The sequence below is a fragment of the Microbacterium abyssi genome (assembly GCF_015277895.1).
GTDB classification, from domain to species: domain Bacteria; phylum Actinomycetota; class Actinomycetes; order Actinomycetales; family Microbacteriaceae; genus Microbacterium; species Microbacterium abyssi.
Genome location: NZ_CP063815.1, coordinates 1,011,151 through 1,068,428 on the forward strand (window position 1 = coordinate 1,011,151; position 57,278 = coordinate 1,068,428).

Genomic DNA, 57,278 nt, shown 5'->3' on the forward strand with positions numbered 1-57,278 from the left:
AAGAACGCCGAGACGAGCACGACGGCGACGAGGAACACCATGACGGTGCGCTCTCCCGCCTGTCGTCGGTACAGAGGGTCCTCCCGACGCCCCGCGATCTCACGCAACACGAGCACCAGCGCCAGGACGAGGAACGGCACCATCACCACCGTGTAGAACTGGAAGATCGTGCGCTCCGGGTACAGCAGCCACGGCACGTACGTGACCGCGAGGCCGACGAGCGGAAGACCGTACGTCCACGGCATCGGCCGCCGCTGGATGAGCCCGCGCACGAGCCGGTACAGCAGGTAGATCGCGGCGGCGACGCCGGCGTACCAGATCAGCGGATTGGGCACGGTGGAGATCACCGACATGCAGTGGTCGGTGCCGCAGCTCTGGTCGTCGCCGACCCACACGGCGGTCGGGCGGATGAGGAACGGCCACTGCCACGCCGGGCTCGCATACGCATGCCCCGAGCTGAGGCCGACGTGGAATCCGTAGATCGACTCGTGATACTTCCACAGCGCGATGAGCGGGTTGCCGTCCGACTGCCGGTCGTAGCCGCCTGCGGTCACCAGCCAGCCGGTCCAGGAGACGAGATAGGTGACGAAGGCCACCGGTACCAGCAGCAGGAACGAGACCACGCCCTGCCTGGCGACGGCGTCCATCGGCCAGTACGCGACGCCCGCCCGCCGACGGGCGAGCGCGTCGGTGACCACGAGGTAGATGCCGAACCCCGCCAGCGCGTACAGTCCCGACCACTTCACGGCGGTCGCCGCGCCGAGCGCGACACCGGCCGCGATGAGCCACGGGCGACGCCAGACGATGCGCCCCCACAGGTGTTCCCGGTCGCCGTCGGGGGCATGTTCCACCAGCGGAATCGAGCGCCGTCGGTCCAGGAGGATGAAGAGGAACCCCAGCAGGATGAAGAACGTGAGGATGCCGTCGAGCAGCCCGACCCTGCTCATCACGATGCTCAGCCCGTCGATGGCGAGCAGCAGGCCCGCGACGCTCGCCGCGACGATCGACCGGGTGAGCTCCTTCGCGACGAAGTAGACCAGCAGCACGGTCGCCGTGCCGATCAGCGCGACGGCCAGCCGCCACGCCGCGCTGTTGCCGACGCCGAACGCACCCATGCCGAGCGCGATCAGCCACTTGCCGAGCGGCGGGTGCACGACGAAACTGCCGGCATCGCTCAGCGCACTCGTGTCGCCGGTCACGAACGCCTCGTTCGCGCCGTCGCCCCAGGTGCCCTCGTAGCCGAGGACCCACAGCGACCAGGCGTCCTTGACGTAATACGTCTCATCGAACGCCAGCGTCTGCGGGTGCGCCAGATTGGCCAGTCGCAATACGGCGGCGAGCGCCGTGATCACCAGCGGCGCGAGCCAGCGGATGACGCGACTCCACTCCGCGTCCAGCAGCAGCCGGTCGCGCAGCCGTCCCCATACCGTCAGACGCTCCTCGGGCGGCGGGAGCAGAGGCGCGGGCGCAGACACGGCATAAGCCTAAGCTGAACGGGTGATCATCCTCGCGGCGACCCCGATCGGAAACCTCGGCGACGCGTCCCGACGTCTGGTCGAAGTGCTCGAGAACGCCGCGCTCGTCGCTGCCGAGGACACCCGCACGACGCAGCGGCTGCTGCAGGCGCTGAAGATCGAGAACCGGCCGCGGCTGATCGCCCTGCACGACCACAACGAGAAGCACAAGGCCGCGGAACTCGCCGCGCTCGCCGTCGACGAGGACATCGTCGTCGTCAGCGATGCCGGGATGCCGGCGGTCAGCGACCCCGGATACGGGCTGGTCGCCGCGGCTGTCGAGCTGGGCGTGACGGTGACCGCCATCCCCGGTCCCAGCGCCGTGATCATGGCGCTGGCGATCTCGGGCCTGCCCACCGACCGGTTCACGTTCGAGGGCTTCCTGCCGCGCAAGCCGGGGGAGCGGCGCTCAACCCTCCGTGCTGTGGCCGCCGAACCGCGCACCATGATCTTCTTCGAGTCCCCCTCACGACTCGCCTCGACGCTCGCCGACATGGGCGGGGTCTTCGGCGATGATCGCCGCATCGCGGTGTGCCGTGAACTGACGAAGTTCTACGAAGAGGTGCGGCGCGGCACGGCATCCGAGCTCGTCGAGTGGGCAGAGTCCGGTGTCAAGGGCGAGATCGTCATCGTCGTCGAGGGCGCACCTCCCGTCGCGGCATCCGCCGAGGATGCCGGCGCCCAGGTGCAGGCGCTGGTCGAGAGTGGCATGCGCCTGAAGGAGGCCTGCGCCGAAGTCGCCGCGGCCACCGGCCTCAGTTCCCGCGACCTCTACCAGCAGGCCCTCGCGTCCCGCGCACGATGAGCGACGCGTCGATCGCCACGGCTTACGACGCGCGCGCCGCCGCGTACATCGAGGTCGCGGGAAGCATCGAGCAGATGGATGCCGCGGACCGCAATCTGATTGCGCAGTGGCGCGAAACGACGACAGCCACACTGCTGGATGCCGGGTGCGGACCCGGCCTGTGGACGGACTTCCTCCACGACGGTCACCGAGACGTGGTCGGCCTCGACATCTCCGAGGAGTTCCTGGCGAGTGCGCGCCGCACCTACCCGCATCTGAGGTTCGAGGCCGGCAGCTTCCGCACGCTTCCCGTCGCAGACGCCTCGCTCGGCGGCATCCTCGCCTGGTACTCGCTGATACACACGCCTCCCGCCGAGATCCCGGCGGTGCTGCGGGAGTTCGCGCGCGCTCTGAAGCCCGACGGCTCGCTGCTCATCGGCTTCTTCGACGGCCCGCCCCGCGAACCCTTCGCCCACGCGGTGACTGAGGCGTACTTCTGGTCGATCGAAGCCCTTTCCCATTTGTTGGAAACCGCAGGCTTCACCATCGTCTCGACGCAGCGCCGCTCCCGCGCCGCCGCCGAAGTCAGCACCCGCCCCCACGCCGCAGCGACAGCGATCAAACGCGACATGTGAGGGCGCAGGGATGCCGCATGAGCGAGCATCGGGGTGCCCGCGCAGCGGGCGGGGTCCCCGCTCTGCGAGCGAGGCGGCATCCCGGAGCCCGGGGCGTTACGGCATCCGACCACCGGCGAGTAACACGCCCGGCATCCCGCCTAGAATCGAGAGCATGCCCGCAGGCGATTCCTTCTACATCACCACGCCCATCTACTACCCCTCCGATGTGCCCCACATCGGCCACGGATACACGTCGGTGGCGGTCGACACGCTCGCGCGCTGGCACCGCCAGGCGGGCGATGACACCTGGATGCTGACCGGAACCGACGAGCACGGCCAGAAGATGCTCCGCGCCGCCGCGGCGAACGACGTGACCCCGCAGCAGTGGGTCGACAAGCTCGTCTCCGAGAGCTGGTTCCCGCTGCTGGAGACCCTCGATGTCGCGAACGACGACTTCATCCGCACCACGCAGGAGCGCCACGAGAAGAACGTGCAGGTGTTCTTCCAGCGGCTCTACGACGCCGGCTACATCTACGCCGGCGAGTACGAAGCGCTGTACTGTGTGGGCTGTGAGGAGTTCAAGCCCGAGTCCGAGATCGTCGACGGCACCGGCCCCTTCGAGGGACTGAAGGTCTGCGCGATCCACTCCAAGCCGCTCGAGCTGCTGCAGGAGAAGAACTACTTCTTCAAGTTGAGCGAGTTCCAGGACCGCCTGCTCGAGCTGTACAAGAACGAACCCGACTTCGTCCGCCCGCACTCCGCCCGTAACGAGGTCGTCTCGTTCGTGAGCCAGGGACTGAAGGACCTCTCCATCTCGCGCTCGACCTTCGACTGGGGCATCCCGCTGCCGTGGGACGAGTCGCACGTCATCTACGTCTGGGTCGACGCCCTGCTGAACTACGCCACCGCCGTCGGGTACGGATCCGATGAGGAGACGTTCGCCCGCCGCTGGCCCGCGTACCACGTCGTCGGAAAGGACATCCTCCGCTTCCACGCCGTGATCTGGCCCGCGCTGCTGATGGCCGCCGGCGTCGAGGTGCCCAAGGGCGTCTTCGCGCACGGCTGGCTGCTCGTCGGCGGCGAGAAGATGTCGAAATCGAAGCTCACCGGCATCGCTCCGACCGAGATCACCGATGTGTTCGGCTCGGACGCGTACCGGTTCTACTTCCTGTCCGCGATCGCATTCGGACAGGACGGCTCGTTCTCCTGGGAGGACCTGTCGGCCCGCTACCAGGCCGAGCTCGCGAACGGTTTCGGCAACCTCGCCTCGCGCACCGTCGCGATGATCGAGAAGTACTTCGAGGGCGTCGTCCCCGAGCCCGCCGCGTACACCGAGCAGGATCTCGCGATCCAGAAGATCGTGGCGGATGCCGCCACCGCAGCGGATGCCGCGATCGAGAGCTTCCGCATCGACGAGGCGATCTCGTCGATCTGGACCATCGTCGACGCACTGAACGGCTACATCACCGAGAACGAGCCGTGGGCCCTGGCACGCGATGAGGAGCAGCGCGGACGCCTCGGCACCGTGCTCTACACCTGCGCGGAGGGGCTGCGCGCACTGTCTGTGCTGCTGTCACCCGTGATGCCGCAGTCGACCGGCAAGCTGTGGTCAGCGCTCGGAGCCGCAGAGGCCCTCGGCAGCCTGCAGGAGCAGCCGCTCCGCGAGGCCGGCGCCTGGGGCGCCCTCCGCCCCGGAACGAACGTGACGCCCCTCGCCCCCCTCTTCCCGCGCGTCGAGTCCCAGCCCTGACTCCTCTTCGCGAGACTTCACCAGTGTCCTCGAAACAGCCTGATCCCGTGACATACGTGAAGTCTCGCGGTGCGGACGGGAGGAAAGACCTGAGGTATCCGCCCCCGCCGGAAGCGTTGACGGTGCCGGTGTACGACAACCACGCGCACCTCGAGATCACGGACGGCGACGATCCGCTCTCGCTCACCGAGCAACTCGATCGCGCTGAGGCGGTCGGCATCCTGGGTGTCGTGCAGGCGTCCGGCGACATCGAGTCGTCCCGCTGGGCGGTGGATGCCGCGGCATCCGACCCCCGTGTTCTCGCGGCCGTCGCGATCCACCCGAACGACGCCCCCGTCTACGCCGACGCGGGGAAGCTCGACCACGCCATCCGCGTGATCGACGAGCTCGCCGCGCACCCGCGAGTGCGCGCGATCGGTGAGACCGGCCTGGACTTCTTCCGCACCGGACCCGACGGCCATGCCGCACAGTTCGAATCCTTCGAGGCGCATATCGCGCTCGCCAAGAAGCACGGCATCGCGATGCAGATCCACGACCGCGACGCGCACGACGCGGTGCTGGAGACGCTCGCCAGGGTCGGCGCGCCCGAGAGGACCGTCTTCCACTGCTTCTCCGGCGACGACGCGATGGCGCGCACCTGCGCCGACGCCGGCTACCACCTGTCCTTCGCAGGGAACATCACGTTCAAGAACGCGCAGAACCTGCGCGATGCACTGAAGGTCACGCCGCTCGACCGGATCCTCGTCGAGACGGATGCTCCGTTCCTCACGCCCGTGCCGCTTCGCGGCCGCCCGAACGCGCCGTACCTCGTGCCCCTGACCGTGCGATTCATGGCCGCGGAGCTCGATCTGCCCGTCGACGAGCTCGCAGCGCAGATCGCCGAGAACACGGTCCGCGTCTACGGCGCGTTCGCCGACTGACCGGTCACTCGGCGGCCTCCGGCTCGTCGACCACGACCGGTGCGTTCACGATATGCGAGATCGGCTTCCACACCAGCAGCAGCGTGACGGCCGCGCCCGCGAAGGCGAACCACCACGGCGCCGTGAGTCCCCACACCTGTGCGATCACTCCGCCGAGTGCCTGACCGATCACCATGCCGCCGAAGACGCCGACCATGTTCACGGACCCGACCCGTCCCTGCAGGGCATGGGGCACCAGGCGCTGCCGCACGGTGGTGGAGATCGTGCCCCACACGAACGCATAACTGCCGAACACGAACATGATCACCAGCGCCACCCAACCGGCAGTGGTGAGGGCGAACGCCAGATGCATGAGCACTTCGAGGCTCAGCGCCACCCGCATCAGCGTCGCGAACGACACGTGCCGCTCCAGCCACCCGAAGCTCAGCGTCGCGAGGATCCCCCCTGCGGCCGACGCGGTCGTCAGCATGCCGTAACCCACCGGGCCCATGTTCAGGTGTTCGATCGCATACAGCACGAGCACGCCCCAGGGCGCGGCCCAGGTGACGTTGAAGACGAGGATGATCAGGATCAGCGTGCGCACCGGCGGGTTGCGCCACATCCATCGGACGCCCTCGGCGATATCGGTGTGCACAGGGGTTCGCGCTTCGGTCTCACGCGGTGGAACCGGCGTCGAGGCCATTCGCGCGATCAGGACGACGGCGAACCCGATGCAGACGACCTCGACGAGGAACGGCCAGGGTGCACCGGCGGCGAACAGGAAGGCGCCGATGGGCGGGCCGGCGAACTGATTGGCCACGAGGTAGCCGGCCTGCAGACGGGCGTTCCCGATTCCGAGATCGGCGGGCCCTACGAGCATCGGCAGCAGAGTGCTGGCGGAGGTGTCGACGAAGACCTCTGCCGTGCCGTACAGGAACGCCACGGTCAGGACGACCCAGATGTTCGCCGTGCCTGTGACGATGAATACGCACAGAGCCGCCAGCACGATCATCCGGGCGGCGTTGGCGAACATCACCAGCCGGCGCCGGTCGAACCGGTCGGCGATCGCGCCGGCATGCAGCCCGAAGACCAGCCACGGGAGGAACTGGAGCACCGCGCCGGCCGCCACCAGGATGGGGGACGACGTCAGCGACGCGATCAGCAGGGGAGCGGCGGCCAGGGCGATGCCGTCGCCGACGTTGCTCGTCCACGACGACGCCAGCAGCCAGCGGAAATCGCGCCCCATGCGACGGGGTGCGACGAGCTCGCCGAGTGTGGGCACCCGTTCACATTAGTGTGCATGGGGGACAATGGCAGGATGACCGTCACACTGCTCGGCGCCACCGAGATCCGTCGCCTCGCCGCCGAGCTCGACGTCACCCCGACCAAGAAGCTCGGCCAGAACTTCGTCGTCGACGCGAACACCGTTCGCAAGATCGTGCACGTCGGCAGGGTGCAGGCGGGGGAGCGCGTCGTCGAGGTCGGGCCGGGCCTGGGCTCCCTGACCCTCGCCATCCTTGAGGCCGGGGCCTCCGTCACAGCGGTCGAGATCGATCACCGTCTCGCCGCCCGCCTGCCTGAGACCGCTGCCGCACACGGCGTTCCGGGCGGCGCCCTCACGGTCGTCGACGCCGACGCGCTGCGGGTCACGGAGCTCACCGGCAACCCGAACGTGCTCGTCGCCAACCTGCCCTACAACGTGTCGGTGCCGGTGCTGCTGCACTTCATGGAGACCTTCCCGAACCTGCAGCGCGGCGTCGTCATGGTGCAGGCGGAGGTCGGCGAGCGCCTCGCGGCCCCTCCCGGCAGCAAGGTCTACGGCGCGCCGAGCGTCAAAGCCGCCTGGTACGGACCGTGGCGTCTGGCGGGCCACGTCTCCCGGCAGGTGTTCTGGCCGGTCCCGAACGTCGACAGCGTCCTGGTCGCTTTCGAGCGCGATGCGCAGCCGCGAGGCGATGAGGACCTGCGCCGCGCAACGTTCCGCATCGTGGATGCCGCTTTCCAGCAGCGCCGCAAGATGCTCCGGCAGGCGCTGGCAGCCGTCCTCGGCGGCACGGCAGCCGAGGCATCCGCTCTTCTCGAGCGTGCCGGCGTCGCACCGACGGCCCGCGGCGAGGAGCTCACGGTCGACGATTTCGTGAGAATCGCGCAGACGCTTCAGGGCTAACCTGGAGACGTGACTGAATCGCCGCGCTTCCGCTCCGATGTTCCTGAGATCCACCGCCCCTATGTGGCGAAGGACGACCGCTATCAGCAGTTCGAGTACCGGCAGGTCGGCACTTCGGGCCTGTTCCTCCCGCCGATCTCGCTGGGACTGTGGTGGAACTTCGGCGACAACATCCCGCTCGACAATCAGCGCGCCCTCCTGCGTCACGCATTCGACCGCGGCATCACCCACTTCGACCTGGCCAACAATTACGGCCCGCCCTATGGCTCCGCCGAGAAGAACTTCGGCCGCATCTTCAACGAGGACTTCCGGCCCTACCGCGATGAGCTGATCATCTCGTCCAAGGCCGGCTGGGACATGTGGCCCGGCCCCTATGGCGACTTCGGCAGCCGTAAGTACCTCCTCTCCAGCGCCGAGCGGTCGCTTCAGAGCATGAACCTCGACTACGTCGACATCTTCTACTCCCACCGCGTCGACCCGGTGACCCCGATCGAGGAGACCGTCGGGGCTCTCGACACCCTGGTGCGTCAGGGCAAGGCGCTCTACGTGGGCATCTCCTCGTACAGCGCCGAGCGCACAGTCAAGGCGGTCGAGGTCGCCCGGGAGCTCGGCACCCCGCTCGTCATCCACCAGCCGTCGTACTCGATCCTGAACCGCTGGACAGAGGCCGAGCTCAACGACACCCTGCGCACCGAGGGCCTCGGCGCCATCGCGTTCACGCCGCTCGCCCAGGGGCTGCTCACCGACAAGTACCTCGCCGACGGCACCGCGCAGCGCGCGCAGAAGCGCGGATCGATCTCCGAGAAGCCGCTCTCGGCCGAGGGGCTGGCGATCCTGCGCGGCCTCGACGAGATCGCGACCGAGCGCGGCCAGTCGCTCGCGCAGATGGCCCTGCAGTGGACGCTGCGCGACCCCGTGGTCGTCTCGGCCCTGATCGGCGCCTCGCGGCCGGAGCAGCTCGACGAGAACATCGCCGCCGTCGGCGGGCCGGCGTTCTCAGCCGATCAGCTCGCGCGCATCGACGCGCTCTCGAACGGCATCGACGTCGACCTGTGGGCCTCCTCGTCCACGCTGTGAGCCGACCATGAGCCTCGCCGCCTTCCCCGAATCCGTGCACGTGCGCGCGCCGGGGAAGATCAACGTCTACCTGGGCGTCGGTGGCCGCCATGACGACGGCTATCACGCCCTGGCGACGGTGTTCCAGGCCGTGTCGCTCTACGAGGACGTCATCGCGACAGAGGCGGCCGACTTCACCCTGAGCGTGTCGGGCATCGATAACCCCGAGGCCGTGCCCCTCGACGACCGGAACCTCGCGATGCGCGCGGCGAAGATGCTCGCCTCCGCCACCGGGTACGATGGCGGTGTTCACCTCGAGCTGCGCAAGAGCGTGCCGGTGGCCGGCGGCATGGGCGGGGGATCGGCGGATGCCGCCGCGGCCCTGGTCGCGTGCGACGCCCTGTGGGGCACCGGGCTGTCGCCGCACGACCTGCACGAGCTCGCGGCCCGGCTCGGCGCCGACGTCCCATTCGCCCTGCACGGCGGCACGGCCGTGGGCACGGGGCGCGGAGACGAGCTGAACCCCGCGCTCGCGCGCGGACGCTTCGACTGGGTGCTGGTGACCAGCGACGAGGGTCTCTCCACGCCGGAGATCTACGCGCGGCTCGACGCGCACCGCGCCGAGAACGGCGCGCTCGCCGACGATCCTCCGCTCTCGCTCGACGTGCCGATCCCCGTGCTGCAGGCGCTGCGCGCTGGAGACCCGCACTCGCTCGCGGCGAGCATGTACAACGATCTCGAGGTGCCGGCCCTGCTGGAGCGGCCGGTCCTGGACGACATCATCAACGAGGGCCTGCACGCCGGTGCCCTCAGCGGCATCGTCTCGGGGTCGGGCCCGACGCTCGCCTTCCTGTGCGAGACGCCCGAGAGCGCGCAGTACGTGCAGGCCGCGTTCGCGGATGCCGGCCGCACGGCGCTGCACGTGCACGGTCCGGTGGCCGGTGCCCGCATCATCACTTGAGCCCTGAGTCGCGGCGCAGATCGTGTGAATCTGACAACGCGATGCCTCCCGCAGATGCGGGAGTTGTGCGCGGAGGACATAATGGGATGATCCATGTGACCGTGCACATCCGAAGGAGGCGTTGCGATGGCATCCTCCGGCGAGCGGGCACGAGTGCCCAGCATCCGCGATGTGGCGCGCCTGGCCGGCGTCTCGCATCAGACGGTCTCACGGGTGCTGAACGAACATCCGAGCATCCGGCCGGAGACGCGCAAACGCGTCGAGGACGCGATCTCGGTCCTCGATTACAAGCCGAACCTCGCCGCCCGAGCCCTCGTGACGAGCCGCACTCGCACGATCGGGGTGCTGTCCGCCACGATCGGGGAGTTCGGCCCGACGTCGTCGATCGCGAGCATCGAGGATGCCGCGCGAGCCGAGGGATACTCGGTGACGACCGTGAATCTGCCGACGACCACGGCCGAGGCGATCGGCGACGCGATCCGTCAGTTGGGCAGAGAGCAGGTCAGCGGCATCGTCGCGCTCGCGCCTCAGGTGCGGGTCTTCAACGTGCTGCGCGGCATGGCGGTCGGCGTGCCGTTGGTGAGCCTGCAGACGGCGTCGGGCTCGGACGGCTACACGCTGTCGGCCGACCAGGTCGCCGGCGCACGGGCCGTCACCGAGCATCTGATCGATCTCGGCCACACCGACATCCTGCACCTCGCCGGCCCGCAGGACTGGATCGAGGCCGAGTCGCGCATGCGGGGCTATCTCGATGCGCTGCGCGAGGCCGACCTGCCGACGTTCCCGCCGATCCGGGGGGACTGGACTGCTGATTTCGGCCACTTCGCCGGCCTCGAACTGGCGCGCCGTCGCGACTTCACGGCGGTCTTCGCGGCGAACGATCTGATGGCGATCGGCCTCCTGCACGGCTTCCGGGATGCCGGGATCGACGTGCCGCGCGAGGTCAGCGTCGTCGGGTTCGACGATATTCCGGTCGCGGCACATGTCTGGCCGCCGCTGACCACCGTGCACCAGGACTTCCCTGAACTCGGGCGCCGTGCGGTGGACATCCTCCTCGCCGAGATCCGCGGAGATCAGGTACCGCAGTTCGGCGCCGTCCCGCCGCAGCTGCGCCTGCGCTCTTCCAGCGCCGCACGGTAACGCGAGTTCGCACGATCTCGAATCGGCATCGAGAATCCGGCTCCACTTGACACCGGCGTTCCGGAAGCGCAATATGGTGTCTCATGTGAACGGTCACATTGAGACCGACCGCCGAGCTATCAAGGAAGATTCGTGAGCATTACAGCAACGATGCCAGCCGTGGCGGGCCCGATCTTGGAGATGCGCAGCATCACCAAGGAGTTCCCCGGCGTGAAGGCCCTCTCCGACGTCTCGATCACCGTGCGCTCCGGTGAGATCCACGCGATCTGCGGCGAGAACGGCGCGGGCAAGTCGACGCTGATGAAGGTGCTGTCCGGGGTTTACCCGTATGGCAGCTATGACGGCGACATCCTGCTGTACGGCGAGGAGCAGCGTTTCAAGGACATCGCAGCGAGCGAGCAGGCCGGCATCGCGATCATCCACCAGGAACTCGCTCTCATCCCCGAGCTCTCGATCACCGAGAACATCTTCCTCGGCAACGAGATCGCACATTTCGGCGCGATTGACTGGCGTGCCGCGAAGACGCGTGCGATCGAACTGCTCGCGCGCGTCGGACTCGACGAGGACCCGGACATCGCGATCAAGCACCTCGGCGTGGGCAAGCAGCAGCTGATCGAGATCGCGAAGGCCCTGAACAAGGACGTCCGCCTCCTCATCCTCGACGAGCCCACCGCCGCGCTCAATGAGACAGACTCCCAGCAGCTGCTCGATCTGATCCTGGGCCTGAAGGCCAAGGGAATCGCGTCGATCATGATCAGCCACAAACTCAACGAGATCGAGCAGATCGCCGATGAGATCACGATCATCCGCGACGGACGCACCGTCGAGACACTCGACATCTCGAGCGGTGGGGTCAACGAGGATCGCATCATCCGCGGGATGGTCGGCCGCTCGCTCGAGAGCCGCTACCCGGATCGCACCCCTGAGCTCGGCGAGGTGTTCTTCGAGGTCAAGGATTGGGTCGTCCAGCATCCGACGGTGTCGGAACGCATGGTGGTGAAGGGATCCAGCATCAATGTGCGCCGGGGCGAGGTCGTCGGCATCGCGGGGCTCATGGGAGCCGGGCGCACCGAGTTCGCCATGAGCATCTTCGGCCGGTCGTACGGTACCTATCTCGGCGGGACGCTCGTCAAGGACGGCGAGGAGATCGTGCTTCCCGACGTCGCATCCGCCATCCGTCACGGCCTCGCCTACGTCAGCGAAGACCGAAAGACGCTCGGTCTCAACCTGCTCGACACCATCAAGCGTGCGATCGTCTCAGCGAAACTGTCGAAGATCGCACGCAACGGCGTCGTCGACGACCGCGAGGAGTATGCGGTCTCCGAGCGCTACCGCAAGGCGCTGCGCATCAAGACGCCGACCGTCGACGAGGGAGTTTCGAAGCTCTCCGGCGGAAACCAGCAGAAGGTGGTGCTGGCGAAGTGGATGTTCACAGATCCCGACCTGCTGATCCTCGACGAGCCCACTCGCGGCATCGACGTCGGAGCGAAGTACGAGATCTACTCGATCATCAACGAGCTCGCCGCAGCCGGTAAGGGCGTCATCGTCATCTCCAGCGAACTGCCCGAACTGATGGGCATCTCCGACCGCATCTACACGATCTTCGAGGGGCGCGTCACCGACTGCATCCTCGCTGACCAGGCAACTCCGGAGGCGCTCATGCGCAGCATGACCTCCACGAACCAGAAGGCGACCGCATGAGCACCAGCACGACACCGACCGAGAAGCGCGGCTTCCACTTCGGCGATATCAAGAAGATGCTGGGCGGCAATGGCACATCGTCGCTGCGCCAGTTCGGGATTCTGGGAAGCCTGCTGGCGATCGTCCTGTTCTTCCAGGTCGTCACGATGATGCGCAACCCCAACGGCGCCACGCTCTCGCCGAACAACCTCATCAACGTCATCAACCAGTACTCCTTCATCCTGATCCTCGCGATCGGGATGGTGATGGTGATCATCATGGGCCACATCGACCTCTCGGTCGGTTCTGTGGCGGCATTCACCGGGATCATCGTCGCCAAGGCGATGACCGACTGGAGCCTTCCCTGGCCGCTGGCGATCGTTCTGGGTCTGGTCGTGGGAGCTCTGGTCGGCGCCTGGCAGGGATTCTGGGTGGCCTACGTCGGGGTGCCGGCGTTCATCGTGACCCTGGCGGGCATGCTCTTCTTCCGCGGTGCGAACCAGTTCATCGGCCAGTCCACGACGGTGCCGGTGCCGAAGGAGTTCGTCATCATCGGTGCCGGGTACATGCCCGAGATCCCGATCCCCGGCATGAACTTCAACGTGCCGACGATGATCCTCGCCGTCCTCGCCGTCGGCTGGGTGGTCTTCTACGAGCTGCGCACCCGTCGAATCCAGCGCCGCATGGGATCGGAGACCGCTCCGACATGGGTCATGGCCACCAAGATCATCGTGCTGTCGGTCATCATCCTCGGCGCCGGCTGGCTGTTCGCCACCGGACGTCCGGGAACGAGCTTCCCGATCTCGGGTCTGATCCTGCTCGCGCTGGTGATCCTGTACACCTTCATCACCCGCAACACGATCTTCGGACGTCACATCTACGCGGTCGGCGGCAACAGGCAGGCTGCACGGCTCTCGGGCGTGAAGGACCGCTGGGTCGACTTCTTCGTCATCATGAACATGTCGGTGCTCGCCTCTCTGGCGGGAATGATCTTCGTCGCACGTTCGCAGGCCTCCGGCCCCGGTGACGGCAACATGTGGGAGCTCGACGCGATCGCGGCCGTCTTCATCGGCGGCGCGGCAGTCTCCGGCGGCATCGGCACCGTGATCGGCTCGATCATCGGTGGTCTTGTGATGGCCTTCCTGAACAACGGCATGGCTCTGCTCGGGCTTTCCGCCGATGTCGTCTCGATGGTCAAGGGCCTCGTGCTGCTCTTCGCCGTCGGCATCGATGTGTGGAACAAGCAGCAAGGACGCCCCTCCATCATCGGATTCCTCACCCGTCGCCGAGCCCGAACGGATGATTTCGGCTCGTCGACCCTGCAGACCCCCGTCGCCGACGGCGCGAACGGGAAGAAGGAGACGTCCGCGCGTTGAGCGGGGCCGTTCCCTGACACCTTGAAAGAAAGTGATCGCATGAAGAAAATCGCAGTAGCGGCGACAGCGTTGGTCGTCACAGGTGCACTCGCCCTCACGGGCTGCTCCGGCGCAGAGCGCGGTGGCGGTACCGAAGGAGACGGCGGCGAAGAGGTCGTCGGATTCGAGGAGGGCTCGACGATCGGCGTCGCGCTGCCGGACAAGACCAGTGAGAACTGGGTCCTGGCCGGTCAGCTGTTCAAGGACGGACTGGAAGAGGCCGGCTTCGAGGCCGACGTCCAGTACGCGCCCGCCAGCAACACGGTCGCCGAGCAGCAGAACCAGATCCAGGCCATGGTCACCGGCGGTGCCAAGGTGATCATCATCGGGGCGAAGGACGGCAAGCAGCTCGCCACACAGGTGCAGGCGGCGCAGGATGCCGGTGCCTACGTCATCGCGTACGACCGACTGATCGAGAACACCGAGGCTGTCGACTACTACGTCGCCTTCGACAACTTCAAGGTCGGCCAGCTTCAGGGCAACGCGCTGCTCGAGGGCCTCGAGGCGAACGCCGGACATGAGGCTCCGTACAACATCGAGCTGTTCTCCGGTTCGCCGGATGACGCGAACTCGGCTGTCTTCTTCGACGGCGCGATGGACGTGCTGCAGCCGAAGATCGACGACGGCACCCTCGTCGTCGCCTCCGGCCAGACCGAGATCGGTCAGACCGCCACGGAAGGCTGGCTGGCCGAGAACGCACAGAACCGCATGGACACCCTCATCACCTCCACCTACGGCGGTGACACGGTCATCGACGGCGTCCTGTCGCCGAACGACACTCTCGCTCGCGCCATCCTCACCTCGGTGACGCAGGCCGGCAAGCCCGTTCCGGTCGTCACCGGTCAGGACTCCGAGGTCGAGTCGGTCAAGTCGATCATGGAGGGCGTGCAGTACTCCACGATCAACAAGGACACCGCGCTGCTCGTGGAGCAGGCCATCAAGATGGTCGGCCAGCTCCAGCAGGGCGAAGAAGCAGAGGTCAACGACACCGAGCAGTACGACAACGGCGCGAAGATCGTTCCCGCGTTCCTGCTCGAGCCGCTGATCGTCACCAAGGAGAACGCCGCAGAGGCGTACGCCAACGTGCCGAGCCTGCTCGAGATCGTCGAGTCGTACAAGTAACTCGATTCGCACGAACGAACGAGCCGTCCGGACCTTCGGGTCCGGGCGGCTCGCTCGTTTCGTGAGGGATCCGCTCAGGTGGTGAAACGGCGGAGGTGGAGAGCGCGCAGCTCGTCCGCGAACTCCGCGACGGGGCCGGACACCGCCTGTCGCGGTGCGATCGTCGTGATGGACAGCGCCGCAACCGGTGCCGGCGGCGCGCCGCATTCCGCGAGCCATGATTGCAGCTGCTCCGAACTCGCCGCATAGACGATGCGACCGAGCCCCATCCACGCGTGCGCGGCCGAGCACATCGGACAGTGCTCTCCCGAGGTGTAGACCGTGCTGCCGGCGCGCTCCTCCGCGGTGAGAGCGGTTGCTGACCAACGCGCGATCTCGAATTCCGGATGCCGGGTCTGATCCCCGTGCCTGACCCGATTGCGGTCCTCGAACCGCACCTTCCCGTCCGCATCGACGAGAACCGAGCCGAACGGTTCGTCGCCGTCGTCCAGGGCCTCGCGCGCCAGGTCGACGCATCGACGCAGGTGCGTCCGCTCCTGCGGGGTCGGATCGTAGAAGTCGCTCATGTGACCGAGGGTAGCGACCGGATTCGGCAGGGGGAACCTGCCGTAGCCTGGTAAGGACATGGCACATCTTCTCGGGGCCGAGGGCCTCCACCTGGAATACCCGACCAAGGTCGTCTTCGACTCCATCACGCTCGGCATCGAGGAGGGCGACCGGATCGGCATCGTCGGCCGCAACGGCGACGGCAAGAGCTCGCTGCTCGCGATGCTCGCCGGCCGCAAGGAGCCCGACGGCGGACGTGTGACGATGCGCGCCGGAACGCGCGTCGGGGTGCTCGACCAGGCCGATACCCTCGACGACGCCCTCACGATCGCGCAGTCGGTCGTCGGCGACGTGCCCGAATACGAGTGGGCGGGCGACGCGCGGGTGCGCGACGTCATCCACGGCCTGCTCGCGGATCTGGCGTGGGAGGCACCCGTCGCGGGCCTCAGCGGCGGGCAGCGTCGTCGCGTGGCGCTCGCCGCCCTGCTGGTGAATGACTGGGACATCATCGCGCTCGACGAGCCGACGAACCACCTCGACGTCGAGGCGATCACCTGGCTCGCCGGTCACCTGAAGAAGCGCTGGGCCGCGAACGCCGGCGCGTTCCTCGTCGTGACGCACGACCGGTGGTTCCTCGACGAGGTGTGCACCGAGACCTGGGAGGTGCACGACCGGATCGTCGAGCCCTTCGAGGGCGGATATGCCGCGTACATCCTCCAGCGCGTCGAGCGCGACCGGATGGCGGCCGCCACCGAGGCGAAGCGCCAGAACCTCGCCCGCAAGGAGCTCGCCTGGCTGCGCCGCGGAGCGCCCGCGCGCACGAGCAAGCCGAAGTTCCGCATCGATGCGGCCAACGTCCTGATCGAGGACGTCCCCGAGATCCGCGACAAGGTCTCGCTGCAGTCGCTGGCGGTCTCGCGGCTCGGCAAGGACGTGGTCGACCTGCTCGATGCCGGAGTGACGTACCCCGCCACGGACGGCGCACCCGCACGAGAGGTGCTCCGCGACGTCGAGTGGCGCATCGCACCGGGGGAGCGCACCGGCATCCTCGGCGTGAACGGTGCGGGCAAATCCACCCTGCTCGGGCTGGTGGCGGGCACGGTCGAACCGACCAGCGGGCGGGTCAAGCGCGGCAGCACCGTGCAGGTCCGCACGCTGACACAGCGCATCGACGAGCTGGCCCAGCACTGGAACGATCCGGTGCGCGTCGTCATCCAGGGCCTGCGCACCGAGTACACGTTCGGCACCGGATCCAAGGCGCAGGCGCTCACGCCCGGCCAGCTGCTCGAGCGGCTCGGCTTCTCATCGGCGCAGCTCTCCACGCCGGTGAAGGACCTCTCGGGTGGTCAGCAGCGGCGGCTGCAGCTGCTGCTCGTGCTGCTCGATCAGCCCAACGTGCTCATCCTCGACGAGCCGACCAACGACCTCGACACCGACATGCTCGCCGCGATCGAGGATCTGCTGGACTCATGGCCGGGAACGCTGCTGGTCGTCTCGCACGACCGGTACTTCCTGGAGCGCGTCACCGACCAGCAGTATGCCGTGCTGGGCGGGCATCTGCGGCACCTGCCCGGCGGCGTCGACGAGTACCTGCGCCTGCGGTCCGCCGAGAAGAATGCGCCCGCGGTGGGGGCGAAGGCGGCAGCGACCCCGCAGCTGGACGGTGCGGCGCTGCGAGCTGCGCAGAAGGAGGTCGCCTCTCTCGAGCGGAAGATCCAGAAGCTCACCGAGCAGATCGACAGGTCCAAGCACGCGCTCGTCGAGCATGACCAGTCCGATTACGAGGGTCTCGCCGAGAAGATGAAGGCGATCGCGGGGCTCGAGACCGAGGTCGAGGAGAACGAACTGCGCTGGCTGGAGCTCAGCGAGCAGCTCGACTGACGTGCCCGCCGCCCCGGTTCACGGGCGGATGACGACGCCGGTGCCCGCGGGCAGCTCAGCGAGCTTTGTGATCGCTGCTTCATCGAGCCGAAGGCATCCGTTCGAGATCGCGCCCGCGCGGTCGTCGTGGTAGTGGAAGGCAGTGATGGCGACGTCCTGCCCGCCGAACCCGTCGAGCACGGGTGATTGCAGGGAAAGGTATACGACCGGGAAGCCACGCGTGTAGTCGAACGACGTGACCTCGGTCAGGTGGATGAAAGAGCGGCCGATCGGGGTGGGCGTCTGATCGGTGCCCCAGCCGAAGTCCGTGGCGATCCGATCGGAGGCTCCGGCGCGCACGATGTCGATGGTGCGCCCGGAGAGACTCACCTCGACCGTCGTGTCCATGGGCGCCAGCTCGACATCGGCGGTGCGCACCCATCCGGTCAGCTGCGCCGGATCGCCTTCGGACGGGACACCCTGACGCCCGGTCAGCAGCACACGCACCCAGTTCTGCTGCTTCTCCACGACGGCGACCGTCGTGCCACCGTACCGGTACTCGCGCGGCAATGCTGCGACCGGATCACCGCGCGGATCGGCCCACACCGGCACGATGTCTGCGATGGCGCGCGCCGTGAATCCTGCGAATGGCGCCTCCGGGGTCGGATCGACCGGTAGCTGCGGCAGGATGGCGAACACGTTCGCCGCCGGAAGCGCGCCGGCGTCATAGACCTCGGTGTTCGCGGGAAACCCCGTCGGTGTCGGGGACGGTGCGGGAGCGGGCACGCTCGTCTGCACACCGGCAGCGGAACGAACGACGCTCGGCGCCGCATCCGGACGGGGCCACATCATCACGACGGCCGCGATGATGAGCGCACCGATGATGCCGATGAGTGTCCACGCGCGCACTCCGAGCCGGCGTGCGCGGCGATCTGGGGCTGGTGGTGCCATCAGGCTCCCTGTCGGATCTCGGACTCAGCGTGGTGCGTACTGCAATCTCCGGCGGGTGACGAACTCGCGTTGCCGACCCGACAGGGGGTCGACGAACCGCAGTTCCCTCGCCAGCAACTGTAGCGGGCGTTCGTGGTCATCCGGTGTCTCGTCCGTGAGGATCGGGTAGAGATTGTCGTGCAGGATGCCGGCGCCGATCGATGCGAGATGCACGCGCAGCTGGTGCATCTTGCCGGTGTGCGGACGAAGCAGGGTGTGGATGACGTCGTCGTCGGCATCGATCAGCTCGATGAGCGTCTCCGAGTTCGCCTCGCGCGCAGGATCGACCTCGACGCACACCTGACCGCGCAGCTTCTCGATGTGCATCCGCACGGTCAGCGGGAACGGGGCCTCCCACCCGTCGGGCCTGGCGGACACCGCCTCATAGACCTTCTCGATCGCGCGGTCCTGGAACAGCATCTGGTACGCGCCGCGCGTCTGCGGGCGCGCCGAGAACATCAGCAGTCCTGCCGTCGCACGGTCGAGGCGGTGCACCGGCGCGAGGTCGGGATTGTCGAGCGCTCGCCGCAGGCGCACCAGAGCCGAGTTCTGCACGTACTTGCCGGCCGGCGTCGTGGGGAGGAAGTGCGGCTTGTCCACGACGACGAGGTCCTCGTCCTGGTGGAGGATCTCCACGTCGAACGGGATCCCGACCTCCACAGGGGGCTCGCGGTAGTACCAGACGAACTCCTCCGCCCCGAGAGCGGTGTCGCGCGTCAGGGCCGAGCCGTCCGCGGCCACGATCTCGCCACGATCGAAGCGCTCCCGCAGACTCTCCGGTTCGAGGTGGAAGAAACGCTCGACCATGTACGCGCTCACGGTCGGCCACGGGCCAGAGAGCGGCACGTGCAGACGGGTGGCTCCCACGCCGTCGCGGACCGGGAGGGGCGAGCGCATCGCCATCAGGACACCGCCATCAGGAGTCGAAGCTCAGGCTGAGCTTGCGCAGCAGCGACGCCATCCGATCGCGGTCGGACCGCGACAGCGCCTTGAGCAGCTCGGCCTCGACATCGACGAGGCGGGTGATGGCGGCATCCACGCGGATGCGGCCATCGTCGGTGAGCGTGACCAGCACGCTGCGCCGGTCGCCCGGGTCGGCCTCTCGTCGCACGAAGCGGCGACCGACGAGACGGTCGATGCGATTGGTCATGGTGCCGCTCGAGACGAGAGTCTGCTGCAGCAGCTGCTTGGGGGAGAGCTGGAACGGTGCGCCCGCGCGGCGGAGGGCCGAGAGCACGTCCCACTCCCAGGCCTCGATGTCGCTGCGCCGGAACACGTCGCGCCGTGCGCGATCGAGGTGGCGGGAGAGCCGGTCCATGCGGGAGAGGACCTCGAGGGGAGAGAAATCGAGATCGGGACGCTGGGTGTGCCATGCGCCGACGATCCGGTCGACCTCATCTGCCTCGTTCATCCCTCCATTATCCGATGCGGGCGCATCGGCCGGGCATGGCAGACTTGTCTGGCAGCCCGCGGGCTGTGGTCCGCCGTGGTGTAATGGCAGCACGACAGCCTTTGGAGCTGTTAGGTCCAGGTTCGAGTCCTGGCGGCGGAGCATGACGGAGAACACGCTCGCCATCGTCGTCCTCGCGGCAGGACAGGGCACTCGCATGAAGTCGCGCCTGCCCAAGGTGCTGCATCCGATCGCCGGGCGCCCGCTCGTCGGGCACGTGCTGACCACGGCATCCCATCTCGGCGCGGAGCACATCGAGGTCGTCGTGCGTCACGAGCGCGACCGCGTGGTCGAGATGCTCAGCCAGAGTCACCCCGACGCCGTGATCGTCGACCAGGACGACATCCCCGGCACGGGGCGCGCCGTCCAGGTCGCGATCGACGCGCTGCCGGCGGATTTCACCGGCGACGTGCTGGTGCTGTCCGGCGATGTCCCGCTGCTCGAGGCCGGCACGCTGCAGGCTCTCGTCGACGCGCACCGGTCCGCCGCGGCATCCGCCACTGTTCTCAGCGCCCTGCTCGACGATCCGACCGGGTACGGACGCGTCATCCGTGACGACAGCGGCACAGTCGCGCGCATCGTCGAGCAGAAGGATGCCTCCGCGGACGAGGCTGCCGTCACCGAGATCAACGCCGGCGTCTACGTCTTCCGCGCGGCATCCCTGCGCACGTTCCTCACGAAGATCGACCAGGACAACGCCCAGGGCGAGCTGTACCTGACCGACGTGATCGGCCTGCTGCGCGAGGCGCAGGAGACCGTCGCCGCCGAGATCGCCGCCGACACCGCAGCGACCTTCGGCGTCAACGATCGCGTACAGCTCGCCGAGGCCGGTCGCGTGCTGAACGACCGCATCGTCCGGCGCTGGCAGCGCGAGGGCGTCACCGTCGTCGACCCGGCGACCACCTGGATCGACGACGACGCCAAGCTCGCCCCTGACGTGACCCTCATGCCGAACACGTACATCGCCGGAGCCACGGTCGTCGAGTCCGGCGCCGTGATCGGTCCCGACACATCGCTCGTCGACTGCGAGGTCGGAGAGGATGCCGTCATCCGCCGTTCCGACGCGACGCTCGCCGTCATCGGCGCCGGCGCGAACGTCGGCCCGTTCGCATACGTCCGGCCCGGCACCGTCCTCGGCGAGAAGGGCAAGATCGGCACCTTCGTCGAGACGAAGAACTCGCAGATCGGCGCCGGGAGCAAGGTTCCGCACCTGTCGTACATCGGCGACACGACGATCGGCGAGCGCGTGAATCTCGGCGCCGGCGCCATCACCGCGAACTACGACGACATCGCCAAGCACCGCACCGAGATCGGCGACGAGGTGCACACCGGCTCGCACAACGTCTTCGTGGCGCCGGTTAGGATTGGTGACGGTGCGAAGACCGGAGCAGGAGCGGTCGTCCGCAAGGACGTTCCCGCAGGTGCTCTGGCCTTGAGTGTCGCCCCTCAGCGCAATGTCGAGGGGTGGGTCGAGAAGAATCGGGCCGGCACGGGGGCCGCTGAGGCGGCCGACCGGGCCAGCAGAACCGAAAAGTAAAGGCGGGTCATGGGCCAGAAGAAGAAGACCGTTGCACTGGATCGGGACAACGGTGTGGCCCCCGGCCTCATCGCGAAGACGAAGAAGCGCCTCGTCGTCGCGGGGGGCCGCTCTCATCCTGAGCTGACCCACGCGGTAGCCGACGTCCTCGGCACGCAGATGGTTCCCGTCGAGCACCGCACCTTCGCCTCCGGCGAGATCTACTCCCGGTTCGAGGTGTCGATCCGCGGCTGCGACCTCTTCCTGATCCAGACCTTCGGCGAGCCGGTCAACGAGTGGCTCATGGAGACGCTCATCATGATCGATGCGGCCAAGCGCGCATCGGCCAAGCGCATCACGGTCGTCGCCCCGTACTACCCGTACTCCCGACAGGACAAGAAGGGCCGCGGCCGTGAGCCGATCAGCGCCCGCCTGGTCGCCGACCTGCTCAAGACCGCCGGCGCCGACCGCGTCATGAGCGTCGACCTCCACGCCGCACAGATCCAGGGCTTCTTCGACGGTCCAGTCGACCACCTGTTCGCCAAGCCGGTGCTTCTCGAGCACTTCCGCGCGAACCTCACGGAGGAAGACCGTGAGACGCTCACGATCGTCTCTCCCGACATGGGCCGGGTGCGAGTCGCAGACACGTGGTCCGACAGCCTGAGCGCCCCGCTCGCGATCATCCACAAGCGCCGCGACCCCAAGGTCGCCAACCAGGTTTCCGTCCACGAGATCGTCGGTGCGGTCGAGGGGCGCACCTGCCTCCTCGTCGACGACATGATCGACACCGGCGGCACGATCGTCAAGGCCGCGCAGGCGCTGAAGGCCAACGGCGCGCGCCGCGTCATCGTCGCCGCCACGCACGCGATCTTCAGCGATCCCGCCAGCGAGCGCCTGCAGGATGCCGCGATCGATGAGGTCGTCGTCACCGACACCATCCCGCTCACCCAGTCGCGCCGGTGGGAGAACCTCACGGTCCTCCCCATCGCTCCGCTGCTGGCCCGCGCGATCCACGAGGTCTTCGAGGACGGGTCGGTGACGAGCATGTTCGGCGGCGACGCCTGAGACACAGCCCGCGCATAGCGGTGCCTCTTACGCTCGATCCCATGATCAGCCAGGCCGCCTCACCATCCGTTCGCAAGGGCGCAGCCGTCGCCGGCATCGCAGGAATGCTCGTGCTGGCCGGGTGCTCGGGCGCGGCCGACGCGGAACCTCCGGCGGATTCCGGCGCATCCACGGGCTCTGGCACGTACGTCGACGGCACCTATACGGCCGAGGGCTCGTATCAGACGCCCGAGACCGTCGAGCAGATCTCCGTCACCCTCACCCTCGAGAGCGGCATCGTGGCCGACGTCGAGGTGACCGGCGACCCGCAGGCCCGCGAAACCGAGCAGTATCAGGGGCAGTTCATCGCCGGCATCGCTGAAGAGGTCGAAGGCCGCCCGATCGACGAGCTGGACGTCAGCCGCGTCGCGGGCTCCTCGCTCACCAGCGGCGGATTCAACGCCGCAGTCGAGGACATCAAGGACCAGGCCGCAGCCTGACCATGTCGACGTGGCGATTCGACGCGATCGGCACGCGCTGGGAGATCGAGACCATCGAGCCGCTCGAGCCCGAGCGCCGCGCACGTGTCGGTGCGGTGATCGCCGACTTCGATGCGACCTGGTCGCGGTTCCGCGAAGATTCGGTCGTGAGTCGCCTCGCGCAGTCCGGCGGCTGGGTCACGACACCGACGGATGCCGTCGCCATGCTCGATGCGTACCGCGAGCTCTCCGCGGCGACGGCCGGCGCGGTCAATCCGCTGGTCGGTGGGAGCCTGAGCGCGCTCGGCTACGACGCCTCATACTCGCTCGCCGCCGGCGACGCCGTCGCGGCGCCGCCGGACTGGCCGGAGATCCTCACTTGGGATGCGGACGGAGTGAACCTGGCATCCGCTGCGCTGATCGATGTCGGAGCCCTCGGCAAGGGACGGCTGGTCGATCTGGTGGCCGCCGCACTCGACGGTGTCGCGGGTGCGTTCGTCGTGGATGCCGGAGGCGATATGGCGGTGCGCGGCGAGGCGCGCGTCGGACTGGAGCATCCCTTCGACCAGACCAAGGCGATCGGCATCGCCACGGTGCGGGATCAGGCGCTGTGCGCGTCGGCGACGAACCGGCGCGCGTGGGGCGACGGGCTCCATCACGTGCTCGATGCACGCACCGGTATTCCCGTGCGCACCTGGGTGGCCACCTGGGCGTTCGCCCCCGACGCGATGCACGCGGATGCCGTCGCCACAGCCCTGTTCTTCGACGGCGGCCCGGCACTCGCGGGGCATTGGGGAGCGGAGTGGGTGCGGATGAGCACGGCGGGCGTCGCGGAACGGTCGCCGAACGCACCTGTGGAGCTGTTCATAGGGAAGAGTTGATGTCGTGACTTCATTCACCTCCATGCGCCAGCGGGTGCTCGCCGTCCTCGGCGCCGTATCGATGTACCGACTGGCCCTGTCGAGCCTGGCGATCCTCGCCGGCATCGCGCTGATCCTGTCCCTGTTCGGCCTCGTCGGTCCTTCGCCGCTCGAGCTCGTGGTGTCGTTCGTGGTCCTCTCCGTCGTGATTTCGGCGGTGGATGCTGCGGCGCAGCGGCTGCTGCATCTGCCCTGGCGCGTGGAGTCGTCGCTGGTGACCGCGCTGATCCTCCTGTTCGTCATGCGGCCTGGCGTCGACGGGCCCGCGCTGATCGGCTTGGCACTGGCCGGAGCGATCGCGAGCGTCTCGAAATACCTCATCGCATGGCGCGGACGGCATATCTTCAACCCGGCGGCTTTCGGCGCCGCGGTCGTGTCGATCGCGGGCGCGTTCGGTGTTTTCGACTGGCTCGGGACGTCGGCATCCTGGTGGGTCGGGACGGCCGCGATGGCGGTCCCCGTCGCGATCCTTGGCCTGGCGGTGCTGTGGCGCACCGAGAAAGTGCGCGTCGTACTGGTCTTCCTGCTGATCGCCGTCGGCACCTCGGTGGTGCGACAGGCCGTGCAGGCGCAGCAGTTCGGCATCGAGTTCGCCCTGCCGACGGCGCTGTCGTTCGCGGTGCTGCAATCACCGTTCCTGTTCCTCGGGGTCTTCATGGTCTCGGAGCCGCTGACCAGCCCGCCGCGGCGCTGGCAGCAGTTCTGGGTCGCCGGCCTCGTGGGCGTGCTCGCGGGCTGGCCGATCTTCGTCGGCGATCTGTTCACGCTGGGGCAGGAGAGGGCGCTTCTGATCGGCAACCTCCTCGCCCTCACCTTCGCGCTGCGCGGATCGGTGCGTCTCACGCTCGAGAAGCGCGAGTTCATCACCCCGACCGCGCAGGAGCTGACGTTCAGGGCCAAGGGAAAGCTGAGGTTCCGCCCCGGGCAGTATCTCGAGCTCGATGTCCCGCATCACCGGCCGGATGCACGCGGAACGCGCCGCGAGTTCAGCATCGTCTCAGCGCCGGCCGATCTGCCGGTGCTGCGGATCGCGTACAAGAACGGCGACCAGAAGCATCCGTCCTCGTACAAGCGGGCGCTCGCGGCCGCCGATCCGGGCACGGTCCTCGCCGTCACCGGAACCTGGGGCGATTTCCTGCTGCCGAAGGGCGAGGCGCCGGTGCTCATGGTCGCCGCCGGCATCGGCGTCACGCCGTTCGTATCGCAGCTGCGCCAGCTGCGGGCGGACGGGGTCTCGCGCGACGTCGTGCTCGTTTACGTCGCATCCGAGGCGTCGGAGCTCGCCTTCCGTGCCGAGCTGGAGGCGACGCGCGTGCCCACGATCGTGTTCTGCCGCGACCGGCCGGAGGATCTGCCCGCGCACTGGAGCTGGGCGCAGGGCGTCCGCCTCGACGCAGCCGGTCTCGAGCGGGTCGTGCCGGACATCTCCGCCCGCCACACGTTCATCTCCGGGCCGCCGCGGCTGATCGCCGACCTCGCCCCGGCCCTGCAGAAGGCGCACTCGGTCATCACCGACGCGTTCGCCGGGTACTGAGTGGGCGCGACGGACTCTGGCTAGGTTCGTTCGGGTACGGATGGCCGTCGATCGACACGGATGGCTGGCGAACCACGGAGGGATGCACGGCCATCCGTGATTTCCGACTGACAAACGCCCCGGGAACTAAGCGGCGGGCACCGGCGTGATCGGGAACCGGACCGTGAACGTCGTGTCGCCGGGCTCCGACTGCACGGCGATCGTCCCGTGGTGGCCCTCGACGATGGCCTTCACGATCGCGAGGCCGAGGCCGGTGCCACCGGTCTGACGGGCGCGGGAGCTGTCGCCGCGGGCGAAGCGCGCGAACAGCTCGTCCCGCACGGCGGGGTCGATGCCGGGCCCGTCGTCGTGCACGCGGATGACGGCTTCCTCACCCTCACGCGAGACCCGCAACGTGATCCGGGTTCCGGCGGGTGTGTGCGTGCGTGCGTTGGCGAGCAGGTTCGCGACGACCTGATGGAGCCGCCCGGCGTCGCCGAGCATCACGACCGGCTCCTCGGGCACGTCGATGGCCCACACGTGATCCGGTGCGGTCGGCCGGGCATCCGAGACGCCCTCGAGGGCGAGTTGCGTGAGGTCGACGGTGCCGTGCACGAGCTCCTGGCCCTCATCGAGTCGTGCGAGCAGCAGCAGGTCCTCGACCAGCCGCGTCATCCGCAGGGACTGCGCCTGGATGCGCTCCAGCGCCGTCTCGGTGCCGGAGGGGTCGGCTCCGTGGTGCAGGGCGCGCAGCGACAGCTCCGAGTAACCGCGGATGGATGCCAGGGGCGTGCGCAGCTCGTGACTGGCGTCCGCCACGAACTTCCGCATCAGCTCCTCGTTCCGCTGACGCGCGGCTAGGGAGTCGTTGACGTGGTCGAGCAGTTTGTTCAGCGACGCGCCCACGATCCCGGTCTCGGTGCGCGGATCGGCCTCGGAGTCGGGCACGCGCTCGGTGATCGATACCTCACCGCGATCGAGCGGCTGGTTGGCGACGCGCGTCGCGGTCCCCGCGACCGCACGAAGCGGCCGCAGGCTGTAGCGGATGGTGACGGCGGTCGTCAGCGCCAGCAGGATGAGCCCTCCGAGGGTCGCGAGCGTGATCACCGTCAATAGCTGCGCCATCGTGCTCTGGATCTCATCGCGCGGCAGGCCGGTCACGATCCCGATGCCGTCGCTCTCCTGCACTGTGACCTGGAACGAGCCGAGTCCGTCGAGTGTCACAGCGGTGTTCGGAGCAGACTGGACGGCCTCGCTCAGCGTGCGCAGATCGTCGGCAGTGAGAGCTGTCGTACCATCGGTCGTCACCACTGCTCCGCTGGTGCCGCCCTCGGTCGCGACGGCCAGCAGCAGCCCGGGGTAGTGCTGGCCGGCGAGGACGGTCTGGGCGGTGAGGGGGCGGCCGGTGACCGTCAGGTACTGCGCCTGCTTGACGAGAACCGACGTCTGACCCGAGACCGAGCGCAGCTGATCCTGCAGCCGCCCCTCCAGTGCCTGCCCGAGCGTCGCGCTGGTGATCACGGCGACGATGATGAGGATGAGCGACACGAACCCGATGACGGCGGTCATCAGCCGCGCCTGCAGGGTGAGCGGTCGGTGCATCCTCTTCTCGATCACTGCGGCGCCTTGATCATGTAGCCCACGCCGCGAACCGTGTGCAGCAGGGGAGTGCGCCCCGCGTCGATCTTCTTGCGCAGGTACGAGATGTACAGCTCGACGACCGACGACTTTCCGCCGAAGTCGTAGCTCCACACCCGATCGAGGATCTGAGCCTTCGACAGCACACGGCGCTCGTTGCGCATCAGGTAGCGCAGCAGCTCGAACTCCGTCGCGGTCAGCTCGATCTCGGTGCCGTCACGCTCGACCTCGTGGCTGTCCTCGTTGAGCGTGAGATCGCCTACGCGGAGGATCGACTGGCCGTCGTCGGCCGTCGCGACACCCGTGCGGCGGATGATCGCGCGCAGACGAGCGATGACCTCCTCCAGGCTGAACGGCTTGGTGACGTAATCGTCGCCACCGGCGGTGAGGCCCGCGATGCGATCGCCGACGGCATCCTTCGCAGTGAGGAACAGCACGGGGACGAGATTGCCGGACTCGCGCAGGCGCCGCAGCACGCTCATCCCGTCGAGGTCGGGCATCATGATGTCGAGCACGAGGGCGTCCGGTTCGAAATCGCGCGCCACCTGCAGCGCTTCGAGACCGGAGGATGCTGTGCGCACCTCCCACCCCTCCATCCGCAGCGCCATCGCGAGCAGGTCGGTGAGCATCTGCTCATCGTCGACGGCGAGGATGCGGAGAGGGGATCCATCGGGGCGGCGCAGTTCGGGCTGATCGGAGGTCATGCGTCCATTCTGTGGAATCACCTATGTGATTTCTATGGAGAACGCTATGCGTGTTCTGTGAGTCCCTCTGATAGTGATCTCATCACTGCGTCATCTCATGCCCATATCTGCTCTCCATAACGTCGAATCGAGTCGCGGGTGGTCCCGACCGAAGGAGAGAGATGTACGCAAGATATCTCCGGCGAGAACTCGCCGGACGCAAGAAGCAGACCGTGATCGTGGCGGTCGGCCTCGCCGTGGCGATCGCCCTGGTGATCGTCGTCAACGCACTCACCGCCGGCGTGCGCGATGCGCAGGCGCAGGCGCTCGAATCCGTTTACGGCGTCGGCACCGATCTCACGGTGACCGGGGCTGCCGCCGAGCCCGGCGAGGGAGGCGGAGCGCGGTTCGACTTCGACGAGGATGCCGGCGAGACCTCCGGCGACACGACGACGATCAGCCAGTCCCGGCTGTCCGCCGACATGATTCGCGGAACGCTGGATGCCGTGGTCCTGAGCGACGTCGTCGCCACCGAAGGGGTGGGCGCGGCATCCGCCGCTCTCAGCCTCACCAACTCGACGTTCTCGGGGGAGATGCCCACCGGCGGGTTCGGCGACCAGGGCAGCCAGAGCGCAGAGGGCGAGGCCCCCGCAGAGGGGCAGCAGCCACCGCAGGGCGGCGGAGGAAGCTCCTTCGGTGTCGACTCCTTCTCGGTGCTCGGCATCGATCCGGCCGGTTCGGCCACCGGCCCGCTCGCCTCGGTGGAGGTGACGGACGGTCGCGGCTTCGACCACGACGATTCCGAGGCGCTCGTCGCCCTCGTCGACAGCACCTACGCCGGCACGAACGAGATCGCCGTCGGCGATGTCATCGACGTGGCCGGCTCCGAGGTCGAGGTCGTGGGCGTCATCTCGTCGACGTCCGACACCGCCGACACCGCAGCCGACGTCTATCTCCCGCTGGACACCGCGCAGAGCCTCGCAGGCCTGAAGGACGTGGTCTCCACGGTGTACGTCCAGGCGGAATCCGCCTCCGACATCGACGCCGTTCAGACCGCGCTCGAGGAGCAGCTCCCCGACGCGACGATCAGCTCGCAATCCGACCTCGCCTCGACGGTGTCCGGCTCGCTCACCAGCGCCACGGCGATGATCACGAACCTCGGCACCTGGCTGTCGATCATCGTGCTCGGCGTCGCGCTGCTGATGGCGATCCTCTTCACGATCTCGGGCGTCTCCCGTCGCACCCGAGAGTTCGGCACCCTGAAGGCGATCGGCTGGTCCAACGGCCGCGTCGTGCGCCAGGTCGCGGGCGAGTCGATGGTGCAGGGCCTGATCGGCGGGGCGGGCGGGCTGATCCTCGGGATCATCGGGATCGTCCTCATCAACATCATCCAGCCCACGATCGCGGCATCCACCGGGACCGAAGTCGGAATGGGGGCGCCCGGGGAAGGCGGCGGGCCCACCGGAGGCGGCGGAGGGATGTTCCAGGTGGCTGAGACCGCCGACATCGTGCTCAGCGCACCCTTCACCCCGATCGTCATCGTCGCGGCCATCGGCATCGCGGTGCTCGGCGGCCTGCTCGCCGGCGCATTCGGCGGCTGGCGGGCGGGCCGGCTGAGCCCGGCAGAAGCACTGCGGTCCGTGGCATGAGCGCCTCGAGAACAGGAGAAGAGAACATGACCATCACGCAGGCGACCGATTCCGGTGTCGCGGAGTCGACTCCGGCGGGCATCGTGTACCGGCTGCAGGACGTCACCCGCACGTACGCGCAGAAGGGCCGCGTCGTCAGAGCGCTCACGGGCGTCGACCTCGAGGTCGCCGCCGGCGAGTTCGTGACGATCCAGGGCCCCACCGGCGGCGGCAAGTCCACCCTGCTGCAGCTGCTCGGCGCCCTCGACAGGCCGAGCAGCGGTTCCCTTCTGCTCGGCGACGTCGAGCTCGCCACGGCATCCGGCGCCGAACTCAACAGGCTGCGATCGGAGGAGATCGGGTTCGTGTTCCAGGGATTCAACCTGATCCCGACGCTGACGGCATCCGAGAACGTCGACATGGCGCTGGAGATGACCGGACTCCACCGCGACGAGCGCCGCCGGCGCGTCGCGGAGGCACTCGAGCACGTGGGCCTCGCCGACCGCGGCGACCATCGGCCGGGAGAGCTGTCCGGCGGTCAGCAGCAGCGCGTGGCCATCGCCCGTGCGATCGTGAAGCGTCCCAAGGTGCTGCTGGCCGACGAGCCGACCGGGAACCTCGACGAGAGCATGCGCGACGAGATCCTCGCCGTTCTCGAGAGGCTGTGCGCCGAGGGCCTGACGCTGGTCGTCGTGACGCACGACTCCGCGGTCGCCCGGCGCGCGTCTCGGCGGCTTCGTCTCGCGAAGGGGGTGGTGACCGACATCACTGTGTGAGGCCAGACGCCACGCATTCCGGATGCCCCGGTCAGCGCTCTGCGCCGATCGGGGCATCACCTTCCCTGTCCCAGATCGTGCTCATCTCGCTGAGTGCCCGCTCCGTGATCGCGACCATCGACAGGGATGCCTTATCGGCGTTGCCGGTCTGGATCGCGGTCGCGATGTCGACGTGCCACTGCAGTGCCTCGGTGGCCGGATACTTCGGCATCAGGTCGTACTGCGCACGGCTGCGCAGCACCTCTTCCACGAGGTGGTGGAGCTGCTCGAACATCTCGTTGCCGCTGAGGCGCAGGATCATCTGGTGGAACTGCAGATCCAGGCGCAGGAACTCCGCGGCGTCGCCCTGCTTGCCCGCAGCCCACAGGCGCCCGGCGAGCCCGACCAGCTCGCCGGCCTCGTTCAACGGCACGCGGATCGCGGCCAGCCGCGCGGCCGCGGGCTCGATGGCACCGCGCAACTCGGTCAGCGACCGCAGCTGCGCCACACGGCTGGGGCCTGCCAGCCGCCAGCGGATCACCTGCAGGTCGTAGGCATTCCAGCGGGTGGCCGGCATCACGCGGACTCCGACGCGTCGCTTCGCCTCGACGAGACCGAGCGCCTCGAGCGCTCGCAGCGCCTCGCGGACGACCGGGCGCGACACACGGAAGCGGCTCTCGATCGACTCGGTCGTGAAGGTCGCTCCCACCGCGATCATGCCGGCGCAGATCTCGCGCCCGAGGGTGTCGAGCACGAGATTGCGCAGATCGCGCGCGGGGGTGCGGGCGGGATCGACATCGATGCTCGAAGGAGTCGCCATGGCTTGATCTTATCTTTTCGGTATCACGGGTTGAAAAGTATGACTTGTCATAGCTATCTTGGCCACTGAGCAGATGTAACGCCGCATCTGCGCCAGGAGACCTCGCGATGACGCGACGCTCAGGATGGAGTCACAGTGAAGTACGGATCCAAGACCGCCCGCTTCCTCGCGGCGGCAACCACAGCTGTAGTCGCCGGTGCGCTGGTCAGCTGCAGCGCAGGCTCGGACATCGATCCGGACGCGGGAATCGAGGGGACGACGATCCGCGTCACCCTCGCCAACCACGTCTGGACCGAGACGATCAAGGAGATGATCCCGGAGTTCGAGGAGGAGACCGGAGCCAAGGTCGAGATCTCGCAGCTCGCCGAGGACCAGCTCTCCGACCAGTACAACGTCAAGCTCAATGCGGGAACCGATGAGATCGACGTCCTCATGTACCGCCCGCTGCAGGAGAACAAGCTGTTCGCCAGCAACGGCTACCTCTCCGACCTCACCGAACTGGTCGAGAGCGACGAGGAGTTTGACTGGGGTGATTTCCAGGAAGGCCCCGCCGCCCTGACCACCTACGAGGACGAAGTGGTCGGAGTACCGATCATCACCGAGCGCACGGTGCTCTACTACCGCAAGGACCTGCTCGAGCAGGCCGGCCTCGAGGTCCCCACGACCCTCGAGGAGCTGGAGTCCGCAGCCGCCGCCATCCACGAGCAGAACCCCGATGTCGCCGGCTACATCGGCCGCACCGGCAAGTCCGCCGCGGTCACGCAGTTCAGCGCCTTCCTGTTCAGCTCGGGCGGGGACTTCATCGGCGAGGACGGCACCTCCGTGATCGGCAGCGACGAGGCGCGCGAGGCCTACGCGTACTACGGCGACCTGATCCGCAACCACACGGATGCGACCATCAACCCAGAGATGAGCTGGGCAGAGGCCTTCGCCGTCTTCCAGCAGGGCAAGGCAGCCTTCATCGCGGATGCCGACAGCCTGTACAAGAACATGATCGACCCCGAGCAGTCCACGGTCTCCGATCAGGTGGGCTTCGCGGCCTTCCCGGCGGGCGCTGACGGCGCGAAGCCGTACAACGTGGCGGCCTGGGCGCTGGCGATCAACGAGACCAGCGAGAATCAGTCGGCCGCGTGGGCATTCATCAAGTGGGCGACCTCCAAGGCGCAGACCATCGAGATGACCAAGCTCGGCGTCACAGGTGCACGCACCTCCTCATGGGAGGACGACGCGGCCATCGCCGACTTCCCGACCGAGCTCGTCGAGGCCATCAAGGTCAACGGCGAGAACGGCGTCGGCAAGGACCGCCCGCTCGTGATCGACGTCGCGAAGGCGCGCGAGATCGTCGGCGACCCGATCGTGGTCGCGATCGCCGGCGGAGACGTGGATGCCGCTGTCGACGAGGCGAACGCGGCCTTCGACGAGTTCCTCCTCGAGGACTCCGAGTAATCGCCTTCGGGTCGCCGCCGCTCCGTATCAGGGGCGGCGGCGACCCCTCTCGAGGGAAGAGCACATGACTGCACTCAAGACCTCCGGCGAGCTCGGCACGAGAGAGCGCTTCAGCCGCTGGGCCAACCAGCACCGCAAGTGGCTTTTCGCCGGGCCGTCCATCGCCTTCACCGCGCTGCTGCTGGTCGTCCCTCTCGCGTGGACGCTGTTCCTGAGCTTCACCGACGCCAGGCGCTCCGTGCGGCGGGACTTCGGCTTCAACGGCATCGAGAACTACGTCGAGGTGCTCACCGACACCGAGCGGTTCTGGCCGTCGGTGTGGCGCACCTTCGCGTTTACCGCCGGGGCGCTCACCTTCGAGCTCATCCTCGGCATGGTGATCGCCCTGCTGCTGTGGAAGCCGTTCCGCGGCCAGGGCGTCGTCCGCACGATCGTGCTGCTGCCGCTCGTGGCGACGCCGGTCGCCGTCGGAATGATGTGGCGCCTGCTGTTCGAGCCGAACATCGGCTTCGTCAACGAGATGCTCTCCTGGGTCGGCATCCCGCCTCAGCCCTGGCTGGCCGACCCATCCACATCGCTGGCGACGCTGACCTTCGTCGACATCTGGCAGTGGACGCCCATGGTGGCCCTGATCCTGCTGGCCGGTCTCACGAGTCTCTCCGAGGAACCGCAGGAGGCCGCGCGGGTCGACGGCGCGAACGGATGGCAGCGTTTCTGGTACATCACGGTGCCGCTGATGCGCCCCGTGATCATCGCCGCCGTGCTCCTGCGCGGCATCGACGCGCTGAAGACGTTCGACATCCTGTACGCCACCAAGGGCAAGGGCGGCGGCGCGTTCCACGACGTCGAGACGCTGAACGTCTACGCCTACGGGCTCAGCTTCGACTACAACGAGTACGGCCTCGCCTCGGCCGTGCTGATCCTCTTCTTCCTGATCATCCTCGCCGTGATCTGGGTCCTGCAGATGCAGAGAAAGGGCAAGGACGCATGACCGCCCTCGACACCCGCGCGACCGTCGCGCCGAAATCCGCACCCGTCCGCCGCAGGCGGAAGCTCCGCTGGGGAACGGTCGGCCGCTTCGCCGGTCTCGCGGTGATCGTGCTGGCCTTCCTCGGCCCGATCGTCTGGATGGTGCTGGCCAGCTTCAAGTACAACGTCCAGATCCACGACGCCAGTAAAGCGTTCATCTTCGATCCGACGCTGACCAACTACGGCACGGTCTTCGACCCGCGCCGCGGGAACTATCTCGTCTACATCTGGAACTCGTTCTTCGTCGCATTCATGGCGACCGCCCTGTCGCTCGTGCTCGCGGTCCCGGCCGCGTACGCGATGAGCCGGTTCATCATGAACAAATCCGCGATGGTGGTGCTGCTGGCCCGCATCATCCCCGGGGTGAGCCTGCTGGTGCCGTGGTACTTCATCTTCGCCCAGCTGAAGATGACCGGCGGATACCTGCCGCTGGTGCTCTCGCACATGTTCGTCTCGCTGCCGCTGATCCTCTACATCATGATGTCGTTCTTCGACCAGATGCCCGAGGAGCTGGAGGAGTCCGCGCAGGTCGACGGCCTGACCGCGATCGGGGCGTTCTTCCGCATCACGCTGCCGCTGTCGGTGCCCGGCATCGCGACGGCCACGATCCTGTCGTTCATCTTCTCGTGGAACAACTTCATGTTCGCGCTGGTGCTCTCCAGCGCCGCCACCAAGACCCTTCCGGTCGCGATCTTCGACTTCATCGGCTACGCCTCGATCGACTGGGGCGCCCTGATGGCGGCATCCGTCGTGGTGACGACGCCGATCATGCTGATCGCGCTGTTCACTCAGCGCTACATCGTGTCGGGCTTGACGGCCGGCGCGACGAAGGGCTGAGCGATGACCGCAGCGATCACCCGAGTCGAGTCCTTCCCGGTCGCGCCGCGCTGGCTGTTCGTCCGGATCGAGACCGGCGACGGACTCGTCGGCTGGGGGGAGGCGTCGCTCGAGGGCTATGCCGATGTCGTCCGCGCCGCCGTCGACCAGTTCGCCGCATACCTGATCGGACGCGACCCGGGGCCGATCGAGGACCACTGGCAGGTGCTCACCAAGAGCCAGTTCTACCGGGGCGGGGCGGTGCTCGCGAGTGCCGTGTCGGGGATCGACCAGGCGCTGTGGGATCTCAAGGGCAAGCGTCTCGGAGTGCCGGTGCACGACCTGCTCGGGGGGCCCGTGCGCGACCGCATCCGCGCCTACGGCTGGGTGGGCGGCGACGACCCAGCCGAGGTCGCCGACCACATCTCTGCGCAGCTCGAGACCGGCCTGACAGCCGTGAAGATGAACGCCTCGGGGCGGATGAACCTCAACGGCTCGGTCGCCGAACTCGACCGCGTCGTGTCGCGGGTCGCCAGCGCCCGCGAGGTGCTCGGCCCCGACCGCGACGTCGCGGTCGACCTGCACGGGCGGTTCACGGTGGCGACCGCCCGCCGGCTCGCGCCGATGCTGGAGCCGCTGCATCCGTTCTTCATCGAGGAGCCGGTGGTTCCCGAGAACACGCACATGATCGGCAGGGTGGCGGATGCCACATCCATCCCGATCGCGGCGGGGGAGCGGCTGTACAGCAGGCAGGAGTTCCTGCCTGCGCTCCAAGCGGGGGTCGCGATCGTCCAGCCCGATCTCTCGCACGCCGGGGGCATCTCGGAGGTTCGGCGGATCGCCTCCCTCGCCGAGACCTTCGACGCGCTGCTCGCGCCGCACTGCCCGCTGGGCCCGCTCGCGCTCGCCTCGTGCCTGCAGGTCGCGTTCGCGACGCCGAACCACCTCATCCAGGAGCAGTCGATCGGCATCCACTACAACACCGGCGCCGAAGTGCTCGACTACGTCGTCGACAAGGCCCCGCTGGCATTCGAGGACGGCTGCTTCCCGCTGCTGACCGGTCCGGGACTCGGGATCGAGATCGACGAGACGGCGGTGCGCGAGGCATCGGCACGCTGGGAGACCTGGCAGAATCCGGTCTGGCGGCACGCAGACGGATCCATGGCCGAGTGGTGAACGGTTCGAGCATCGGAGGGTGAGCAGATGAGCACGGTGGACAACAGGACGCTGCAGGAACGGGTCGGCGCCGATCGCCTGGTGGCGATCCTCCGCGGGACCGACGTCGACGCGACGGTGACCGCCGCGCGCACCCTCATCGACGCCGGCGTGACGACCCTGGAGATCACGCTCACACTCTCGGATGCCGAGGAGGCGATCGCGCAGATCACGACGGATGCTCCAGCAGCAGCTCTGATCGGGGCGGGCACCGTTCTCACCGAGGTCGATGTCGACCGCGCCGTCGACGCGGGAGCGCAGTTCATCGTGACACCCACGCTCACGGCATCCGTCGAGTACGCGATCGGGCAGGGGATCGGAGTGCTCCCCGGCGTCTATACGCCCACCGAGATCCAGCGCGGGCTCGACCTCGGGGCGGCGGCGGTCAAGCTGTTCCCGGCATCCGCGCTCGGGCCGGGATTCATCCGCGCCGTGCGCGACCCCTTCCCCGATGCCCGCATCATCCCCGTCGGCGGCGTCGGCGTCGAGACGATCCCGGCGTTCCTCGCCGCAGGAGCCTTCGGCGTCGGCGTCGGCGGGCCGCTGGTCGGCGACGCCGCGCACCCCGGCGGAGACCTGAGGGCGTTGGCTGAGCGGGCCGCGGCCTTCCGGCGTGCCGTCGAGGAGATCGCATGAGCAGTGGCTCCCGCACGATGCCGGCCGTCATCAAGACGGGCGACGGCGCCTCGGGCATCGAGATCGGCACCGTGACGGTCCCCGTGCCGGACGCGGGGCAGGCCGTCATCGATGTGCTCGCCACAGGCATCTGCGGCACCGACGTGCACATCGCGCGCGACGAGTACGCGCACGAGCGCCCTGTCGTGATGGGACACGAGGTGCTCGGCACGTTGTCATCGGTCGGCTCCGCGGGCGACGCGGCCTGGCTCGACGCGACGGTCGCCGTCGAGACCTACTTCTCCGCGTGCGAGACCTGCGATCAGTGCCGCGCCGGCCGCCGCAATCTGTGCGCCGAGCGGCGATCGATCGGATCGTTCCGCAACGGTGGATTCGCGACGCGGATGCTGGTCCCGGTGAGCAACCTGCACCGGATGCCGGCGACACCGGGCGCGCTGGACGGCGTGCTCAGCGAACCCCTGGCATGCGTCACGCACTGTCTGCTCGACCCGCCGATCGTGCAGCCGGGAGACCGTGTGCTCGTCACCGGTCCGGGCGCCATGGGTCAGCTGGCGGCCCAGGTCGCCAAGGCCTCAGGCGGACTCGTCACCCTCGCAGGGCTCGCTGCGGACGCATCGCGGCTCGAGGTCGCGGCGGAGCTCGGCATCCGCACTCTCACGACGCCGCCGGAGGAGGACGCATACGACGTCGTGATCGAGTGCTCGGGCTCGGCGCCGGGCGCCGCGTCGGCCCTGCGGGCGGCCAGGCGCGGAGGGCGCTACGTCCAGGTCGGCATCTTCGGCCGGGACGTCACCGTGCCCCTCGACCTCGTGCTCTACAAAGAGCTGGCTGTGACCAGCGGGTTCGCGTCGACGCCGACGTCATGGCGCGCCGCGATGCGTCTCATCGAGTCCGGGGACGTCGTCCTGACGCCGCTCATCACGAAGCAGGTGCCGCTGGACGGCTTCTTCGATGCGTTGGATGCCGCGATCCGCGGCGAGGGGCTGAAGACGGTCGTCGTCCCCGGTCTCTGACGTCGCCGTCCGCGAGGGGTTCCCGATGTCGGATGCGTCCTCTAACGTTCTGCGCATGACAGATGACATCGTCACGGCCCGTCCATCGAATGCTGCGGAGGTCGCCGACCTCGTGCGCCGCGCACAGCATGATTCCCTCCCGATCACCATCGTCGCAGGAGGGCACGGTCCCTGGTCGCACGCCCCAGCGCCCGGCATGCGGATCGAACTCGCCGACCTCTCCGACGTCGAGATCGAAGGCCTGGCCCTCGACGGCGAAGACGCCGTCGTGCACATCGGCGGCGGCGCGGTGTGGGGTGATGTCGCTGCGAAGCTCGGCGCCGACGGGCTCGCGATCAGCTCCGGTGACACGGCATCCGTCGGCGTCGGCGGGCTGACTCTCGGCGGCGGCATCGGACTGATGGTGCGCGCGTGGGGTCTCGCCGCCGACCAGCTGGTCGGCGCGCAGGTCGTCACAGCCTCCGGCGGCATCGTCGAGACCTCGGCTGACGAGAACCCCGACCTGTTCTGGGCGCTGCGCGGCGGGGGCGGGAACTTCGGCATCGTGACGCGATTCGACTTCCTGGCGCACCCGGTCACCGGCATCGCGTACGGCGAGTATGTGATCACGGGCGACGCCGGCCGGGTGATCCGCGCCGCGCGCGACGTGATGCGTGACGCGCCGCGCGAGTTGACCATGACGTACATGGATGTGCCGCCGATGGATCCCAGCGCCCCGGCGGGTGCGCGGATCAGCGCCGTGTGGGCGGGTGACGACGTCGAGCGGTTCCGGCAGGTGATGGCGCCCGTGGCCGACCTCGACGGCGTCGACGCCGAGTACACGACGCCCGCCTACCGCGACATCCTCCTCGAGATGCCCGAACCCGTGGAGGGCGCCGAGCTGCCGCCGTGCTTCATCGGGGGCAACGGGCTGTTCACTCGACTTGACGACGAACTCATCGACCGGCTCGTGGCGTTCCGCGCCGCATACCCGGCGTCGGTCGTGTTCCTCCGCTCGCTCGGCGGCGCGTTCGGCGAGGTGCCGCAGGCGAGTACGGCGTTCCCCGCGCGCACCGCGACGTGGTTCGTCATGGCCGGAGCGTTCGACATCCCCGGCGTGGTCGACGACGATGCCCGTGCGGCGATCCGCGCGGACTGGGAGCGCATAGAGGCAGGACGGCTCGCCGAGTACGGCAACTTCGCGGACACCGAGCGCCCGGATGCCGTGCCCGGTATGTTCACCCCCGAGGCGCACGAGCGCCTTCGCGCGGTCAAGGCGCAGTGGGATCCGCAGAACGTGTTCCGCCGCAACCACAACATCCCCGTCTGACGCGTGAGGGCCGGGAACCTCCACGGTTCCCGGCCCTCACGGCGATCAGCGCGATCAGTGCGTGTCGACGGCTGCGATCTCGGTGCGGTCGCCTGACCACTGGGTGTGGAAGGTGCCGTCCTTGTCGATGCGCTTGTAGGTGTGCGCTCCGAAGAAGTCGCGCTGTCCCTGCACGAGGGCTGCGGGGAGGCGGTCGGCGCGGATGCCGTCGTAGTAGGAGAGCGATGACGAGAAGGCGGGGGCGGGGATGCCGGCGGTCGCGGCGGCGATGACGACGCGGCGCCAGGACGCCTGGGCACGGGTGATCGCCTCGGCGAAGTACGGTGCGGTCATCAGCACCGGAAGCTCCGGGGTCTCGTCGTACGCGTCGGCGATGCGGTTGAGGAACTGGGCGCGAATGATGCAGCCGCCGCGCCAGATCTTCGAGATCGCGCCGAGATCGATGTTCCATTCGTATTCGGCAGCACCGGCGCGGATCTCGTCGAAGCCCTGGGAGTAGGCGACGATCTTCGAGGCGTACAGGGCCAGGCGGACGTCCTCGATGAATGCGTCGACATCGGTGACCGTGAAAACGTCGTCGGGGCCGGGCAGGTTCACGGCGACGGCGCGCTGCTCGGGGTGCGAGGACAGCGAGCGGGCGAAGGTGGCCTCGGCGATGCCGGAGACCGGCACGCCCAGAGACAGCGCCGTCTGCACGGTCCACGCGCCGGTGCCCTTGGCTCCGGCCTGGTCGAGGATCACGTCGACGAGCGGCTTGCCGGTCTCGGCATCCACCTGACGGAGCACCTCGGCGGTGATCTCGATCAGGTACGACTCGAGCTCGCCCTTGTTCCACTCGGCGAAGATCTCGGCGATCTCGGCCGGGGACTTTCCGGTGCCTCGGCGGATGAGGTCGTAGGCCTCGGCGATCAGCTGCATGTCGGCGTACTCGATGCCGTTGTGCACCATCTTGACGAAGTGTCCGGCGCCGTCGTGGCCGACGTGCGTGACGCACGGCTCGCCCTCGGCGACCGCGGCGATCGAGCGCAGGATCGGACCGAGCGTGACCCACGACTCGTCCGAACCGCCGGGCATGATCGAAGGGCCGAGCAGCGCGCCCTCCTCGCCGCCGGAGATGCCGGCGCCGACGAAGTTGATGCCCGTCTCGCGAACGGCCTTCTCGCGACGGATCGTGTCGGGGAAGTACGCGTTGCCCCCGTCGACGATGATGTCGCCCGGCTCGAACACCTCCACAAGCGCGTCGATCACCGCGTCGGTGGGACGACCGGCCTTGACCATGATGATCGCGGTGCGCGGCTTCTGCAGCGACGCGGCGAACTCCTCATAGGTCGACGCAGGGAGGAACTCCGCTTCGGGGTGCTCATCGAGCAGCGTCTGGGTCTTCTCGTAGCTCCGGTTGAAGATCGCCACCGTGTTGCCCTCGCGGCTGGCGAGGTTGCGGGCGAGATTCGAACCCATGACAGCGAGTCCGACGACTCCGATGTTCGCTGATGCTTCGGGCACAGACAGCTCCTCGATCGTGAAGTGGGGGAAGGTCTTCAGGGTATCGCTGTGAGCGGCGCCGGCATGCACCGAGGCAACCGGATGCCGGAAATTGCCGCTGGCGGTCAGTCCTTGCGATACCCCGTGCGTCCCATGGCGAAGAGAGCGCCGACGGTGAAGATGGTGGCGCACACGGCCATGGCGCCGATCAGCCAGAGGATGGCGTGCGAGAGGAAAGCACCGTCGATCATGCCGGACTCCGATTTCTGCGGGGGACGAGGACTGTGTTTCAGCCTATCTGGTCATCGGGTACGATAGAGGAGTTCCTCGGCGAGGGATGCTTCGCGTGCGCGGCATCCGTGATCGACGCGGCGAATACAGCCTCGTGGCTTTTTCGCACGTCTGCGTCGGGAAGCCGATCACAAGACCACCACGCGGCGAGCAGTTCGCCGCGTGCCCCGAAGGAGAATCAATGTCTGAGGACACCAAGGTCCACGCCGAGGTCCGCGACCAGTTCGGCAAGGGCTTCGCCCGCCGTCTGCGCGCCGCCGGCAAGATCCCCGCCGTCATCTACGGCCACGGCACCGAGCCCGTGCATGTCGCGCTGCCCGGCCACCAGGTCTCGCTCATCATCCGCCGTGCCAACGCGCTGCTCGAGCTCGACATCGACGGCAAGGACCAGCTCGCTCTGGTCAAGGACGTCCAGAAGGACCCGGTGCGCCAGATCATCGAGCACATCGACCTCCTCGTCGTGAAGAAGGGTGAGAAGATCCAGGTCGACGTTCCCGTCATCGTCACGGGCGAGCCGTTCGCCGGCACCGTCGCCAACCTCGACGCGACGTCGATCACCGTCGAGGTCGAGGCCACGCACATCCCGGAGCACGTCGAGGTCTCCGTCGAGGGTCTGGAAGAGGGCCAGCACATCACGGCCGCCGACGTGAAGCTGCCCAAGGGTGCAACGCTTCTCGCCGACCCCGAGACGCTCGTCGTCGCGATCTACGTGCCGACCGAAGAGGCCGCTGCCGAGCCCGAGGAGGGCGCTGAGGCTGCTGAGGGCGAGGCTGCCGCAGAGGCTCCCGCCGAAGAGGCCGCTGCAGAGTAATCACCTGCTTTCTGCAGAGGGGACGCGAGCACATCGCGTCCCCTCTGTCGTATCCTGACCTGTCGTAACGGACGTCGAGAGATGAGAGACGCATGGCCGACACCTGGCTGATCGTGGGGCTGGGCAATCCCGGTCCACGGTACGAGACGACCCGTCACAATGTCGGCCAGATGGTCGTCGACGAGCTCGCCGGGCGTCGTAATGAGAGCTTTCGTGACCACAAGGGCGGCGCGCGCGTCGTGGAGACCTGGTTGCGGCCCGGTGCGGACAAGATGGTCCTCGCCAAGCCCAACTCGTACATGAACGTCTCCGGCACCCCGGTGGCGGCCCTGGCGCGCTTCTATTCCGTGCCACCGGAGCGCACCGTGATCATCCACGACGAGCTGGACATCCCGTTCGACGTGCTCAAGCTCAAGACCGGCGGCGGTCACGGCGGCCACAACGGTGTGCGCGACGTGGCCCGTGCGATCGGCACCGCCGACTTCCCGCGTGTGCGCGTCGGCATCGGGCGCCCTCCTGGGCGGCAGGATCCCGCAGATTGGGTGCTCTCACCGTTCGGCAAGGCCGAGCGGGAGTCCCTGCCGATCCTGGTGTCGGACGCCGCGGATGCCGTCGAGCTTCTCGTCGCCGAGGGGCTGCTCGCCGCTCAGCAGAAGCATCACGCGCCGCGCTGAACGACGCCGAGCGAGGGACCCGAGTCGAATCAGGCGCCGTACAACGACACGGCGCCTGTGCCGGCGCCGACCCCGAGCGCGATTCCGAGCACGACGAAGAAGATCACCGGGCCGAGCGCGGCCAGGATGAGGCCGATGATCCCCCACACCCGTCCTCGGCGCTTCGCGATGGCGACGATGCCGAGCACGATCGCGACGATGCCCGTGAGGGTCCCCACCCAGAAGCCGATCTCACCCAGCAGCACCTGGTCGCGGACGGGGGAGAGGAATGACAGGTCTGACGTCGCCGCATCGACGTCGGTGGCGACAGAGGGCAGCCGGAACCCGATCTCGTAGCCGGCGATACCCGCGATGATCGGTGCGACCGCGACGGCGACGAGTGAGAGGACGAACGAGAGCACCCCGAGCGTCGCGGGCCTCGGTGCGGGGACGTCAACCGGTGCCTGATAGGCGCCCTGCGGCGTGCTGTAGCCGCCCACCGGTGCCGTGTACGAGCCCGGCGGTGTCTGGTAGGAGGGTGCGGGCGGAACCGGCGCCGATCCGTACGGCGAGGGCGGCGGAAGCTGCGGATCTGTCACGCAACCATCCTATGGCGCGTGATGGATGCTCTCAGACGCGGCGGAGCAGCCCCACCTTGGCGTAGACGGCAGCGAGCGTCGCGTCGGCGACCGCGTCGGCCCGCTCGGCGTTCGCCGCGAGGATGCGGTCGAGCTCGGCCGGGTCATCGAGCAGCTCCAGGGCGCGGCCGCGCACCGGCTCGAACTCGGAGACGACGACCTCTGCGAGGCCCTTCTTGAAGTCGCCGTAGCCGCGGCCGGCGTACTCATCCTCGATGGCGGCGACCTGGCGGCCTGTGAGGGCGGCGTAGATCGTGAGGAGGTTCGAGACACCGGGTTTGTTCTCCCGGTCGAAGCGCACCGACCCCTCGTTGTCCGTCACGGCCCGCATGATCTTCTTCGCCGACTTCGACGGCTCATCCAGCATCCACAGCACACCCGCGTCGCTCTCGGCCGACTTCGACATCTTCGCCGTCGGGTTCTGCAGATCGTAGATGCGCGCGGTCTCCTTCTGGATGACCGGCATCGGCACGACGAAGGTCTCTCCGAAACGTGAGTTGAATCGCTCGGCGAGGTCGCGGGTGAGCTCGACGTGCTGCTTCTGATCGTCGCCGACCGGAACGACGTCGGTCTGATACAGCAGGATGTCGGCGGCCATCAGCACCGGGTAGGTGAACAGCCCGACGCTGGTGGCGTCCTGACCATACCGGGACGACTTGTCCTTGAACTGGGTCATGCGCCCGGCCTCGCCGAAGCCGGTGATGGTCGAGAGGATCCAGGCGAGCTCGGCGTGCGCGCGTACGTGCGACTGCACGTACAGCGTGGACTTGGACGGCTCGATGCCGGCGGCGATGTACTGCGCTGCGGTGCGGCGGGTCTTCTCGCGCAGCTCGGCGGGATCGTTCGGCTGCGTCAGCGCGTGCAGGTCCACGACCGAGAAGTACGCGTCGTACGAGCCCTGCAGATCACGCCACTGCAGGAGTGCGCCGATGTAGTTGCCGATCTGAAGCGAGTCGGCGGATGGCTGCATTCCTGAGTAAAGGCGAGGCTTGGTCACGTCTCAATCCTACGGGGACGTTCGAGCCTCAGAGGGGCCACGCGCCCGGAGGCTCCGGGCGGCGCGAAGCGATGGCTGGAGTGGGCGTGGGGATCAATACGAGTAATCGACGATCACCGGAGCGTGGTCGCTCCAGCGGGTGTCGTACGTGGCGGCTCTCGCGACCCGGTAATCCAGCACGCGCGCCGCCAGAACCGGAGTGGCCAGGTGATAGTCGATCCGCCAACCGGAGTCGTTGTCGAACGCCTGTCCGCGCATCGACCACCACGTGTACGGGCCGTCGATCTCGCCGTGGAACCGGCGGCCGACATCGACCCACCCCAGTCCGGTGCCGACCGTGCCGTCCACGCCGGTCACCTCGGCGCCGGCATCCCCGAGGAAACGATCGAAGTACGCCCGCTCGCGGGGGAGGAACCCTGCCTTCTTGCGGTTGCCCCGCCAGTTCTTGATGTCGAGCTCGCGATGGCCGACGTTGAGGTCACCGGTGACGAGGGCGAGCGCATCGTCCTGTCCCAGCTCCGTGAGCCGGATGCCGAACGCGTCGAGGAACTTCCACTTCTCGTCCTGCTTGGGGGTGTCGGCCTCACCGCTGTGCACGTAGGCGCTCACCACGGTGAGCGGGCGATCTCCGATCAGGAAGTCGCCCTCGACCCATCGCCCCTTCGAGTCGAAGTCGTCGGCCCCGAAAGCGGTGCGGGACGCGAGCGCGGGCGTGCGGCTCGCGATGGCGACGCCCGCGCGTCCCTTGGCGGTCGCCTCGTCGTGAACGATCGACCAGCCGGGCAGGGCCGCCTCGAGATGCTCGTCCTGCCCGCGAACCTCCTGCAGCGTCAGGATGTCGATGTCGGCTGCGTCGAGCCATCCGCTCATCCCGTTGCGGGCCGCCGCCCTGATCCCGTTGACATTGACCGAGGCGATACGCAGGTGAGGCATGTCTCCAGCCTACTGAGGGCCCCGGACATCGCCGCGCGAGCGCAGGAACTCGGCGAGCATCCGCTGCGCGCCGGACGTGACGGGCGCCGCAGTCTGGGGCGGGGCGGCGAGCAGGTCGTCGAGCTCGGCCGCAGCCTTGCGCACCGCGCGTTCGGCACCGAACCTGCGAAACCAGGGCGCGTCGTGCAGCGCCCGTCGCGCTTCGCGCAAGCGGATGCGCGCCGTCGTCAGCAGCGCCTGATACTCGGCAGCGATTCGATCGGCCTCGGTCTGCTGGAGCAGCGGAAGATCCCGGTCCTGCGCCGACACGGCGATCCACGCCGCGGCCACGAGCATCACGACACCGTTGACGCGGAACCACAGCAGCAGTCCGATGAAGATGGCGAACGTCGCCAGCAGGGGATTGGTGGGCGTGTAGCTGAGCAGAAAGCCGGCACCGTACTGCAACACCGTCATGGCGCCGCCGCCGAGGAGCGCGCCCGGCCAGATCGTGCGCCAGCGCAGCGACGTGCCCGTGAGGAATCGCACCATCGCCGCCAGCGCTCCGGAGAGCAGGACGAACGAGATGAGCACGGTTCCCAGGCGGATGAGGAGGTTCAGCCCCGAGGACCCGGCGTCCCAGCCGAGCAGGTCGAGCAGCCACTGCAGCACGGCGGCGCTGGCGTAGCTGAGCGCCGACCCCGCCAGGAGCGACAGGCCGAACAGGAACGCCGCGACGAGGTCGCGTGCCTTCAGCAGCACGTAGCTGCGTCGATCCGGCGGCAGCCCGAACATGTCCCGCACGGCCCGGCGCGAGAAGGTGACCCAGCCGATCGCCGTCCAGATCACGGCGCCGAGCGCGATCACGCCGGTGATGCCCAGGACGCTGGTGGTGTTCGCTGCGATCTCATGCGCCTGAGCGGGGGTGACGAACTTGCTGTCGTCGGTGATCAGATCGGGGATGTAGCTGTTGATGACGCCGATCAGCGCATCGACGGCCTCCGCGCTGCCGCCCACCCAGAGACCTGCGATCGCGAATGCCAGGTAGATCGCCGCGAAGATCGCGAACAGGGCCTGATAGCTGACGCCGGCGGCGAGGAGGAAGCCGTTGTTCTGCAGGAAGTGCCGCCACACGCGCACAGGGAACAGTCCGAGCGTTCGTCGCGTGATCGCGGTCGCTCGCTCGACCGCGGCATCCAGGCGGCCGGCCTCGGGAGCACCGGCCTCAGAATCAGACACGCCCCCACCCTATTGCAGGGCGGGGGCGTGAACGGGATGCTGCCGGGTCAGGGGCGGCCGCGGAGAACGGCCTGCTTGACCTCTGCGATCGCCTTGGTGACCTCGATGCCGCGGGGGCACGCCTCGGAGCAGTTGAAGGTCGTGCGGCAGCGCCAGACGCCCTCCTTGTCGTTGAGGATGTCCAGGCGGACCTCGGCGTTGTCGTCGCGCGAGTCGAAGATGAAGCGGTGCGCGTTGACGATGGCGGCGGGGCCGAAGTACTGGCCGTCGGTCCAGAACACCGGGCACGAGGAGGTGCAGGCGGCGCACAGGATGCACTTGGTGGTGTCGTCGAAGATCGCGCGGTCCGCGATCGACTGCACGCGCTCCTTGCCCTTCTCGGGCGTGGAGTTCGCGACGAGGAACGGCTGCACCTCGCGGAAGGACGCGAAGAACGGCTCCATGTCGACGATGAGGTCCTTCTCAAGCGGCAGGCCCTTGATCGCCTCGACGTAGATCGGCTTCGAGATGTCGAGGTCCTTGATCAGCGTCTTGCAGGCGAGGCGGTTGCGGCCGTTGATGCGCATGGCGTCGGAACCGCAGATGCCGTGCGCGCACGAGCGGCGGAACGACAACGAGCCGTCGACCTCCCACTTGATCTTGTGCAGGGCGTCCAGGACGCGGTCGGTCGAGAAGAGCTCGACGTCGTAGTCGACCCAGCGGGGCTCGGCATCCTGCTCGGGGTCGAAGCGGCGGACGATGAAGGTGACCAGGAAGGACTGGACAGCCGGATCTGCGGCGGCGGGCGCCTCGGCGACGGCGTTCGACATGGTCAGTACTTCCTTTCCATCGGCTGGTAGCGGGTCTGGACGACCGGCTTCGAGTCGAGCTTGATGTGGTCGGCCGGGGTCGACGAGTGCGGGTCGCCCGTCAGGTAGGCCATGGTGTGCTTCATCCAGTTCTCGTCATCGCGCTTGGGGAAGTCGTCGCGCATGTGGCCGCCACGGCTCTCCTCGCGGTTCTGCGCCGCGTAGACGACGACCTCGGCGATGTCGAGCAGGAATCCGAGCTCGACGGCCTCGAGCAGGTCGGTGTTGAAGCGGTGGCCCTTGTCGTCGATGTAGACGTTGCGGTAGCGCTCCCGGAGCTCGGCGATGACGCCGAGCACGTGCTCGAGCGACTCGTGGGTGCGGAACACCTGGGCGCCGCGGTCCATCTCCTCCTGGAGCTTCTTGCGCAGCACGGCGACGCGCTCGGTGCCGTTGCTGCCGCGCAGGTTCTCGAGCATGTCCTTGACGAACGCGGCCGGGTTCTCGGGCAGCGGGACGAATTCGGCCGTCTTGGCATACGCCACGGCGTTGTTGCCGGCGCGCTTGCCGAAGACGTTGATGTCGAGCAGCGAGTTGGTGCCGAGGCGGTTCGAGCCGTGCACCGACACGCAGGCGCACTCGCCCGCGGCGTACAGGCCCGGCACGACGGTGTCGTTGTCCGCGAGGACCTCGGCGTCGTTGTTGGTCGGGATGCCGCCCATGGCGTAGTGCGCGGTGGGCATCACCGGCACGGGGTCGGTGACGGGGTCGACGCCCAGGTACGTGCGGGCGAACTCGGTGATGTCGGGGAGCTTGGTCTCGAGCACCTCGGCGCCGAGGTGAGTGCAGTCCAGGTACACGTAGTCCTTGTGGGGACCTGCACCGCGGCCGTCGAGCACCTCCTGCACCATCGACCGCGCCACGATGTCACGGGGGGCGAGGTCTTTGATCGTGGGGGCGTAGCGCTCCATGAAGCGCTCACCGGATTCGTTGCGCAGGATCGCGCCCTCGCCGCGGGCGCCCTCTGTGAGAAGGATGCCGAGACCGGCGAGTCCGGTGGGGTGGAACTGGAAGAACTCCATGTCCTCGAGGGGCAGGTTCTTGCGCCAGATGATTCCTACGCCGTCACCGGTGAGGGTGTGCGCGTTGGAGGTGGTCTTGAAGATCTTGCCGAACCCGCCGGTAGCGAAGACGACCGCCTTGGACTGGAAGACGTGCAGCTCGCCGGTGGCCAGGTCGTACGCGACGACGCCGGCGACCAGGGTCGTGCCGTCGGCGCCCTTGACCGTGATCAGATCGAGCACGTAGAACTCGTTGAAGAAGTTGATGCCGAGCTTGACGCAGTTCTGGAACAGCGTCTGCAGGATCATGTGGCCGGTGCGGTCTGCAGCGTAGCAGGCGCGGCGCACAGGGGTCTTGCCGTGCTCGGCGGTGTGGCCGCCGAAGCGGCGCTGGTCGATCTTGCCCTCGGGGGTGCGGTTGAAGGGCAGACCCATGTTCTCGAGGTCGATGACCGCGTCGATCGCCTCCTTCGCGAGGATCTCGGCGGCATCCTGGTCGACGAGGTAGTCACCGCCCTTGACCGTGTCGAAGGTGTGCCACTCCCAACTGTCCTCCTCGACGTTCGCGAGGGCCGCCGCCATGCCGCCCTGCGCGGCGCCGGTGTGCGACCGCGTCGGATACAGCTTCGAGATCACGGCGGTCTTCGCGCCGGGGCCGGCCTCGATGGCGGCGCGCATGCCTGCGCCGCCGGCGCCGACGATCACGACGTCGAACTGGTGGTAGTGGACGCCGTCGCGGACGACGGAATCCTGAGTCTCGGTAGTCACTTCTCGTTGCTCTCTTCTCAGCTCAGTTCGGGAACACGCCCATGGCGGCGCATTCCTCCACGAGTGCGCTGCCCTCGGTGAGGCCCAGGCAGGGGTCGAAGGTGAAGACGACCAGGGTGCCGAGGACGATCAGGAGCCCTGCGGCCAGGCCGATCGCCCAGACGAGGGCCTTGCGCACCTTCTCGTTGGTCACGTAGTCGTTGACGATCGTGCGCATGCCGTTGCCCCCGTGGATGAGCGCGAGCCACAGCATCAGCACGTCCCACCACTGCCAGAACGGCGTGGCGAACTTGCCGGCGATGAAGGCGAAGTCGAGGGCGTGGATGCCCTCGCCGACCATCAGGTTGACGAACAGGTGGCCGAAGATGAGGACGATCAGCACGACGCCGGATGCGCGCATGAACACCCAGCCCCACTTCTCGAGGTTCACGCCCCGGCGGCGGCGCGCCGGTGCTGCGACGGTCTGTGCGGACATCAGTGACCCCCTCCGAATCCGGCGAATGCCAGCATCAGGTGACGCGGGGCGAAGCCGGCCATCAGCACGACCCACACGGCGAGGACACCCCAGAAGAGCTGCTTCTGGTAGCGGGCGCCCTTCGACCAGAAGTCGATGAGGATGATCCGCAACCCGTTGATGGCATGGAAGACGATGGCGGCGACGAGCACGACCTCGCCGAGTGCCATGACCTCGTTCTTGTAGGTGCCGATCACGGCGTTGTACGCCTCGGGGGAGACCCGGATCAGTGCTGTGTCCAGTACGTGGACAAGCAGGAAGAAGAAGATCGCGACTCCGGTGATGCGGTGAAGCACCCACGACCACATGCCCTCGCGACCGCGGTACAGCGTGCCGCGCGGCGTCTTGGACGTGGTTTCCGAAATCGACGGTGCGGGGCGTGAGCCTGCGGACACGGTCGTCCTCCCTAGTCGATGCGAGGTCGGCAGCATGAGCTGGGTCTGATACCGACCTCAGGGCATGCCCGATCGGGATCCATCCTATTCCTGTTCAAACGCTGGGAGCGACGAAGGGTGACCTAAGTCTCTCGACATCGAGATTTCTGCGCGCACTACGCTGAGGGGCATGAGTGAGCCGTTCGACGACTTCTACGCAGTGATCCCCGCCGGCGGCATCGGGAGCCGGCTGTGGCCGCTGTCCCGCGCGGATGCGCCGAAGTTCCTGCACGACCTGACCGGCTCCGGCAATTCCCTGCTGCGTGACACGTGGGACCGTCTGGAGCCGCTCACCGGCCCCGATCGGATCTCCGTCGTCACCGGCCGCGCGCACCGTGCCGCCGTCGAGGCCGAGCTTCCCGGCATCCCCGATATGAACGTGTTCCTCGAGTCCGAGCCGCGCGATTCGGCCGCGGCGATCGGCCTCGCAGCGGCGATCCTGCATCGTCGTGACCCCGAGGTCATCATCGGATCCTTCGCGGCGGATCACGTCATCCGGGGCACCCGCACGTTCGAGTTCGCCGTGCAGCAGGCCGTCGCCGTCGCACGTGCCGGATACATCTGCACCATCGGCATCCAGCCCTCGGAGCCCTCCGTCGGGTTCGGGTACATCCAGAAGGGCGATGAGCTCATCGTCGACGGTGCGCCGGAGGCCGCCGTCGTCGAGCGCTTCGTCGAGAAGCCCGACCTCGAGACCGCCACGCAGTACTACGCGGACCGCTCCTTCCTGTGGAACGCGGGCATGTTCATCTCCAAGGCGAGCGTGCTGCTCGAGGAGCTCGCGGCCAACGAACCCGAACTGCACGCCGGCCTGCTGGAGCTCGCCGAGGCCTGGGACGACCGCGAGCGCCGCGGCCCCGTCGTCGATCGCGTGTGGCCGACGCTCAAGAAGATCGCGATCGACTACGCCGTCGCGGAGCCCGCCGCCGACAAGGGGCGCCTGGCCGTCATCCCCGGCCACTTCGACTGGGACGACGTGGGCGACTTCGCCTCGCTCACCAAGCTCATCTCCGCAGGGCGCAAGAACGACCTGGCGGTGCTCGGGCCCAGGGCCCGTGTGCTCTCGGATGCCGCGACCGGGATCCTCGTCAGCCAGACCTCGCGCGTGATCAGCCTGATCGGCGTGCAGGACATCGTCGTGGTGGACACCCCCGACGCGTTGCTGGTCACGACGACCGAGCATGCCCAACGCGTCAAGGGCGTCGTCGAGTCGCTGAAGCTCACCGGTCGCGGCGACGTACTGTAGCCCCGGCATTCGCATCTATTGCGAGTTCATAACCATTAACCGTCGCGACGCCTTCGGATGAGGTAACACTGGGTAACTTAGCCGGACGGGGCCTTGCGATCGGCGCAGGCCAGTAGTCGTGGAGGCTTACGTGACCATTTCCACCCGAAAGCGCGCTCTGGCCGCGCTCGTGGCGACCGGCGTCGCCGTCGCACTCGCAGGCTGCGGGGCCGCTCCGGAGGACAACGGCGGAGACGCCGGCGGCGAGACGATCGACTTCCTGCCCTGCATCGTCTCGGATGCCGGCGGGTTCGACGACAAGTCGTTCAACCAGCTGTCCTTCGAGGGTGTCGTTCAGGCCGCCGATGAGCTCGGGGTCGAGTACAAGAACGTCGAGTCCAACAGCGAGACCGACTTCGCCCCGAACCTGGAGAGCCTCGTCTCGCAGGGCTGCAACGCCATCGTCTCGGTGGGCTTCGCGCTGTCTGCAGCGACCGTCGAGTCGGCTCTGGCCAACGAGGGCGTGGACTACATCCTCGTCGACGACGCCGCCGACAACGACTTCGACGGCGAGAAGGATGCCGAGAACGTCAAGCCGCTGCTGTACGACACGGCTCAGGCCGCGTTCCTCGCCGGCTACCTGTCCGCCGGTTACTCCGAGACCGGCAAGGTCGGCACCTACGGCGGCATGGAGTTCCCGACCGTCACCATCTTCATGGACGGCTTCTACCAGGGCGTCAACTATTACAACGAGCAGAACGACGCCGCTGTCGAGGTCGTCGGCTGGGACGGCAAGTCCGGCTCGTTCACCGGCGGCTTCGAGGCCGGCCCCGAGGCGAAGACCGTCGCGCAGAACATCATCGACCAGGGCGTCGACGTGCTGCTGCCGGTCGGCGGACCGATCTACCAGTCGGGTCTGCAGGCCATCAAGGAGTCCGGTCGTGACATCGCGCTGATCGGTGCGGACGCCGACCTCTTCGTCACCGACCCGACCACCGCCGACTTCGTGCTGACGTCGATCCTCAAGGACATGAAGCTGTCCGTGTACGAGGCGACGATGAGCAGCGCGAACGACGAGTTCGACGCCGAGGCGTACATCGGAACCCTGGAGAACGAGGGCGTCGGCATCGCCGAGCTGCACAACTTCGAGGACAAGGTGGACCCCGAGCTCTGGACGGCTGTCCAGGACCTGCAGCAGCAGATCATCGACGGTGACGTCACCGTCGAGTCGTACCTCGGCTGACCGAGGACGAACCGAGGGGAGGTCGGCGACCCGCCGGCCTCCCCTCGCCGATGCCCGGGTGCCCACAGGAACCTGGGATGAAGCACCTTCCCTGATTAGGATCTGAATATGAAGCTTGAACTGCGCGGCATAACGAAGAGGTTCGGCGCGCTGACGGCCAACGACCACATCGATCTCACGATCGAGCCGGGGGAGATCCACTGCCTCCTCGGTGAGAACGGCGCCGGGAAGTCGACGCTGATGAACGTGCTCTACGGCCTCTACCAGGCCGACGAGGGCGAGATCCTGCTGGACGACGCCGAACAGCACTTCGCCGGCCCCGGTGATGCGATGGCCGCGGGCATCGGCATGGTGCATCAGCACTTCATGCTGATCCCGGTCTTCACGGTCGCCGAGAACGTCATGCTCGGCCACGAGAAGACGACCTTCGGCGGACGCCTTGACCTGGCCGCGGCGCGCGCGATGGTGCGCGAGATCTCCGATCGCTTCGGCTTCCAGGTCGACCCCGACGCCATCGTCGAAGACCTCCCCGTCGGCGTGCAGCAGCGCGTGGAGATCATCAAGGCGCTCTCACGCGATGCCAAGGTGCTCGTGTTCGACGAGCCGACCGCCGTGCTCACGCCGCAGGAGACCGATGAGCTGATGGCGACGATGCGTCAGCTGCAGGCCGGCGGCACATCGATCGTGTTCATCACGCACAAGCTCCGCGAGGTCCGCGAGGTCGCCGACCGCATCACGGTCATCCGCCTCGGCAAGGTCGTCGGCGAGGCTTCGCCCACCGCCAGCAACGAGGAGCTCGCCTCGCTGATGGTCGGCCGTGCCGTCGAGCTCACTGTGCACAAGGAGGCGCCGAAGCTCGGCGAGGAGTCGCTCGTCGTGAAGGATCTCACCGTCACGGACCACCTCGGCACCGTGCTCGTCGACGACGTGTCGTTCTCGGTGCGCGGCGGCGAGGTCCTCGTGATCGCCGGCGTGCAGGGCAACGGGCAGACCGAGCTCACCGAGGCGATCGTCGGACTTCAGCCCCGCGTCGACGGCAGTGTCCTGCTCAACGGGCACGAGCTGATCGGACGCTCCGTGCGGGACATCCTCGACGACGGCGTCGGGTTCGTACCGGAGGATCGCAGCGTCGACGGCATCGTCAAGGAGTTCTCGATCGCCGAAAACCTCATGCTCGACCGCTCGGTCGGCGCCCCGTTCGTGAAGGCGGGCACCCTGCAGCTGCACGCGCTCGACGCCTTCGCCAAGGAGAAGATCGAGGAGTTCGACATCCGCACGCAGGGGCCGGCGCAGGCCGCCGGCCGGCTCTCCGGCGGCAACCAGCAGAAGGTCGTGCTGGCCCGTGAGCTCAGCCGCGAGCTGTCGCTGTTCGTCGCCGCGCAGCCGACCCGCGGCGTGGATGTCGGCTCCATCGAGTTCATCCACAAGCGCATCATCGAGACGCGCGACTCGGGCATCCCGGTGGTCGTGATCTCCACGGAGCTGGACGAAGCGGCGGCCCTCGCCGACCGCATCATGGTGATGTACCGCGGCAAGGTCGTCGGCATCGTGCCAGGCGACACTTCCCGCGAGCAGCTCGGTCTCATGATGGCCGGAATGATCGAGACCGACACGACGGCCGTCGCCGCCTCACCGGCGTCCGAGACCGAGGAGACCAGCGCATGACCGGCCCCGAGCTGAAGCCCATCGTGGCGGCGCCTGCCGACTTCGGCACCGAGCCCGCCGGCACGGAGCCCGGTCGCTGGCACGGTGCGTTCCGGCGCATCGTCACCGGCAACGGTTTGATCTCGGTGCTGTCGGTGATCCTGGCGCTCATCGCCGGCGCGATCATGATCGCGTTCACAGATCCCGAGGTCCAGGCCACGGCGGGTTATTTCTTCGCCCGGCCGCAGGACATGCTGGTCGCGGTGTGGGAGTCGATCTCCGGCGCCTACGTGGCGCTGTTCCAGGGCGCGATCTACAACTTCCGCGTGGACGGCTTCGCCGCCGGCATCAAGCCGTTGACCGAGACGCTCAAGTTCGCCACTCCGCTCATCGCGGCCGGCCTCGGCGTCGGTCTGGCGTTCCGCGCCGGTCTGTTCAACATCGGCGGTCAGGGACAGATGCTGATGGCCGCGGCGGCCGCGGGCTGGGTGGCCACGAGCATGAACCTGCCGTGGCCGCTGCACATGCTGGTCGCCATGATCGCCGGCGTCCTGGCCGGCGCGCTGTGGGCCGGCATAGCCGGCATTCTGAAGGCGCGCACCGGCGCGCACGAGGTGATCGTCACGATCATGCTCAACCACATCGCCTTCTACCTCCTCGCGTGGATGCTGGCAACGCAGGGGATCCTGCAGGCGCCGGGCTCGAACAACCCGAAGACCGCGGCGATGGCCGAGTCCTCGATCCTCCCCGAGATCCTCGGACCGCAATACAACCTGCACGCCGGCTTCATCGTCGCGCTCATCGCCGTGGCCTTCACCTGGTGGCTGCTGGAGCGGTCGAGCCTCGGCTTCCGGTTCCGTGCGGTGGGGGAGAACCCGACCGCGGCCAAGGTCGCGGGCATCAGCGTCGGCCGGATGTACCTGTACGTCATGCTGATCGCCGGCGGGCTCGTCGGCATCGCGGGCGTCAGCCAGGTGCTCGGCACTGTCACCAGCGGCTTCGGCGGCGACATCGACGCCGGCATCGGCTTCGATGCGATCACCGTCGCGCTGCTCGGCCGCTCGACGCCGCTCGGCATCCTCGCCGCCGGCATCCTGTTCGGAGCGTTCAAGGCCGGTGGCTTCGCCATGCAGGCCTCGGAGAACGTGCCGATCGAGATCGTGCTCGTCGTCCAGTCGCTGATCGTGCTGTTCATCGCAGCTCCTCCGCTGGTGCGCGCGATCTTCGGCCTGCCCCAGCCGGGCGCGCGTAGGAAGCCGAACAAGCCGAGGAAGCCGAAGAAGAATGCGGCGCAGATCGCCGAGGAGGTGTCCGCATGACCATCACGGCTGAAGCGGTGGTCAGTGACGAGCAGCGTCACGTCACGATCACCTCCTGGAAGACGCCGATCATCTTCGGCCTGTTCACGGTGCTGTTCGCACTGCTGCCGCTGCTCGCGCCCCGCGAGGGCGACAGCACGTTCCGGCTGGTCCGCTCCGCGAACGCGGCCATCCAGCTCCCCGAGCTCGTGCTGCCGGCCAACGCCACCGCGTGGGTCGCGGTCGTCCTGCTCGCCGTTGTGACCGCGCTGTCGATCGTGTGGACGCGCGCGCGGCGCAGGCTGCCTCTGTGGCTCACCGTCGTCTACGTCATCGTCCTCCTCGTCGGCTTCCTAGCCTGGGCATCCGCCGGTGGCACCCTGCCGATGATCGGCCTGCTCGGCGGAGCGCTGGCGCTCGCGACCCCGCTGATCTTCGGCGCGCTGGGCGGCGTGATCGGCGAGCGGGTCGGCGTGGTCAACATCGCCATCGAGGCGCAGCTCCTCGCGGGCGCGTTCATGGCCGCCGTAGTGGGATCCGCGACGGGCAGCCCCTGGGTGGGCCTCATCGCCGCGATGCTCGCAGGTGTGCTGGTCTCGCTCGTGCTCGCCGTGTTCGCGATCACCTACTACGTCAACCAGGTGATCGTCGGCGTCGTGCTCAACGTGCTCGTCGCGGGACTGACCACGTTCCTGTACCGCCAGGTGCTGAACGCGAACCCCGAGACGCTGAACTCCCCGCCGCTGTTCCCGGTGCTGCCCATTCCGCTGCTCAGCGAGATCCCGGTGCTGGGCCCGGTGCTTTTCCGCCAGACGATCATCGTGTACCTCATGTACGTCACGGTGTTCCTGGTCTGGTTCGGTCTGTACCGCACCCGCTGGGGCCTGCGACTGCGCGCGGTCGGCGAGCACCCGCAGGCGGCGGACACAGTGGGCATCAAAGTCGCAGCGACGCGCTACTGGAACGTGATGCTCGCGGGCGCCATCGCCGGCATGGGCGGCGCGTTCTACACGCTGGTCACGAACCCGCAGTTCGGCCGCGAGATGACGGCGGGCGCCGGCTACATCGCCCTCGCCGCCGTGATCTTCGGAAAGTGGGACCCGGTGCGCGCCACGCTGGCGGCGCTGCTGTTCGGCTTCGCCACGAACCTGCAGGGCGTGCTGTCGGTGATCGGCTCGCCGGTGCCGAGCCAGTTCATGCTGATGCTGCCCTACGTCGTGACGATCTTCGCCGTCGCGGGGCTCGTCGGGCGCTCGCGCCCGCCGGCGGCATCCGGCGAACCGTATATCAAGAGCTAGAGCCATCAAGCGAAGCCATCAAGAGCTAGAGGAGCCATGACAGACATCGACTGGGACGAGCTTCGTCACGTCGCCACCGAGGCCATGCACAAGGCCTATGCCCCGTACTCGCGCTACAAGGTGGGGGCGGCTGCGCTCGTCGCCGACGGCCGCATCGTCTCCGGATGCAACGTCGAGAACGCCTCCTACGGAGTCGGACTGTGCGCGGAGTGCGCGCTGGTGGGCGATCTGCACATGTCCGGCGGCGGCCAGCTCGTCGCTTTCGTGTGCGTGAACGGAGACGGGCAGACGATCATGCCGTGCGGCCGCTGTCGGCAGCTGCTGTTCGAGCACTCCATGCCCGAGATGCTGCTGGAGACCGTGTCCGGTATCCGCACGATCGACGAGGTGCTGCCGGACGCGTTCGGCCCGCGCGACCTGGAGAGCGCCCGATGAGCGCTGTCGAACCATACGACGCGATCGATGTCATCCGCGCGAAGCGCGACGGCGGCGTCGTGCCGGAGCCGGCGCTGCGGTGGATGGTCGACGCCTATACCCGCGGGTACGTCTCGGACGCGCAGATGGCCTCGTTCGCCATGGCCGTCTTCCAGCGCGGCATGGAGCGTGATGAGATCCGCGTGCTCACCGACGCGATGATCGCGTCTGGGGAGCGGATGAGTTTCGCCGACCTCGGCAAGCGCACCGTCGACAAGCACTCCACCGGCGGCGTCGGAGACAAGATCACCCTCCCGCTGGCGCCGCTGGTGGCATCCTTCGGCGTCGCCGTGCCGCAGCTGAGCGGCCGCGGTCTCGGCCACACCGGCGGGACGCTCGACAAGCTCGAGTCGATCCCCGGCTGGCGCGCCGCGCTGTCGAACGAGGAGATGTTCGCGCAGATGCGCGGCGACGTGGGCGCGGTGATCTGCGCCGCGGGCTCCGGCCTCGCGCCCGCAGACAAGAAGCTGTACGCCCTGCGCGACGTCACCGGCACCGTCGAGGCCATCCCGCTGATCGCCTCGAGCATCATGTCGAAGAAGATCGCAGAGGGCACCGACGCGCTCGTGCTGGATGTGAAGTTCGGTTCGGGCGCCTTCATGCAGGACATCGACCGCGCCCGTGAGCTGGCGCAGACCATGGTCGCGCTCGGCACCGACTCGGGCGTCGCGACCACGGCGCTGCTGACGGACATGAACGTGCCGCTCGGGTCGGCGATCGGCAACGCGAACGAGGTGCGCGAGTCCGTCGAGATCCTCGCCGGCGGCGGGCCCGCCGATGTGCGCGAACTCACGATCGCATTGGCCCGCGAGATGCTCGCGCTGGCAGGGCACCCGGATGCCGAAGTCGAGGCCGCCCTCGACGACGGACGCGCGATGGACACCTGGAAGGCGATGATCCGCGCCCAGGACGGCGACCCGGATGCCGCGCTCCCGACCGCACGCGAGACGCACGTCGTCACGGCCGAGACGGACGGGGTCGTCACCCGCCTGGACGCACTTCCGTTCGGCATCGCCGCCTGGCGTCTCGGCGCCGGTCGTGCCCGCGCCGAGGATCGGGTCGTGCACGCGGCCGGAATCGATCTCCACGCCAAGCCG

The 57,278-nt window shown here is 68.0% G+C and carries 54 protein-coding genes and 1 tRNA gene (2 of these 55 only partly in view); 36 read left to right on the forward strand and 19 right to left on the reverse strand.

Going from position 1 to position 57,278, the window contains the following annotated elements:
- Positions 1–1,475, reverse strand: the 5' portion of a protein-coding gene (locus IM776_RS05020) for a dolichyl-phosphate-mannose--protein mannosyltransferase (protein ID WP_194421915.1). 76 nt of this gene lie to the left of the window's left edge; the window shows 1,475 of its 1,551 coding nt (coding positions 1–1,475); it begins with the start codon at positions 1,473–1,475; its stop codon lies beyond the left edge, outside the window.
- Positions 1,476–1,497: 22 nt separating this feature from the next.
- Here IM776_RS05020 and rsmI point away from each other — a divergent pair, with 22 nt between their 5' ends.
- The 4 genes from rsmI (at position 1,498) to IM776_RS05040 (ending at position 5,585) form a co-directional block, all read left to right on the forward strand.
- On the forward strand, positions 1,498–2,319 hold the full coding sequence (rsmI, locus tag IM776_RS05025) for a 16S rRNA (cytidine(1402)-2'-O)-methyltransferase (protein WP_194421916.1): 822 nt from the start codon (positions 1,498–1,500) through the stop codon (positions 2,317–2,319).
- Positions 2,316–2,933 (forward strand): class I SAM-dependent methyltransferase, encoded by a 618-nt coding sequence (locus IM776_RS05030; RefSeq protein ID WP_194421917.1) that lies wholly within the window; start codon positions 2,316–2,318, stop codon positions 2,931–2,933. The genes rsmI and IM776_RS05030 overlap by 4 nt, the downstream gene beginning before the upstream one ends.
- 154 nt (positions 2,934–3,087) lie before the next feature.
- Positions 3,088–4,665, forward strand: coding sequence for a methionine--tRNA ligase (metG, locus tag IM776_RS05035; RefSeq protein ID WP_194421918.1), 1,578 nt, complete (start codon positions 3,088–3,090; stop codon positions 4,663–4,665).
- A gap of 23 nt (positions 4,666–4,688) precedes the next feature.
- Positions 4,689–5,585: a TatD family hydrolase gene (locus IM776_RS05040; RefSeq protein WP_194421919.1), complete on the forward strand. Its 897-nt coding sequence runs from the start codon at positions 4,689–4,691 to the stop codon at positions 5,583–5,585.
- Positions 5,586–5,589: 4 nt separating this feature from the next.
- Here IM776_RS05040 and IM776_RS05045 read toward each other — a convergent pair whose 3' ends face one another.
- Positions 5,590–6,810, reverse strand: coding sequence for an MFS transporter (locus tag IM776_RS05045; protein WP_194422512.1), 1,221 nt, complete (start codon positions 6,808–6,810; stop codon positions 5,590–5,592).
- Between the two features lie 72 nt (positions 6,811–6,882).
- On the opposite strand from IM776_RS05045, the gene rsmA reads away from it, so the two are divergent.
- From rsmA to IM776_RS05080, 7 genes are all read left to right on the forward strand, one after another.
- Complete coding sequence (rsmA, locus tag IM776_RS05050; protein ID WP_194421920.1) at positions 6,883–7,731, forward strand: 16S rRNA (adenine(1518)-N(6)/adenine(1519)-N(6))-dimethyltransferase RsmA; 849 nt, start codon at positions 6,883–6,885, stop codon at positions 7,729–7,731.
- Between the two features lie 9 nt (positions 7,732–7,740).
- Positions 7,741–8,808 carry an L-glyceraldehyde 3-phosphate reductase gene (mgrA, locus tag IM776_RS05055; RefSeq protein ID WP_194421921.1) on the forward strand — a complete coding sequence of 356 codons (1,068 nt, stop codon included), beginning with the start codon at positions 7,741–7,743 and terminating at the stop codon, positions 8,806–8,808.
- Positions 8,809–8,815: 7 nt separating this feature from the next.
- Positions 8,816–9,748, forward strand: coding sequence for a 4-(cytidine 5'-diphospho)-2-C-methyl-D-erythritol kinase (locus tag IM776_RS05060; protein WP_194421922.1), 933 nt, complete (start codon positions 8,816–8,818; stop codon positions 9,746–9,748).
- 126 nt (positions 9,749–9,874) lie between these two features.
- Positions 9,875–10,888: a LacI family DNA-binding transcriptional regulator gene (locus IM776_RS05065; protein ID WP_194421923.1), complete on the forward strand. Its 1,014-nt coding sequence runs from the start codon at positions 9,875–9,877 to the stop codon at positions 10,886–10,888.
- Positions 10,889–11,038: 150 nt separating this feature from the next.
- Positions 11,039–12,589: a multiple monosaccharide ABC transporter ATP-binding protein gene (mmsA, locus tag IM776_RS05070; protein ID WP_323741059.1), complete on the forward strand. Its 1,551-nt coding sequence runs from the start codon at positions 11,039–11,041 to the stop codon at positions 12,587–12,589.
- Positions 12,586–13,944, forward strand: a complete 1,359-nt coding sequence (gene mmsB / locus IM776_RS05075; RefSeq protein WP_194421924.1) for a multiple monosaccharide ABC transporter permease — start codon at positions 12,586–12,588, stop codon at positions 13,942–13,944. The genes mmsA and mmsB overlap by 4 nt, the downstream gene beginning before the upstream one ends.
- A gap of 39 nt (positions 13,945–13,983) precedes the next feature.
- Positions 13,984–15,105, forward strand: a complete 1,122-nt coding sequence (locus IM776_RS05080) for a substrate-binding domain-containing protein (RefSeq protein ID WP_194421925.1) — start codon at positions 13,984–13,986, stop codon at positions 15,103–15,105.
- 74 nt (positions 15,106–15,179) lie between these two features.
- Here IM776_RS05080 and IM776_RS05085 read toward each other — a convergent pair whose 3' ends face one another.
- A complete protein-coding gene (locus tag IM776_RS05085) occupies positions 15,180–15,671 on the reverse strand; it encodes a nucleoside deaminase (RefSeq protein ID WP_194421926.1) in 492 nt (163 codons plus the stop codon).
- A 58-nt stretch (positions 15,672–15,729) separates the two neighbouring features.
- Here IM776_RS05085 and IM776_RS05090 point away from each other — a divergent pair, with 58 nt between their 5' ends.
- Positions 15,730–17,532: an ABC-F family ATP-binding cassette domain-containing protein gene (locus IM776_RS05090; RefSeq protein WP_194421927.1), complete on the forward strand. Its 1,803-nt coding sequence runs from the start codon at positions 15,730–15,732 to the stop codon at positions 17,530–17,532.
- Positions 17,533–17,550: 18 nt separating this feature from the next.
- Here IM776_RS05090 and IM776_RS05095 read toward each other — a convergent pair whose 3' ends face one another.
- Genes IM776_RS05095 through IM776_RS05105 form a run of 3 tightly spaced genes read right to left on the reverse strand, consistent with a single transcriptional unit; the run spans position 17,551 to position 19,912 of the window.
- Positions 17,551–18,462, reverse strand: coding sequence for a L,D-transpeptidase (locus IM776_RS05095; protein ID WP_194421928.1), 912 nt, complete (start codon positions 18,460–18,462; stop codon positions 17,551–17,553).
- Between the two features lie 24 nt (positions 18,463–18,486).
- Complete coding sequence (locus tag IM776_RS05100) at positions 18,487–19,398, reverse strand: pseudouridine synthase (RefSeq protein ID WP_228479923.1); 912 nt, start codon at positions 19,396–19,398, stop codon at positions 18,487–18,489.
- Between the two features lie 19 nt (positions 19,399–19,417).
- Positions 19,418–19,912, reverse strand: a complete 495-nt coding sequence (locus tag IM776_RS05105) for a MarR family winged helix-turn-helix transcriptional regulator (protein WP_194421930.1) — start codon at positions 19,910–19,912, stop codon at positions 19,418–19,420.
- A gap of 69 nt (positions 19,913–19,981) precedes the next feature.
- Between IM776_RS05105 and IM776_RS05110 the strand changes: the two genes are divergently transcribed.
- From IM776_RS05110 to IM776_RS05135, 6 genes are all read left to right on the forward strand, one after another.
- Positions 19,982–20,053 (forward strand) — tRNA-Gln (locus IM776_RS05110).
- A gap of 1 nt (position 20,054) precedes the next feature.
- Entirely contained in the window at positions 20,055–21,488 is a 1,434-nt protein-coding gene (gene glmU, locus IM776_RS05115) for a bifunctional UDP-N-acetylglucosamine diphosphorylase/glucosamine-1-phosphate N-acetyltransferase GlmU (protein ID WP_194421931.1), read from the forward strand.
- Positions 21,489–21,497: 9 nt separating this feature from the next.
- On the forward strand, positions 21,498–22,532 hold the full coding sequence (locus IM776_RS05120; RefSeq protein WP_194421932.1) for a ribose-phosphate diphosphokinase: 1,035 nt from the start codon (positions 21,498–21,500) through the stop codon (positions 22,530–22,532).
- Between the two features lie 41 nt (positions 22,533–22,573).
- Entirely contained in the window at positions 22,574–23,011 is a 438-nt protein-coding gene (locus IM776_RS05125) for an FMN-binding protein (protein WP_194421933.1), read from the forward strand.
- Between the two features lie 2 nt (positions 23,012–23,013).
- The gene (locus tag IM776_RS05130) at positions 23,014–23,871 is read left to right on the forward strand and encodes an FAD:protein FMN transferase (protein ID WP_194421934.1); all 858 of its coding nucleotides are present in this window, start codon (positions 23,014–23,016) and stop codon (positions 23,869–23,871) included.
- 22 nt (positions 23,872–23,893) lie between these two features.
- Entirely contained in the window at positions 23,894–25,444 is a 1,551-nt protein-coding gene (locus IM776_RS05135) for an FAD-dependent oxidoreductase (RefSeq protein ID WP_194422514.1), read from the forward strand.
- Positions 25,445–25,570: 126 nt separating this feature from the next.
- Here the strand turns inward: IM776_RS05135 and IM776_RS05140 are convergent, their stop codons facing one another.
- A complete protein-coding gene (locus IM776_RS05140) occupies positions 25,571–27,025 on the reverse strand; it encodes a sensor histidine kinase (RefSeq protein ID WP_194422515.1) in 1,455 nt (484 codons plus the stop codon).
- An 11-nt stretch (positions 27,026–27,036) separates the two neighbouring features.
- On the reverse strand, positions 27,037–27,765 hold the full coding sequence (locus tag IM776_RS05145) for a response regulator transcription factor (RefSeq protein ID WP_194421935.1): 729 nt from the start codon (positions 27,763–27,765) through the stop codon (positions 27,037–27,039).
- Between the two features lie 161 nt (positions 27,766–27,926).
- Between IM776_RS05145 and IM776_RS05150 the strand changes: the two genes are divergently transcribed.
- Together IM776_RS05150 and IM776_RS05155 are read left to right on the forward strand one after the other, a co-directional pair.
- On the forward strand, positions 27,927–29,393 hold the full coding sequence (locus tag IM776_RS05150; protein WP_194421936.1) for an ABC transporter permease: 1,467 nt from the start codon (positions 27,927–27,929) through the stop codon (positions 29,391–29,393).
- Positions 29,394–29,419: 26 nt separating this feature from the next.
- Positions 29,420–30,148, forward strand: coding sequence for an ABC transporter ATP-binding protein (locus IM776_RS05155; protein WP_194421937.1), 729 nt, complete (start codon positions 29,420–29,422; stop codon positions 30,146–30,148).
- Between the two features lie 31 nt (positions 30,149–30,179).
- Here the strand turns inward: IM776_RS05155 and IM776_RS05160 are convergent, their stop codons facing one another.
- A complete protein-coding gene (locus IM776_RS05160; protein ID WP_194421938.1) occupies positions 30,180–30,947 on the reverse strand; it encodes a FadR/GntR family transcriptional regulator in 768 nt (255 codons plus the stop codon).
- A 135-nt stretch (positions 30,948–31,082) separates the two neighbouring features.
- On the opposite strand from IM776_RS05160, the gene IM776_RS05165 reads away from it, so the two are divergent.
- The 7 genes from IM776_RS05165 to IM776_RS05195 all read left to right on the forward strand — a co-directional run bounded on the left by IM776_RS05165 (position 31,083) and on the right by IM776_RS05195 (position 38,411).
- Entirely contained in the window at positions 31,083–32,393 is a 1,311-nt protein-coding gene (locus IM776_RS05165) for an ABC transporter substrate-binding protein (protein ID WP_194421939.1), read from the forward strand.
- A gap of 64 nt (positions 32,394–32,457) precedes the next feature.
- Positions 32,458–33,384: a carbohydrate ABC transporter permease gene (locus IM776_RS05170; protein ID WP_194421940.1), complete on the forward strand. Its 927-nt coding sequence runs from the start codon at positions 32,458–32,460 to the stop codon at positions 33,382–33,384.
- Positions 33,381–34,259, forward strand: coding sequence for a carbohydrate ABC transporter permease (locus tag IM776_RS05175; protein ID WP_194421941.1), 879 nt, complete (start codon positions 33,381–33,383; stop codon positions 34,257–34,259). The genes IM776_RS05170 and IM776_RS05175 overlap by 4 nt, the downstream gene beginning before the upstream one ends.
- A gap of 3 nt (positions 34,260–34,262) precedes the next feature.
- Positions 34,263–35,414 carry a galactonate dehydratase gene (gene dgoD, locus IM776_RS05180; RefSeq protein ID WP_194421942.1) on the forward strand — a complete coding sequence of 384 codons (1,152 nt, stop codon included), beginning with the start codon at positions 34,263–34,265 and terminating at the stop codon, positions 35,412–35,414.
- Positions 35,415–35,441: 27 nt separating this feature from the next.
- Complete coding sequence (locus IM776_RS05185; protein WP_194421943.1) at positions 35,442–36,089, forward strand: bifunctional 4-hydroxy-2-oxoglutarate aldolase/2-dehydro-3-deoxy-phosphogluconate aldolase; 648 nt, start codon at positions 35,442–35,444, stop codon at positions 36,087–36,089.
- Positions 36,086–37,102 (forward strand): zinc-dependent alcohol dehydrogenase, encoded by a 1,017-nt coding sequence (locus tag IM776_RS05190; RefSeq protein WP_228479924.1) that lies wholly within the window; start codon positions 36,086–36,088, stop codon positions 37,100–37,102. The genes IM776_RS05185 and IM776_RS05190 overlap by 4 nt, the downstream gene beginning before the upstream one ends.
- Positions 37,103–37,157: 55 nt before the next feature.
- Complete coding sequence (locus IM776_RS05195; protein ID WP_194421944.1) at positions 37,158–38,411, forward strand: FAD-binding oxidoreductase; 1,254 nt, start codon at positions 37,158–37,160, stop codon at positions 38,409–38,411.
- Between the two features lie 54 nt (positions 38,412–38,465).
- On the opposite strand, the gene gndA is transcribed toward IM776_RS05195, so the two are convergent.
- On the reverse strand, positions 38,466–39,914 hold the full coding sequence (gndA, locus tag IM776_RS05200) for an NADP-dependent phosphogluconate dehydrogenase (RefSeq protein ID WP_194421945.1): 1,449 nt from the start codon (positions 39,912–39,914) through the stop codon (positions 38,466–38,468).
- 104 nt (positions 39,915–40,018) lie between these two features.
- Positions 40,019–40,144, reverse strand: coding sequence for a hypothetical protein (locus tag IM776_RS15905; protein WP_267237935.1), 126 nt, complete (start codon positions 40,142–40,144; stop codon positions 40,019–40,021).
- 221 nt (positions 40,145–40,365) lie between these two features.
- On the opposite strand from IM776_RS15905, the gene IM776_RS05205 reads away from it, so the two are divergent.
- Complete coding sequence (locus tag IM776_RS05205) at positions 40,366–40,995, forward strand: 50S ribosomal protein L25/general stress protein Ctc (RefSeq protein WP_194421946.1); 630 nt, start codon at positions 40,366–40,368, stop codon at positions 40,993–40,995.
- Between the two features lie 92 nt (positions 40,996–41,087).
- The gene (pth, locus tag IM776_RS05210) at positions 41,088–41,669 is read left to right on the forward strand and encodes an aminoacyl-tRNA hydrolase (protein ID WP_194421947.1); all 582 of its coding nucleotides are present in this window, start codon (positions 41,088–41,090) and stop codon (positions 41,667–41,669) included.
- 29 nt (positions 41,670–41,698) lie between these two features.
- On the opposite strand, the gene IM776_RS05215 is transcribed toward pth, so the two are convergent.
- The 8 genes from IM776_RS05215 to sdhC all read right to left on the reverse strand — a co-directional run bounded on the left by IM776_RS05215 (position 41,699) and on the right by sdhC (position 48,960).
- Positions 41,699–42,247: a DUF4064 domain-containing protein gene (locus tag IM776_RS05215; protein ID WP_228479925.1), complete on the reverse strand. Its 549-nt coding sequence runs from the start codon at positions 42,245–42,247 to the stop codon at positions 41,699–41,701.
- A 31-nt stretch (positions 42,248–42,278) separates the two neighbouring features.
- The gene (gene trpS, locus IM776_RS05220; RefSeq protein WP_194421948.1) at positions 42,279–43,283 is read right to left on the reverse strand and encodes a tryptophan--tRNA ligase; all 1,005 of its coding nucleotides are present in this window, start codon (positions 43,281–43,283) and stop codon (positions 42,279–42,281) included.
- 93 nt (positions 43,284–43,376) lie between these two features.
- Positions 43,377–44,216: an exodeoxyribonuclease III gene (locus IM776_RS05225; protein ID WP_194421949.1), complete on the reverse strand. Its 840-nt coding sequence runs from the start codon at positions 44,214–44,216 to the stop codon at positions 43,377–43,379.
- A gap of 9 nt (positions 44,217–44,225) precedes the next feature.
- Positions 44,226–45,434: a YihY/virulence factor BrkB family protein gene (locus tag IM776_RS05230; RefSeq protein ID WP_194421950.1), complete on the reverse strand. Its 1,209-nt coding sequence runs from the start codon at positions 45,432–45,434 to the stop codon at positions 44,226–44,228.
- A gap of 47 nt (positions 45,435–45,481) precedes the next feature.
- Entirely contained in the window at positions 45,482–46,243 is a 762-nt protein-coding gene (locus IM776_RS05235) for a succinate dehydrogenase iron-sulfur subunit (protein ID WP_194421951.1), read from the reverse strand.
- A gap of 2 nt (positions 46,244–46,245) precedes the next feature.
- Complete coding sequence (gene sdhA / locus IM776_RS05240) at positions 46,246–48,051, reverse strand: succinate dehydrogenase flavoprotein subunit (protein ID WP_194421952.1); 1,806 nt, start codon at positions 48,049–48,051, stop codon at positions 46,246–46,248.
- A 22-nt stretch (positions 48,052–48,073) separates the two neighbouring features.
- Positions 48,074–48,526: a succinate dehydrogenase, hydrophobic membrane anchor protein gene (sdhD, locus tag IM776_RS05245; protein ID WP_194421953.1), complete on the reverse strand. Its 453-nt coding sequence runs from the start codon at positions 48,524–48,526 to the stop codon at positions 48,074–48,076.
- The gene (sdhC, locus tag IM776_RS05250) at positions 48,526–48,960 is read right to left on the reverse strand and encodes a succinate dehydrogenase, cytochrome b556 subunit (protein WP_228479926.1); all 435 of its coding nucleotides are present in this window, start codon (positions 48,958–48,960) and stop codon (positions 48,526–48,528) included. Before sdhC ends, sdhD begins: the two co-directional genes overlap by 1 nt.
- 169 nt (positions 48,961–49,129) lie before the next feature.
- Here sdhC and IM776_RS05255 point away from each other — a divergent pair, with 169 nt between their 5' ends.
- The 7 genes from IM776_RS05255 to IM776_RS05285 form a co-directional block, all read left to right on the forward strand.
- A complete protein-coding gene (locus IM776_RS05255) occupies positions 49,130–50,245 on the forward strand; it encodes a mannose-1-phosphate guanylyltransferase (protein ID WP_194421955.1) in 1,116 nt (371 codons plus the stop codon).
- A 130-nt stretch (positions 50,246–50,375) separates the two neighbouring features.
- Complete coding sequence (locus IM776_RS05260) at positions 50,376–51,467, forward strand: BMP family lipoprotein (protein WP_194421956.1); 1,092 nt, start codon at positions 50,376–50,378, stop codon at positions 51,465–51,467.
- A 108-nt stretch (positions 51,468–51,575) separates the two neighbouring features.
- Entirely contained in the window at positions 51,576–53,132 is a 1,557-nt protein-coding gene (locus IM776_RS05265; RefSeq protein ID WP_194421957.1) for an ABC transporter ATP-binding protein, read from the forward strand.
- Positions 53,129–54,430, forward strand: a complete 1,302-nt coding sequence (locus IM776_RS05270) for an ABC transporter permease (protein WP_194421958.1) — start codon at positions 53,129–53,131, stop codon at positions 54,428–54,430. The genes IM776_RS05265 and IM776_RS05270 overlap by 4 nt, the downstream gene beginning before the upstream one ends.
- Positions 54,427–55,707 (forward strand): ABC transporter permease, encoded by a 1,281-nt coding sequence (locus IM776_RS05275; RefSeq protein ID WP_194421959.1) that lies wholly within the window; start codon positions 54,427–54,429, stop codon positions 55,705–55,707. Before IM776_RS05270 ends, IM776_RS05275 begins: the two co-directional genes overlap by 4 nt.
- A 36-nt stretch (positions 55,708–55,743) precedes the next feature.
- Positions 55,744–56,142 carry a cytidine deaminase gene (locus IM776_RS05280; RefSeq protein WP_194421960.1) on the forward strand — a complete coding sequence of 133 codons (399 nt, stop codon included), beginning with the start codon at positions 55,744–55,746 and terminating at the stop codon, positions 56,140–56,142.
- Positions 56,139–57,278, forward strand: the 5' portion of a protein-coding gene (locus IM776_RS05285) for a thymidine phosphorylase (protein WP_194421961.1). Its footprint extends 156 nt past the window's final position; only the first 1,140 of its 1,296 coding nucleotides appear in the window; the start codon lies at positions 56,139–56,141; its stop codon lies beyond the right edge, outside the window. The genes IM776_RS05280 and IM776_RS05285 overlap by 4 nt, the downstream gene beginning before the upstream one ends.

Coding starts and splice junctions, on each gene's coding strand:
- IM776_RS05030 (WP_194421917.1), top strand. CDS start 2,316: ATGAGCGACGCGTCGATCGCCACGGCTTACGACGCGCGCGCCGCCGCG.
- metG (WP_194421918.1), top strand. CDS start 3,088: ATGCCCGCAGGCGATTCCTTCTACATCACCACGCCCATCTACTACCCC.
- IM776_RS05045 (WP_194422512.1), bottom strand. CDS start 6,810: ATGGGGCGCGATTTCCGCTGGCTGCTGGCGTCGTCGTGGACGAGCAAC.
- rsmA (WP_194421920.1), top strand. CDS start 6,883: ATGACCGTCACACTGCTCGGCGCCACCGAGATCCGTCGCCTCGCCGCC.
- IM776_RS05060 (WP_194421922.1), top strand. CDS start 8,816: ATGAGCCTCGCCGCCTTCCCCGAATCCGTGCACGTGCGCGCGCCGGGG.
- IM776_RS05065 (WP_194421923.1), top strand. CDS start 9,875: ATGGCATCCTCCGGCGAGCGGGCACGAGTGCCCAGCATCCGCGATGTG.
- mmsA (WP_323741059.1), top strand. CDS start 11,039: ATGCCAGCCGTGGCGGGCCCGATCTTGGAGATGCGCAGCATCACCAAG.
- mmsB (WP_194421924.1), top strand. CDS start 12,586: ATGAGCACCAGCACGACACCGACCGAGAAGCGCGGCTTCCACTTCGGC.
- IM776_RS05080 (WP_194421925.1), top strand. CDS start 13,984: ATGAAGAAAATCGCAGTAGCGGCGACAGCGTTGGTCGTCACAGGTGCA.
- IM776_RS05085 (WP_194421926.1), bottom strand. CDS start 15,671: ATGAGCGACTTCTACGATCCGACCCCGCAGGAGCGGACGCACCTGCGT.
- IM776_RS05090 (WP_194421927.1), top strand. CDS start 15,730: ATGGCACATCTTCTCGGGGCCGAGGGCCTCCACCTGGAATACCCGACC.
- IM776_RS05095 (WP_194421928.1), bottom strand. CDS start 18,462: ATGGCACCACCAGCCCCAGATCGCCGCGCACGCCGGCTCGGAGTGCGC.
- IM776_RS05100 (WP_228479923.1), bottom strand. CDS start 19,398: ATGCGCTCGCCCCTCCCGGTCCGCGACGGCGTGGGAGCCACCCGTCTG.
- IM776_RS05105 (WP_194421930.1), bottom strand. CDS start 19,912: ATGAACGAGGCAGATGAGGTCGACCGGATCGTCGGCGCATGGCACACC.
- glmU (WP_194421931.1), top strand. CDS start 20,055: ATGACGGAGAACACGCTCGCCATCGTCGTCCTCGCGGCAGGACAGGGC.
- IM776_RS05120 (WP_194421932.1), top strand. CDS start 21,498: ATGGGCCAGAAGAAGAAGACCGTTGCACTGGATCGGGACAACGGTGTG.
- IM776_RS05125 (WP_194421933.1), top strand. CDS start 22,574: ATGATCAGCCAGGCCGCCTCACCATCCGTTCGCAAGGGCGCAGCCGTC.
- IM776_RS05130 (WP_194421934.1), top strand. CDS start 23,014: ATGTCGACGTGGCGATTCGACGCGATCGGCACGCGCTGGGAGATCGAG.
- IM776_RS05135 (WP_194422514.1), top strand. CDS start 23,894: ATGCGCCAGCGGGTGCTCGCCGTCCTCGGCGCCGTATCGATGTACCGA.
- IM776_RS05140 (WP_194422515.1), bottom strand. CDS start 27,025: ATGCACCGACCGCTCACCCTGCAGGCGCGGCTGATGACCGCCGTCATC.
- IM776_RS05145 (WP_194421935.1), bottom strand. CDS start 27,765: ATGACCTCCGATCAGCCCGAACTGCGCCGCCCCGATGGATCCCCTCTC.
- IM776_RS05150 (WP_194421936.1), top strand. CDS start 27,927: ATGTACGCAAGATATCTCCGGCGAGAACTCGCCGGACGCAAGAAGCAG.
- IM776_RS05155 (WP_194421937.1), top strand. CDS start 29,420: ATGACCATCACGCAGGCGACCGATTCCGGTGTCGCGGAGTCGACTCCG.
- IM776_RS05160 (WP_194421938.1), bottom strand. CDS start 30,947: ATGGCGACTCCTTCGAGCATCGATGTCGATCCCGCCCGCACCCCCGCG.
- IM776_RS05170 (WP_194421940.1), top strand. CDS start 32,458: ATGACTGCACTCAAGACCTCCGGCGAGCTCGGCACGAGAGAGCGCTTC.
- IM776_RS05175 (WP_194421941.1), top strand. CDS start 33,381: ATGACCGCCCTCGACACCCGCGCGACCGTCGCGCCGAAATCCGCACCC.
- dgoD (WP_194421942.1), top strand. CDS start 34,263: ATGACCGCAGCGATCACCCGAGTCGAGTCCTTCCCGGTCGCGCCGCGC.
- IM776_RS05185 (WP_194421943.1), top strand. CDS start 35,442: ATGAGCACGGTGGACAACAGGACGCTGCAGGAACGGGTCGGCGCCGAT.
- IM776_RS05190 (WP_228479924.1), top strand. CDS start 36,086: ATGAGCAGTGGCTCCCGCACGATGCCGGCCGTCATCAAGACGGGCGAC.
- IM776_RS05195 (WP_194421944.1), top strand. CDS start 37,158: ATGACAGATGACATCGTCACGGCCCGTCCATCGAATGCTGCGGAGGTC.
- IM776_RS15905 (WP_267237935.1), bottom strand. CDS start 40,144: ATGATCGACGGTGCTTTCCTCTCGCACGCCATCCTCTGGCTGATCGGC.
- IM776_RS05205 (WP_194421946.1), top strand. CDS start 40,366: ATGTCTGAGGACACCAAGGTCCACGCCGAGGTCCGCGACCAGTTCGGC.
- pth (WP_194421947.1), top strand. CDS start 41,088: ATGGCCGACACCTGGCTGATCGTGGGGCTGGGCAATCCCGGTCCACGG.
- IM776_RS05225 (WP_194421949.1), bottom strand. CDS start 44,216: ATGCCTCACCTGCGTATCGCCTCGGTCAATGTCAACGGGATCAGGGCG.
- IM776_RS05235 (WP_194421951.1), bottom strand. CDS start 46,243: ATGTCGAACGCCGTCGCCGAGGCGCCCGCCGCCGCAGATCCGGCTGTC.
- sdhD (WP_194421953.1), bottom strand. CDS start 48,526: ATGTCCGCACAGACCGTCGCAGCACCGGCGCGCCGCCGCCGGGGCGTG.
- IM776_RS05255 (WP_194421955.1), top strand. CDS start 49,130: ATGAGTGAGCCGTTCGACGACTTCTACGCAGTGATCCCCGCCGGCGGC.
- IM776_RS05265 (WP_194421957.1), top strand. CDS start 51,576: ATGAAGCTTGAACTGCGCGGCATAACGAAGAGGTTCGGCGCGCTGACG.
- IM776_RS05270 (WP_194421958.1), top strand. CDS start 53,129: ATGACCGGCCCCGAGCTGAAGCCCATCGTGGCGGCGCCTGCCGACTTC.
- IM776_RS05275 (WP_194421959.1), top strand. CDS start 54,427: ATGACCATCACGGCTGAAGCGGTGGTCAGTGACGAGCAGCGTCACGTC.
- IM776_RS05280 (WP_194421960.1), top strand. CDS start 55,744: ATGACAGACATCGACTGGGACGAGCTTCGTCACGTCGCCACCGAGGCC.